Annotated in this window: 38 protein-coding genes, 7 pseudogenes and 1 riboswitch; of the genes and pseudogenes, 33 read left to right on the top strand and 12 right to left on the bottom strand. The window is 39.7% G+C overall.

From position 1 onward, the window contains the following. The first annotated feature begins 121 nt into the window (after positions 1–121). The 14 genes from ABEV15_RS02330 (at position 122) to copZ (ending at position 12,970) form a co-directional block, all read left to right on the top strand. Positions 122–625 (top strand): SDR family NAD(P)-dependent oxidoreductase, encoded by a 504-nt coding sequence (locus ABEV15_RS02330; RefSeq protein WP_498852304.1) that lies wholly within the window; start codon positions 122–124, stop codon positions 623–625. A gap of 140 nt (positions 626–765) precedes the next feature. Beyond that, a complete protein-coding gene (locus tag ABEV15_RS02335) occupies positions 766–1,659 on the top strand; it encodes a PhzF family phenazine biosynthesis isomerase (RefSeq protein WP_498852305.1) in 894 nt (297 codons plus the stop codon). A gap of 305 nt (positions 1,660–1,964) precedes the next feature. After that, a protein-coding gene (locus ABEV15_RS02340) for an IS3 family transposase (RefSeq protein WP_498852278.1) occupies positions 1,965–3,121 on the top strand; the annotation gives its coding sequence in 2 pieces (ribosomal slippage) (positions 1,965–2,223 and positions 2,223–3,121; 1,158 coding nt in all). Between the two features lie 202 nt (positions 3,122–3,323). Then, positions 3,324–4,061 carry a nuclease/transposase family protein gene (locus tag ABEV15_RS02345; RefSeq protein ID WP_498852279.1) on the top strand — a complete coding sequence of 246 codons (738 nt, stop codon included), beginning with the start codon at positions 3,324–3,326 and terminating at the stop codon, positions 4,059–4,061. A gap of 255 nt (positions 4,062–4,316) precedes the next feature. Further along, on the top strand, positions 4,317–4,886 hold the full coding sequence (locus ABEV15_RS02350) for a type II restriction enzyme NmeDI-related protein (RefSeq protein WP_498852280.1): 570 nt from the start codon (positions 4,317–4,319) through the stop codon (positions 4,884–4,886). 243 nt (positions 4,887–5,129) lie between these two features. Further along, positions 5,130–6,503 carry a sensor histidine kinase gene (locus ABEV15_RS02355; protein WP_498852281.1) on the top strand — a complete coding sequence of 458 codons (1,374 nt, stop codon included), beginning with the start codon at positions 5,130–5,132 and terminating at the stop codon, positions 6,501–6,503. A gap of 2 nt (positions 6,504–6,505) precedes the next feature. Next, positions 6,506–7,177, top strand: a complete 672-nt coding sequence (locus tag ABEV15_RS02360) for a response regulator transcription factor (protein WP_017434099.1) — start codon at positions 6,506–6,508, stop codon at positions 7,175–7,177. 12 nt (positions 7,178–7,189) lie between these two features. Continuing rightward, positions 7,190–7,744, top strand: coding sequence for a TVP38/TMEM64 family protein (locus ABEV15_RS02365; RefSeq protein ID WP_429633959.1), 555 nt, complete (start codon positions 7,190–7,192; stop codon positions 7,742–7,744). A gap of 133 nt (positions 7,745–7,877) precedes the next feature. Continuing rightward, the gene (locus tag ABEV15_RS02370) at positions 7,878–8,852 is read left to right on the top strand and encodes a F510_1955 family glycosylhydrolase (RefSeq protein WP_498852282.1); all 975 of its coding nucleotides are present in this window, start codon (positions 7,878–7,880) and stop codon (positions 8,850–8,852) included. A gap of 114 nt (positions 8,853–8,966) precedes the next feature. Continuing rightward, positions 8,967–9,695 (top strand): urease accessory protein UreH domain-containing protein, encoded by a 729-nt coding sequence (locus ABEV15_RS02375; RefSeq protein ID WP_498852306.1) that lies wholly within the window; start codon positions 8,967–8,969, stop codon positions 9,693–9,695. Between the two features lie 24 nt (positions 9,696–9,719). Then, complete coding sequence (locus tag ABEV15_RS02380) at positions 9,720–9,923, top strand: SHOCT domain-containing protein (RefSeq protein WP_498852283.1); 204 nt, start codon at positions 9,720–9,722, stop codon at positions 9,921–9,923. 98 nt (positions 9,924–10,021) lie between these two features. Further along, positions 10,022–10,333 carry a metal-sensing transcriptional repressor gene (locus ABEV15_RS02385; protein ID WP_025948613.1) on the top strand — a complete coding sequence of 104 codons (312 nt, stop codon included), beginning with the start codon at positions 10,022–10,024 and terminating at the stop codon, positions 10,331–10,333. Positions 10,334–10,348: 15 nt separating this feature from the next. Then, positions 10,349–12,745: a heavy metal translocating P-type ATPase gene (locus ABEV15_RS02390; RefSeq protein ID WP_498852284.1), complete on the top strand. Its 2,397-nt coding sequence runs from the start codon at positions 10,349–10,351 to the stop codon at positions 12,743–12,745. Positions 12,746–12,766: 21 nt separating this feature from the next. Then, on the top strand, positions 12,767–12,970 hold the full coding sequence (copZ, locus tag ABEV15_RS02395; RefSeq protein WP_035019187.1) for a copper chaperone CopZ: 204 nt from the start codon (positions 12,767–12,769) through the stop codon (positions 12,968–12,970). Positions 12,971–13,143: 173 nt separating this feature from the next. On the opposite strand, the pseudogene ABEV15_RS02400 reads toward copZ, so the two are convergent. Next, positions 13,144–13,323 (bottom strand): annotated as a pseudogene (locus tag ABEV15_RS02400) (IS1634 family transposase); the annotation flags it as partial. 629 nt (positions 13,324–13,952) lie between these two features. Here ABEV15_RS02400 and ABEV15_RS02405 point away from each other — a divergent pair. The 3 genes and pseudogenes from ABEV15_RS02405 to ABEV15_RS02415 all read left to right on the top strand — a co-directional run. Continuing rightward, positions 13,953–14,648, top strand: coding sequence for an ATP-binding cassette domain-containing protein (locus ABEV15_RS02405; protein ID WP_498852285.1), 696 nt, complete (start codon positions 13,953–13,955; stop codon positions 14,646–14,648). 43 nt (positions 14,649–14,691) lie between these two features. Then, on the top strand, positions 14,692–15,834 hold the full coding sequence (locus ABEV15_RS02410; protein WP_498852286.1) for a hypothetical protein: 1,143 nt from the start codon (positions 14,692–14,694) through the stop codon (positions 15,832–15,834). Positions 15,835–15,940: 106 nt separating this feature from the next. After that, positions 15,941–16,027, top strand: a pseudogene (locus ABEV15_RS02415) (copper-binding protein); the annotation flags it as partial. Positions 16,028–16,068: 41 nt separating this feature from the next. Here ABEV15_RS02415 and ABEV15_RS02420 read toward each other — a convergent pair. Both ABEV15_RS02420 and ABEV15_RS02425 read right to left on the bottom strand, forming a co-directional pair. After that, positions 16,069–17,646 (bottom strand): multicopper oxidase family protein, encoded by a 1,578-nt coding sequence (locus tag ABEV15_RS02420; RefSeq protein ID WP_498852287.1) that lies wholly within the window; start codon positions 17,644–17,646, stop codon positions 16,069–16,071. Between the two features lie 161 nt (positions 17,647–17,807). After that, on the bottom strand, positions 17,808–18,680 hold the full coding sequence (locus tag ABEV15_RS02425) for a C39 family peptidase (RefSeq protein WP_498852288.1): 873 nt from the start codon (positions 18,678–18,680) through the stop codon (positions 17,808–17,810). Between the two features lie 313 nt (positions 18,681–18,993). Between ABEV15_RS02425 and asnB the strand changes: the two genes are divergently transcribed. The 6 genes and pseudogenes from asnB (at position 18,994) to ABEV15_RS02455 (ending at position 24,695) form a co-directional block, all read left to right on the top strand. Then, complete coding sequence (gene asnB, locus ABEV15_RS02430) at positions 18,994–20,892, top strand: asparagine synthase (glutamine-hydrolyzing) (RefSeq protein ID WP_498852289.1); 1,899 nt, start codon at positions 18,994–18,996, stop codon at positions 20,890–20,892. Positions 20,893–21,223: 331 nt separating this feature from the next. Further along, positions 21,224–21,401 (top strand): annotated as a pseudogene (locus ABEV15_RS02435) (IS256 family transposase); the annotation flags it as partial. A gap of 90 nt (positions 21,402–21,491) precedes the next feature. Next, a complete protein-coding gene (locus ABEV15_RS02440; RefSeq protein ID WP_498852290.1) occupies positions 21,492–22,019 on the top strand; it encodes a helix-turn-helix domain-containing protein in 528 nt (175 codons plus the stop codon). A 45-nt stretch (positions 22,020–22,064) separates the two neighbouring features. Further along, a complete protein-coding gene (locus ABEV15_RS02445) occupies positions 22,065–22,568 on the top strand; it encodes an IS630 family transposase (RefSeq protein ID WP_498852291.1) in 504 nt (167 codons plus the stop codon). 645 nt (positions 22,569–23,213) lie between these two features. Continuing rightward, positions 23,214–23,537: a hypothetical protein gene (locus tag ABEV15_RS02450; protein ID WP_429632680.1), complete on the top strand. Its 324-nt coding sequence runs from the start codon at positions 23,214–23,216 to the stop codon at positions 23,535–23,537. A 213-nt stretch (positions 23,538–23,750) separates the two neighbouring features. After that, entirely contained in the window at positions 23,751–24,695 is a 945-nt protein-coding gene (locus tag ABEV15_RS02455; protein ID WP_498852292.1) for an LLM class oxidoreductase, read from the top strand. A gap of 272 nt (positions 24,696–24,967) precedes the next feature. Here ABEV15_RS02455 and ABEV15_RS02460 read toward each other — a convergent pair. After that, positions 24,968–26,363: pseudogene (locus ABEV15_RS02460) on the bottom strand (DDE-type integrase/transposase/recombinase). Between the two features lie 263 nt (positions 26,364–26,626). Between ABEV15_RS02460 and ABEV15_RS02465 the strand changes: the two are divergent. Continuing rightward, positions 26,627–28,438: a YncE family protein gene (locus ABEV15_RS02465; RefSeq protein ID WP_498852293.1), complete on the top strand. Its 1,812-nt coding sequence runs from the start codon at positions 26,627–26,629 to the stop codon at positions 28,436–28,438. A 64-nt stretch (positions 28,439–28,502) separates the two neighbouring features. Here the strand turns inward: ABEV15_RS02465 and ABEV15_RS02470 are convergent. After that, positions 28,503–28,766: pseudogene (locus tag ABEV15_RS02470) on the bottom strand (transposase); the annotation flags it as partial. A gap of 289 nt (positions 28,767–29,055) precedes the next feature. Here ABEV15_RS02470 and ABEV15_RS02475 point away from each other — a divergent pair. The 6 genes from ABEV15_RS02475 to ABEV15_RS02500 all read left to right on the top strand — a co-directional run bounded on the left by ABEV15_RS02475 (position 29,056) and on the right by ABEV15_RS02500 (position 33,182). After that, positions 29,056–29,253, top strand: coding sequence for an Rpn/YhgA-type helix-turn-helix domain-containing protein (locus ABEV15_RS02475; RefSeq protein ID WP_498852294.1), 198 nt, complete (start codon positions 29,056–29,058; stop codon positions 29,251–29,253). A gap of 343 nt (positions 29,254–29,596) precedes the next feature. After that, the gene (locus ABEV15_RS02480) at positions 29,597–30,061 is read left to right on the top strand and encodes an NUDIX hydrolase (RefSeq protein ID WP_091701835.1); all 465 of its coding nucleotides are present in this window, start codon (positions 29,597–29,599) and stop codon (positions 30,059–30,061) included. Between the two features lie 144 nt (positions 30,062–30,205). Further along, the gene (locus ABEV15_RS02485; protein ID WP_498852295.1) at positions 30,206–30,634 is read left to right on the top strand and encodes an NUDIX domain-containing protein; all 429 of its coding nucleotides are present in this window, start codon (positions 30,206–30,208) and stop codon (positions 30,632–30,634) included. Between the two features lie 130 nt (positions 30,635–30,764). Continuing rightward, positions 30,765–31,889: a conserved virulence factor C family protein gene (locus ABEV15_RS02490; protein WP_498852296.1), complete on the top strand. Its 1,125-nt coding sequence runs from the start codon at positions 30,765–30,767 to the stop codon at positions 31,887–31,889. A gap of 32 nt (positions 31,890–31,921) precedes the next feature. Then, positions 31,922–32,347: an NUDIX domain-containing protein gene (locus tag ABEV15_RS02495; protein WP_043967025.1), complete on the top strand. Its 426-nt coding sequence runs from the start codon at positions 31,922–31,924 to the stop codon at positions 32,345–32,347. A 127-nt stretch (positions 32,348–32,474) separates the two neighbouring features. Beyond that, positions 32,475–33,182 carry a DsbA family oxidoreductase gene (locus ABEV15_RS02500; RefSeq protein WP_498852297.1) on the top strand — a complete coding sequence of 236 codons (708 nt, stop codon included), beginning with the start codon at positions 32,475–32,477 and terminating at the stop codon, positions 33,180–33,182. A gap of 50 nt (positions 33,183–33,232) precedes the next feature. Here the strand turns inward: ABEV15_RS02500 and ABEV15_RS02505 are convergent, their stop codons facing one another. Next, positions 33,233–33,802: a Uma2 family endonuclease gene (locus ABEV15_RS02505; protein WP_498852298.1), complete on the bottom strand. Its 570-nt coding sequence runs from the start codon at positions 33,800–33,802 to the stop codon at positions 33,233–33,235. 161 nt (positions 33,803–33,963) lie between these two features. Here ABEV15_RS02505 and ABEV15_RS02510 point away from each other — a divergent pair, with 161 nt between their 5' ends. Further along, positions 33,964–34,743, top strand: coding sequence for a GNAT family N-acetyltransferase (locus tag ABEV15_RS02510; protein WP_498852299.1), 780 nt, complete (start codon positions 33,964–33,966; stop codon positions 34,741–34,743). Positions 34,744–34,865: 122 nt separating this feature from the next. Further along, a complete protein-coding gene (locus ABEV15_RS02515) occupies positions 34,866–35,255 on the top strand; it encodes a gamma-glutamylcyclotransferase family protein (RefSeq protein ID WP_498852300.1) in 390 nt (129 codons plus the stop codon). A gap of 98 nt (positions 35,256–35,353) precedes the next feature. On the opposite strand, the gene ABEV15_RS02520 is transcribed toward ABEV15_RS02515, so the two are convergent. The 3 genes from ABEV15_RS02520 to ABEV15_RS02530 form a co-directional block, all read right to left on the bottom strand. Then, a complete protein-coding gene (locus ABEV15_RS02520; protein ID WP_429633626.1) occupies positions 35,354–35,680 on the bottom strand; it encodes a YqzG/YhdC family protein in 327 nt (108 codons plus the stop codon). A 95-nt stretch (positions 35,681–35,775) separates the two neighbouring features. Next, a complete protein-coding gene (locus ABEV15_RS02525; protein WP_429633624.1) occupies positions 35,776–36,162 on the bottom strand; it encodes a hypothetical protein in 387 nt (128 codons plus the stop codon). Further along, the gene (locus tag ABEV15_RS02530; RefSeq protein WP_498852301.1) at positions 36,159–37,133 is read right to left on the bottom strand and encodes a ParA family protein; all 975 of its coding nucleotides are present in this window, start codon (positions 37,131–37,133) and stop codon (positions 36,159–36,161) included. Before ABEV15_RS02530 ends, ABEV15_RS02525 begins: the two co-directional genes overlap by 4 nt. 156 nt (positions 37,134–37,289) lie before the next feature. On the opposite strand from ABEV15_RS02530, the pseudogene ABEV15_RS02535 reads away from it, so the two are divergent. Beyond that, a pseudogene (locus tag ABEV15_RS02535) lies at positions 37,290–37,531 on the top strand (iron chaperone); the annotation flags it as partial. On the opposite strand, the pseudogene ABEV15_RS02540 reads toward ABEV15_RS02535, so the two are convergent. From ABEV15_RS02540 to thiC, 3 genes and pseudogenes are all read right to left on the bottom strand, one after another. Beyond that, positions 37,530–37,661 (bottom strand): annotated as a pseudogene (locus ABEV15_RS02540) (aldehyde dehydrogenase family protein); the annotation flags it as partial. The pseudogenes ABEV15_RS02535 and ABEV15_RS02540 overlap by 2 nt on opposite strands. 605 nt (positions 37,662–38,266) lie before the next feature. Further along, positions 38,267–39,730 carry a potassium/proton antiporter gene (locus ABEV15_RS02545; RefSeq protein ID WP_498852302.1) on the bottom strand — a complete coding sequence of 488 codons (1,464 nt, stop codon included), beginning with the start codon at positions 39,728–39,730 and terminating at the stop codon, positions 38,267–38,269. 112 nt (positions 39,731–39,842) lie between these two features. After that, positions 39,843–41,531: a phosphomethylpyrimidine synthase ThiC gene (gene thiC / locus ABEV15_RS02550; RefSeq protein ID WP_498852303.1), complete on the bottom strand. Its 1,689-nt coding sequence runs from the start codon at positions 41,529–41,531 to the stop codon at positions 39,843–39,845. Positions 41,532–41,638: 107 nt separating this feature from the next. After that, positions 41,639–41,753: riboswitch (TPP riboswitch) on the bottom strand. Between the last annotated feature and the right edge of the window lie 239 nt (positions 41,754–41,992).

The following is a 41,992-nucleotide window of genomic DNA, read 5'->3' on the forward strand; positions in this document are numbered from 1 at the left end:
TTGCCGCGTTTTCATTATTCGACGGTGGCAAACAAGGCGAAGGAGATTCCATATGAAATCATGAAGCTTACGGGAGAAGTATTCATAATTTTGGATAATCAACAGCCGTGTAGAATTAACTATTAAAAAATATACAAATAAGATTGACATACTAATTAACAATGCGGGAATTCCAGGGGTTGAGTACCAAATAGACAAGGTAAATACCAGTGAGGTATATGATTTATTCAATATTCACTGCTTAGGTATTATACGAACCGTTCAAGCTACTCTTCCTTTTCTTTTTAATTCCTCAAATCCAAGAATAATCAATGTTTCTTCCAGGCTCAGTTCTTTATCAAAGATGGCTTCTGGCGAGTTTAAGGATAGACACTTTTCTTACTCATATCGAATAGCAAAAGCTGCTCAAAATATGCTGTCAATATGTTTACACAATGAACTAAATAGTAAAGGCATTCATGTAAGTGTGATTCATCCAGGTCGATTAAAAACGGATTCTGGTTCATCAGATGCAGATATGGAAGCATTTGAAGCAGCTGAGTTAATTTTTAGGTGGATACAGACATTAAATAAAGAAAATTCTTGTCAATATGTCCAACCATTTTTTAAGGAATTAAAATGGTGATATTCACCAAAAGATTAATAGGAGCATTACTTCAAAAAGCAGGAAGTAATGCTTTTTTTGTTGAAGTAAAGGACAGCATTAAGAGAGACTATCAAGCAGAAAAACTTGAAATGATTAATCTTATTCTGGAGGTAATGAAAATGAGTAAAGTCAAAGTTTATCATTACGATGCATTCAGTAATGAGCCAAATATGGGGAATCCAGCAGGTGTAGTTTTAGATGGAGACCAACTCACTGAAAAGGAAATGCAAGAAATAGCGTTAAAAGTAGGCTTTAATGAAACAGCTTTCTCTCTTAAATCTGATAAAGCGGACGTTAGAATTCGTTATTTTACACCTGGACATGAAATGAATCTATGTGGTCATGCAACAATGGCTGCTATTTATGCATTAAAAACAAAAGAATTACTAAAAGAAAAGAGTGATTTAACAATAGAAACCAAAGCAGGAGTTCTGCCAATAAGAATAAATCGAAATTCACAAAACGAAATAGACATAACGATGAAACAAGCATCTCCACAATTTAAAGAATTTAATGGTTCAGTTGAAGATTTAGCCTTTTCCATAGGGCTGAAAAAAGACGATATAGAACCGAACTTACCGATTTTATACGGAAGTACAGGTACTTGGACTTTATTAATTCCAATAAAAACCCTAAGTGCTTTCAAAAGAATGAAACCCAATAATAAGCTCTTCCCAAGTATATTGAAAGAAATGCCAATGGCTTCTGTCCACCCTTTTTGTTTAGAAACTTATGATTCAAATGCACATATGCATGCTCGACATTTTTCTTCGCCTTTCTCTGGCACGATTGAAGACCCAGTAACAGGAACTGCTTCTGGGGTAATGGGCGCATATTATGCAAAATATATCGCAGATAATAACGTATTAAACCTAAACCTTTTAATTGAACAAGGTCAGGAAATTGGAAGAGATGGAAGAGTAGAAGTAAATGTGATGAAAAGTGAGGATTCATATGAAGTAGAAATTACAGGTAAAGCTGTTTTTGTAAAAGAGATTGAGGTTTTTATTTAATTAACAAAGTTTCCTGTTTTACTATCTACTATCCTGAAAATTTCTGAATCCAAAAAGGCAACACTCCCATACGAACTCGAAGTATCAGTTTGTAATCGACCTCTGACTTTAGCTATAAGAGCAGTATAGACATAATATATTTCACATTTTCATTCTTCTGATGGTGATGCATAGATGCGGTATGGTTGTCTCCCATGGAAGAATGAATTAACTTCCATCATCTGTGGTGAAACTTGTCTGATGTTAGACTAAAAAGTAGACACAGATTATTATAGTAATAATAGACTAAAAAATGAGGTGTCTACATGACAAAAAAACAAAGGCGATACGAAGAAGACTTTAAGCGTCAAACTGTTCGTTATATTTTGGAGGAAGCGAAATCCGTTGCACAAGTGGCTCGGGAGCTCAAAATTAATGAAAATACGCTTCACGGTTGGGTGAAAAAGTATAAGCAAGAACCAGAAATATCAGAAACCCAAACTTTTCGAACTGAAGACCACGAAGTTCGTGAACTGAAGAAACGTATTCGGGATCTAGAGGAGGAAAACTCCATCTTAAAAAAGGCGATGCACTTCTTCGCGAAAGACCATCGGTAAAATATTCATTTATCCATGAACATCGCTTCGATTACCGATTGGAGAAGATGTGCGAAGTTTTGAAAGTTTCTCGAAGCGGTTATTATAAGTGGCGTGATCGTCCCAAAAGTGCTAGACAAGAGCGCCGAGAAGAATTGACGCAGGAAGTGCGTCGTGTGTATATCGAATCCCGCCAATTGTATGGGAGTCCAAAGGTTACCAAAAAGCTCAATCATGAAGGAATTAAGGTTTCACAGAAGACGGTCTCCCGCATAATGAAAGAAAAGGGAATGAAGTCTCGTACCGTGAAAAAGCATAAAGCAACCACTAACTCGAAACATAACCATCCGGTTCATGAAAATGTCTTAAACCAAAATTTTACTGTTACAAAGCCAAATGAGGTGTGGGTAGCTGATATCACATACGTTCCAACGGATGAGGGTTGGCTTTATCTAGCTAGTGTTATGGATTTGTATTCAAGGAAAATAGTCGGCTGGCATATAGATTGTTTAATGAAAAAGGAGCTAGTGTTGAGCGCTTTAAAGCAAGCATATCAGCGTCAACAACCACAAGGATCTATCCTCCATCACTCTGATCGAGGGAGTCAATATGCTTCAAATGACTATCAAGCTAAGCTAATTGAATACGGTATGAAATGTAGCATGAGCCGCAAAGGAAACTGTTATGACAACGCTTGTATCGAATCATTTCATGGGATCATAAAAAAAGAACTAATTTATCAGACTCGTTATAAAACAAGGGAAGAAGCAAAAAAGAGCATATTCGAGTATATAGAAATATTTTACAATAATAAACGTATTCACTCCGCAACAGGGTATTTTTCACCTTCTGAATACGAACGTATGTACTATAAAAAGGGAGCTTAATGAACATATTAATAGAAAAATGAGACCCGAAAATTTACCTTTTAAAAATAATTAGGACAGCGTCGTAATTGTTTTTAAAAGGTCACCAAGCGATAGCGCGGTAGTTGCTAAAAATTTATAAATTTTTGTGTCTACTTTATTGACCTAATATCAAGGCGATGTTGGTATCGACATAGGAACACAAACCGTCGCTATTTGCTCGATGAATAATGTCAAGTTGCTTATTCTTGCGCCGAGCATCGAAAACATAGAAAAGCAAAAGCGAGTTCTTCAACGAAAATTGGATCGTCAAAGACGGGCGAATAATTCGCACAAATACAATGAAGATGGGACAATAAAAAAAGACAACAAGGAAAAATGGGTTTGGAGTAAAAATTATCTCAAAACGAAAAATCAGTTAGCAGAATTACAAAGAAAAATGGCAGATAAACGGAAACAAGATCATCAACGGCTTGCCAATTGGATCATCGCATTAGGTCATCATATCCAAGTAGAAAAAATGAATTTCAGAGCACTTCAAGCAAAGGCAAAAGAAACAAAAGTCGATGCCAACGGAAAATACAAAAAGAAAAAACGATTTGGGAAAAGTATTGCGAATCGTGCACCAAGTTTGTTTTTAAACATACTGAATCAAAAACTGCAATATGAAGGCTATTCCCTTCAATACATCGACACATTTCGCGTCAAGGCAAGTCAATACGACCACCAAAACGATGAGTACAACAAGAAAACACTTTCCCAACGATGGCACGAAGTAGACGGATGCAGAGTGCAACGAGATTTATACAGCGCATTTTTAATCATGAATGTGAAAGACAATCGAAAAGAAATAGATAGACAAAAATGTTTAGAGAGATGGGATCAATTTATTCGACTGCATGATGAAGAAATCAAACGACTTCATCTTCATCCATGTGTCGTAAGTAGTATGGGAATTTAAATGATAAAAAGCGTCTTGAATCGGGCGCACAGGGCGATAAGCACCAGTAAGGTGTTTGCCCATGAAAGTCTTGTGGAACAAGGGTGAGTTCTACACGCAGGTGTACGAGAAACCCTTTTGTACACAAGAACCCCGTGGCTTTAGCCATCGGGAGGTTCAGTATCAAAGGACCTTGGTGCGGTAGGAGGACTTCTGTTTGAAATTGGAACGGGAAGATTAGTCATTAGTGAAAACTATGAAATCACATTAGAAAATATGGAAAAGCAAACAAAAGCAAAAATGAAACGTCATTCTGAAGTAATAAATGATGCTATCGAGGAAAATGATCATTCGGAAATGCAATATCATTTAGCAAGATTAGGAAAAGTACTTGGTTATAATGTATGGATTGCTCAAAATGATCATAAGAGAGAGTGGAATAATCAAAAGTTAGGGGAATTTTCCTTAAAACGCTTAAATCTGCCAAATATCTCTCAATCAGTGAAGGAAACCGTTGCTTTGATTGATGTTATTTGGTTGGATAAAGAAGAAAGAATTGTTGGTGCATTTGAGGTTGAAAAAAGTACATCTATCTATTCTGGGATTTTAAGGCTCTATGACTTGGCTTTAACTATGCATGAAAACCAGACTAAGTTTTATTTAGTTGCTCCAGATAAACGCGAAAAAGAAATTAAAGCACAACTTTTAAGGCCTTCCATTCGACATTCGAATGCTTGTCAAATTTCTTACATTTTATTTTCTGAACTCCGATGTGATTGTGATGCGATGAGCAAATTTGGGACTGACATAGGTGTTTTAGACAAAATTTCAAGAAATGTTGGATAAGTATCTAAACGTTTTACTTGGCTGAAACGAAAAATTGGAAAATAACCATGATAAAAAAGTACTCCATGAATAGGGGAAAGGAACTGATAGAAACTAATCGTGAACCGATGAATTTCTTATCAGTTCCTCTTAATTTATAAGGATTCGAAAATGATAAAAATACAGCTAATTTTTTCTGCACATTTTCTCCACATTTGTTGGTTATTATATGGAGGGGAATAAGCTGATAAGGAAGGGACAAAAGTGCGAAAAATTTCATTTAAATTAGGACTATTATTTTTTGTATTCGTATTAGGAATAGAGACGGTTTTATTTGCGTCATTATATGTTACTCTGGTGAATTCTAGAATTAATGAGGAATTTGAGCAGCTGTTGGCAAGAGGGAATAATCATCGCGATGTGTTAGAAAAAAATTATAACCCTTCTACGTTAGAACATGTCACCATGATGGAGTCTGAAGCAGAGACAGATGTCGTTATTACAAATGAAAACGGGAAGATATTGTATTTTTCAGATCATATTTTACCATTTGCTAAAAGAATCATAAAAAAAGCAAATAATAAAAACATTCCCCATAGTGGAATGATTGTTCAAAAAGATTGGCAAAAAGAGGCGCATATTTCGACAGTAAGCCCGATTCGGATTGACGGCAAGATCAAAGGGTATGTCTATATGTTTCAAAATACGGCTTCCATTCAAAACATGATTTATAAGTTAAAACATCATTTCCTTATGGTTGGAATTCTTTCCGTATTTTTAACGATTATTACGATTGCTTTCTTATCAAGAGTTATTACTATTCCTCTCATTCGCATGAAGCAGGCGACCGAAAAATTGAGTAAAGGGGATTTTTCTGTTCGTCTGCAAGTAAAAGGGGAGGACGAATTGGCGGAATTAGGGAAAGCCATTCAAACATTGGCGAGGGATTTAGAATACTTAAAAAAAGAAAGAAACGAATTTCTCGCCAGCATTTCTCATGAACTTCGCACCCCTCTCACTTATGTAAAAGGATATGCGGATATAGCTAGGAGACCCAACATGGGAGAAGAGGAGAGAAACCAATATTTGTCCATTATCTACGAAGAAGCAGAGCATATGCAAAAGATGGTGAAGGATCTTTTTGAATTAGCGAAGATGGATCAACATTCCTTTCAAATCCATAAAGAACCTACAAACTTATGTTCTTTCTTAAAAAAATTGCATGATAAAATGCATCCTGCGTTTCAAGCTAAAAAAATGTCTCTTGTATATTACTGCGATGGAAACATTACCGTCCATATAGACCAAAAACGTTTTGAGCAAGTGATGATAAATCTGTTAGACAATGCTTTAAAATATTCAGATCAAGGCGCTACCGTCTCTATTGATGCAAGGGCGGAGAAAAACAACATTGTGATTATCGTTTCGGACGAAGGCAGAGGGATCCCTGAAGAGGATTTGCCGCATATTTTTGAACGGTTTTACCGGGTGGATAAATCAAGATCAAGAACCAGCGGCGGAACAGGACTGGGGCTGGCCATCGCCAAGGAAATTGTGGAAGCGCACGGAGGATCGATTTACGCCGCAAGTGAATATGGAAAAGGAACAAACATGATCATTACATTGCCGGAGGGATGAGCATGTACATGATTTTACTGGTTGACGATGAAAAACGAATGTTAGATTTGCTTGATCTGTATCTCTCCCCGAAAGGATATCATTGCGTAAAGTGTGAGTCCGGTTTAGCAGCGATACAGTACTTAGAAAATAACAAAGTGGATTTAGTTTTGCTGGACATTATGATGCCAGAGATGGATGGTTGGGAAACGTGCAAACGAATTAGAGAATTTTCCGATGTTCCTATTATCATGGTGACCGCAAGAGATCAAACGTTAGATATCGTCAAAGGACTCAATATTGGGGCGGATGATTACATCGCCAAACCGTTTGACGAAGCCGAGCTCCTTGCCCGCATAGAGGCGGTGCTACGCCGCTCCGTAGGAAAGCGCTCGAAAATAGAATTTCAAGGATTAGTATGGGATGAAGACGAACATAAAGTTCACTATCAAAACGAACCGATTTTTCTAACGCCGAAAGAGTTTGCCATATTGGGGCTGTTTTTGAAGCATCGAAACAGAGTGTTCAGCCGAGAACAAATCATCGTGTCATTATGGGGCTATAACGCAAATACGGAAGAGCGTACCATAGACTCTCATGTCAAAAATATCAGAGAAAAGCTTAGACAAGTTGGTTTTCCGATCGATCAATTTCTGCAAACCGTTTGGGGGGTAGGATATAAATGGGAGGCATAAGATAAGAAGAGGATGAAAGAACAAATCATTACACTGCTTAACACCTATGAAAATGCTGCTTATCTTATCAGCATTGTGATAAATATTATAATTAGTATTTTAGGACTTGTACCAAGCGTTTTTCTCACGGCCGCCAATTTGGCCGTGTTCGGGTTTTGGAAAGGCACCTTTTTATCTTTTGCAGGGGAAGCAATCGGAGCCATTATCTCCTTTCTTTTATATCGTAAAGGATTCAGGAAGCTTTCTGAATCCAAGTTATTTGCTCACCCGAAAGTCAGACGTTTGCTTGAAGCAAAAGGTTTAGAAGCCTTTTTTCTTGTTCTGTCTTTGCGGCTTCTTCCTTTTGTTCCGTCAGGAGTAGTGACTTTTGTTGCGGCGGTAGGAAAAACGTCCTTACTGGTCTTTATCATTGCCAGCTCGCTTGGCAAGATACCAGCATTATTATTAGAAGCTTATTCCGTTTACCAATTGATGAATTGGACATGGCAAGGGAAAGTGATATCGACATTTTTGTCTATTTTTTTACTCCTATTTACTTGGAAGAAAATCAATCGAAAAAAGGCTTAAACTAATAAAATTGAAAGGGATTTATGAAGAGTAACAAAATATCATATTCAAAGAAACAAACTCCATAAATTCTGCAAATTTTTCTGCTATAAAATTACTATGTTTACTCAATACACAAAAAGGAGTATCAGCAATGAAAAAAATGACGAAAGCTATGATGATTACATCGGCCATTTTTCTTCTAAGCGCTTGTTCATCATCCAATGAAAAAAAACAAGCCTTTATTACGAGCAAAGAACAAGCAAAATCCAACATATCTGTTACAAATAATCCTTTCTTTAAAGAAAAGAAAGAAGGAAAGTTCGAACATTTACATGGAATCGGTTATGCAGGCAACCAAAATGCGATTTACTTTGCTACACATGAAGGTTTACTTGTTTACCAAAATAATAAGTGGTATGAAACGACTTCGTATAAACATGATTATATGGGCTTTTCTGCCACAGACGATGGATTTTATTCATCGGGGCATCCAGAAGAAGGTTCATCTTTAGGAAATCCTCTTGGTCTTGTAAAAAGTTTGGATAATGGACAAACGTTGATGAATCTAGGATTTTATAAAGAATCTGATTTTCATTATATGACAGTTGGCTATAAAAGCCATACGATTTATGTCGTGAACCAAGAAGCAAATAAAACGCTCAGACAAGGGTTATTCTACAGTAAAGACGATGGCAAAACGTGGTTACAAAGTCAATTAAACGGCCTGCCGCAAACTGCTGCAGGAACGATTGCTGCCCACCCAACGGACGAAAATATGGTCGGAATTAGTACGCCTGAAGGAATTTTCGTTTCAAAAGATAATGGAAATACGTTTGAACGCTTTACTCGAAAGATCAATACGACGACTTTCGTCTTCCAAGAAAAATCCATTTTATTTGCTGCTGTAGAGAACGATAAACCTATCCTAATCAAACAATCATTAGACACAAAACAAGAAGAAGTTCTTTCCGTTCCTGCATTGGATAAAAAAGATTATATTATGTATATCACTTCTAATCCAGCAAATGACAACGAAATAGTGATTGCGACGATGAACGGGGATATTTTTATGACAAAAAATAACGGTGCAAGCTGGACAAAACTAGCATCGAAAGGGAAAATATAAAAAGACATGCGGGTGCATGTCTTTTTGCTTACTGAAAAATATATCGCTCCACAATTTCTGCAAAATTCATTGCTACAATATAGACATCAGATAGAGAAGAAGGTGAGAAGAAGGGTGTATTCGTTCTTGAGTCAGATCAGTAACTTTCTAAGTCAACCGTTTCTTAATATGGCAAATAGCATGACAGCGATTCCTATTTTGTCAGCCTTTCTTCTTGGCGTCGTAGGAGCGATGGCTCCGTGTCAAATCACTAGTAATTTAGGAGCGATCACTTTATACAGTAATCAGTCCTTGCAAAAAGGAATTGCGTGGAAAGAGTTGTTCCTATTTATTTTTGGTAAAATTATTGCTTTTTCCGGTTTAGGTTTCATCGTTTGGCTGATGGGGAAAGAGATTCAAAGTACACTAACATTATATTTTCCGTGGTTGAGAAAGCTGATCGGTCCCATTCTCATTCTTGTAGGCTTATATTTGTTAGGGCTTTTTAAAATGTATTGGAACGTTACCTTGTTCAAAGTGCCTGAGAGATGGCGAAAAGGAAAAATCGGTTCGTTTTTCATGGGATTTGGCTTTTCATTAGCTTTTTGTCCAACGATGTTTGTGCTGTTTTTTGTCACTCTCATGCCTCTCGTCTATTCAACGTCTTATGGGGTACTGTTACCGAGCATCTTTGCCGTTGGAACTTCTGTACCTGTTATTTTCTTTATCTTTGTCCTTTGGTACTTAGGATTTAGCGGCACTCTGATGAAAAAGGGAAGGCAGGTAGGGGGGATTGTTCAGAAAACAGCCGGAATCGTGATGGTTTTACTTGGTATATTAGATACGATCACTTATTGGTTTTAAAGTTAGGAAAAGGAGGGAAACTCAATGGGAATGTTTGGAGGTTCTTTTATGATGGTTGGGATCATGTTATTCTGGGTTGTATTAATCGCCATTGGTTTTTATCTCTTACATCGTTTTATCAATGATCGTAAAGAAGAACTCTCTCCGATAGAAATATTGAAAGTACGATTAGCCAAAGGGGAGATTTCTTTAGAGGAGTTTGAACGGCTGTCGAAAAAATGTGAATAAATGATGAAAAATTGTTGACGATAACGATGTGTCAACGATCTCTTTTGTTGTGTTTTATACCCATTACCGGTATAATGTAATCAAAGAGGTGATATTTCATGAACCATTATGAAGATCATAATATGGATAAAAAAATGGTTCCACGAACGGAACAGGAAATCGAAAGCATTATCAAGCGCTTGAAGCGCATTGAAGGACAAGTGCGCGGTGTGCAAAAAATGGTGGAGGACAATCGGTATTGCATCGATATTTTAGTGCAAATTTCTGCGATCAGAGCGGCGTTGAACCAAGTCGGGCTGCAGCTGCTTGAACGCCACGTGAGCCATTGCGTGGCGAAAGCGATCCGTGAAGGGAGCGGAGACGAATCGATTCGCGAATTGATGGATGTGATGAAACAATTTTCGAAGTAAGGGAGGGAAAGGGAAATGGGAGAGCCGAAAACCGTGACGCTGAAGGTGACGGGCATGACATGCGCCGCGTGCGCCAATCGGATTGAGAAAGTATTAAATAAGATGGATGGAGTAGAAGCCAATGTCAATTTGGCAATGGAAAAAGCAACGATTCAATATGATCCATCGAAGCAAACGATCGCCGATATCGAAACGAAAATTGAGAATTTGGGGTATGGCGTTGCGACAGAAAAAGTGACGCTTGATATTGAAGGCATGACATGTGCCGCATGTGCGACACGGATTGAAAAAGGGTTACAGCGGATGGAAGGTGTTGTAAGCGCAACAGTAAACTTAGCGACAAACAGTGCGGTTGTCGAATATAAAGAAGGCGTTACATCAGTCGAAGATATTTTAGAGAAAATCAAAAAACTTGGGTACAAAGGGCACATTCGAAACGAAGAACAAGACGATGCTAGTCGGAAAGAAGAGCGGCTGAAACGAAAACAACGGCAACTCGCGATTTCCATCATCTTATCGTTGCCGCTGCTTTATACGATGCTTGCCCATATGCCGTTTGATATAGGCTTGCCGATGCCGCATCTGCTGATGAATCCGTGGTTCCAGCTTCTTTTAGCTACACCGGTTCAGTTCTACATCGGCGGTCCCTTCTATGTCGGGGCGTACCGGGCGTTACGAAACAAGAGCGCTAACATGGATGTCCTAGTGGCGCTTGGAACATCAGCCGCGTACTTTTACAGCTTGTATGAAGCGTTGCGGACGCTTGGGAATCATGAATATATGCCAAGATTATATTTTGAAACGAGCGCCGTCTTGATTACGCTTGTGCTTGTCGGCAAATACTTTGAGGATCTTGCGAAAGGGCGAACAACAGAAGCGATCTCTAAGCTGTTAAGCCTTCAGGCAAAGGAAGCGACTGTCATCCGTAATGGGGAAGAAATAAAAGTTCCGCTCGAGGAAGTGGTGATCGGCGATACGATTCTTGTCAAGCCAGGAGAAAAAATCCCGGTAGACGGTACGGTCATCGCCGGGGCATCTTCCGTAGATGAATCGATGATTACTGGTGAATCGATTCCAGTTGATAAGAAGGAAGGCGACTATGTGATCGGATCAACCATGAATACAAATGGCGTACTGACCATTCGCGCAGAAAAAGTAGGGAAAGATACAGCACTTGCCAATATTATTAAAATCGTTGAGGAGGCGCAAGGATCGAAAGCACCGATTCAGCGGATGGCAGACACGATCTCTGGTATTTTCGTCCCGATTGTTGTAGGAATTGCTGTCGTTGCATTCATTATATGGTACTTCTTTGTTGCGCCGGGTGATTTGGCAAAAGCGCTTGAAGTGGCCATCGCCGTTCTTGTCATTGCGTGTCCTTGTGCGCTCGGTCTTGCCACGCCGACATCGATTATGGTCGGTACAGGCAAAGGGGCAGAACAAGGAATTCTCTTTAAAGGAGGTGAGTACCTAGAGGGAACGCATAAAATCAATGCCGTATTACTGGATAAAACAGGAACAGTGACAAAAGGAAAACCGGAAGTGACAGATGTGTTACAATTCCAAGAAAACATGCTCGACTATGCCGTTTCAGCCGAGAGCGCTTCGGAACATCCGTTGGCTCATGCGATTGTTGAATACGGGAAGAAACAAGCAATTTTGGTTAAGCCACTGGAGTACTTCTCTGCCATTACTGGTCACGGAATTGAAGCTACCATTAATGGTAAAAACGTCCTTGTTGGAACGCGAAAACTAATGAAGGAACGCTCTATAGAGATTGCCATGCATGAAGATAAAATGATAGAACTTGAAAAACAAGGAAAAACTTCCATGCTAGTTGCCATCGATGGTCAGCTTGCTGGCATCATTGCTGTCGCGGATACAGTAAAAGAAAGCTCAAAAGACGCTATTCAAACATTAAAACAAATGGGTATAGAAGTGTACATGGTGACGGGAGACAACAAACGGACAGCGGAAGCCATTGCTAAGCAAGTGGATTTGGATCGTGTATATGCAGAGGTACTTCCTGAAGACAAAGCAAATATCGTTGAGGAGCTGCAAAAACAAGGGAAACGAGTGGCTATGGTCGGTGATGGAATTAATGACGCGCCAGCTCTTGCGAAAGCGGATATTGGGATGGCGATTGGCACAGGTGCAGATGTCGCAATTGAAACGGCAGATGTAACGCTCGTTGGTGGTGACTTGATGCATATTCCACAAGCGATTGAACTGAGCCGACAAACGATGCGTAACATTCGGCAAAACTTATTTTGGGCATTATTTTATAATAGCGTTGGCATTCCAGTCGCTGCAGCTGGGTTATTACAACCTTGGATCGCTGGGGCAGCGATGGCATTTAGCTCTGTATCGGTTGTGACAAACGCGCTTCGTTTGAAACGCGTGAAAATATAAACATTTAAGGGGGAATGGATGATGACGATTACATTACAAGTACAAGGAATGACATGCGGACATTGCAAAGCGGCGGTGACAAATGCACTTCAAACGTTAGATGGCGTCAGCCGCGTCGAAGTACATTTGCAAGAAGGTACAGTCGATGTAGATTATGACGAAACAAAAGTGAGTGTTGAAAAACTGAAAGAAGCGATTGAAGAACAAGGATATGATGTGAAGTAAGGGAGAAAAGGGTGTTCCTCTGTCGAAGGGATGCCCTTTTTTAGTAACGAAAGGTTTTTTCTTTTTATGAAGAATAATGAACCCGAGTTCGACAGTTACTAGGCAAACAAAATGCCTCTCGCCCCTTGATACAAAAAGGATAGGAGGCATTTGGGCACACTTCGGGCGTGTATCTAGGTGCAAGGATGGATGCCTAGGATCTTCGGAGGAAGTTCCAGCCCTAGAGCCGCAAAGAGTTGCGCTTGTTTGGACGTCAGTTCTGTTCGTTGATCAAGGTCTCCGTTTTTGTAAGAAAAATGTCCAAGCAAGAGACGCTCGCCTTCGTCTTTTGCTGTCGGCCACGATTCACGAGTCAGGAGAAAGGAATCGCGGAATGCTTTTAGCCAGACGCTTCAAGACAGCGCGATCCACCCCGTCTTCGCTCCCAAACGAATCAATCACCTTCGCTTTCCCATAGTTGGCCTTTGGATCCCATTCTATCATTCATCGCGTAAAATCGACAAAAATCGGGGTACGTCTTTAAAGTTTTTGACAGCACCTCTTAAATTTTATATTTTTTTGAAAAATAAAGGATCTTCACCGAAAGTTGTACTTGATTATTTCAGAACACGCCCTTTCTATACTTATAAGGAAAAATAAGTAAATAAGATTTTTCGTGCACGGCGGCTCAAGAAAATCCCTCCCTTGTCAAGTACATGTTGTGGTGATGAACCAAAATAAACTATTTATATTGATTATTTTCCTTTAATTTAAAATAATAGAATTGTAGGTTGTTAATTCTATTTTGTATAAGAAAGGTGGTGAATATGAACAATCTTAAATTTCCATAACGGCGATATACATCTATTGTTAGATTTGAATGACACCCATAAGAACAAGTTCTTGTTTAGATCAAATATTCGTGAATTTTTTAGCAGTTTTTATATTTTGGATCAGAATCAAAAATGGATTTTATTTGAAATAAATAAGTGAGGGTGAACATATGTTACGATTAGAACATATCACTATAAAATACAATGAAAGAGTGATCTTTCACGACTTAAGCTATTCATTTCAAGAAAATAGAATATATGGTCTAATCGGGAGAAACGGAGCGGGAAAGACAACGTTGTTAAAAACGATCGCACGTTTGAAAAAAGAAGAGCATGGAGATATTTTTTGGGGAGATGTTTCCATTAAAAACAAAGATTATTTTGATTTGGATGCTACGTTCATTAGCGATGATCACTCTTTTTTTCAAGATTTGACGATGTACGAACAAATGTTGTTTTTATGTAAAATTAAGGGGCTTCAAAAAACAAAAGCACAAAAGAAAATAGAAGAAATTGTCGACCTGTTTAAGTTGGGAGACTACATTGATTATTTTCCTCATGCGCTTTCGAGGGGGACGCTTCAAAGGTTTGGTATTGCCTTTGGATATTTAAGGGGGAGTAAGTTGCTGTTATTGGATGAACCTTTTATTACCCTTGATCCAATCCAAGTGAATACATTAGAAAAATTATTAATATCTCAAAAAAGCCCGAACAGAATTATTGTTGTTTCTAGCCATGACTTGGATAGTTTAGAAGCCATTTGCGATGAATATTTAATCATTAAAGATAAGAACGTTATTCGTTATCTTCCTAATGAAATTGGACGGTCAACAATTACTCAGATCATTGGTGATAGTTATGAATAGTCATATTGTATATTATTTTATACTCAATCAAATGAGAAAAGGGATGCGGCTCGTCAAACAATATCCTTTCTATGTCGTTGGGATGATTGTTGCCATGTTTTTTCTTGTTCCCGCAGCAATCGATTTGAGTCGTGTGTATGGGAACATCGTTAATCACTATGTTCCTTATTTGATTTTTGTTTATGGAGTAGTAAAGTTGTTTCAAAATAACCCGATCATAAATGTTCCGTTCCAAATTTTTCAGTATCGGCTTTTTGATTTTAAAAAATTCAAGCGATATTTGCTCATGAAAATGAGCTTCCCAAGCATCGTTTTTTTGATCGTCTATATGCTATTCATGCAGCAGGTCAGCACATCATTGATTGTATCTCTATTAGTTAATATTCTTTTTAATTACTTATGTTTTATGCGTTATCAATATGAAATATTGTATGTTCAGTTGCTCATGGTGGGTACAGTTGTGTTAGGTTTCATAGCGATTTATGTAGAGGCGATAATAATTGCAGCTTTGATGTTTATGGCGATGATCATACATTTGTTTTCGTTAAAATCGTTAGATTACTCATTATTGCATCGCTACTATCAAATCATGTCTAAAATGGGAGAGGGACTGTTAAATAAAGATATAAGTAAAATTTTAGAGATTCAACAGTTACTCACAGCAAAAAAAGCGTCATCAAATACAAAGTTATTGCTGAAGTATTATGATCAAGACTATCTATTTTATCTCGTGAGGGAAGTTTTAAAAGTTAGGTATTATCAGAAAGATTTTTTTGTTTACATAACAACGTTATTGCTATTTAGCATGTCAGGAATTTGGCTAGACCATTTTTATTATCAAGTGGGTCACGTTTTTTTAGTCATTTTTTTCACAGATCATATGCTGACAAAATTGAACAAATATGAGTTAGAAACAATGAAAAAAAGTCTAGTTTTTCATATAAACTTGAGACAGTATGTGAAAAGAAAATATATATGCCACCTTATTTTCATGTTAGTGCCAATCATTTTAAGTTTTCCGATTTTGATAAAGTTGCCGCTTTCCTTTTTGTTAATTTGGGGATGTTTACCTCTGAAAAATGTGTTATTTAATTATACAGAAAAAAGGTTTTTCAGAGCGATGCTGTATGCTCTGGGGGTTTTACTGTACTCTTTTCCTTATATAGAAATGACATGGCTCCATTAATGCTTGGATTGGATTAAGAGTGAATGGGGGAGGCACAACTCATACGTTTGTATCCCTTCGTCATCGATGCGTTTGCCTTTTTACGAAGCAATCTGAAACCAAAGATACGGTTAATGTGGAGTATGACGAAACAAAAGTGAGTGTTGAAAAACTGAAAGAAGCGATTGAAGAACAAGGATATGATGTGAAGTAAGGGAGAAAAGGGTGTCCACACAATGTTGGACACCCTCTTTCTTATTCCCCTTTATTCGTTGTGTCATTCGGATCTGGGGTATAGTCCGATTTGTAATCGGTATATTTTACTTCTGTGACCATTCCGGCTGAAGCATGGTGCAAGTCATGGCAATGGAACATCCAATTTCCCGGATTATCCGCTTTAAACGCGACTACATATTCTTCACCCGGTTTTAAATTCAAGGTATCCTTAATCAATGGGGAGCCTGTAATTGGCTTACCATTTTTACTTAATACTTGGAAGAAATGTCCGTGTAAATGCATAGGATGTAAATCTTTCGGTGAATTGTTCACCAATTTTACTTTTACTAGATCTCCTTTCTTCACATTTACGGGTGCTGTTTCAGGATACGTTTTCCCATTAATCGTGTAGACCATGCCATCTTTGCCCATGGCTGTTCCTAAATCCATTGTGTACTCTACATCATATTTTTGGTCTAATGTAAATTGACCTAATTCATGTTTTCCGTATTTTGTAATATCAACGATACGGAGATCCTCTTTTGCGTTTGCTTTGTCCGTATTGTTTGCCTGTCCTACGTATTGAATTTTTACTTTCATGCCATCGGTGCCTTTCATATCACCATGGCATTCTAATAACCATTCTCCCGGATTATTCGCTGTAAATTCAATATCATAACGTTCACCCGGAGCAATATTTAAAAGTTCATCTTTGATTGGCTGCGGATCTTTTAACGGCTGCCCGTCTGTTGCGACAATTTTAAACTCATGGCCATGCAGATGAAGCTTGTGAGGCATGTATCCTGCGTTTACAAGGCGAAGCCGCACCTTTTCGCCTTTCTTCACTTTTAAAGGTTTGACAGCGGAACCGCTTTTCCCGTTAATCGTGAAAATATCATACATACTCATATCATGGCCCATGCTGCTCATATCCATATGTTGGTCATCAGAGCTATTTCCATGTCCCATATTACTATGATCCATACCACTCATATCCATATTTCCTTCATCCGGATTGCTCATCCATTCATCTAACACAAGTGTATAATCTCGATCTACTTTTTCCTCATTCTTAGGCTCTACAATTAATGTACCGTATAATCCCTTGTCCACTTGTTTCGCGCTTTCTTGATGGGAATGATAAAAATACGTTCCCGGTACAGTAGCTGTAAATTCATACGTAAAGGTTTCCCCCGGTTTAATTGCGTTCATCGTGACACCCGGAACTCCATCTTGACTATTCGGAACAGGGTAGCCGTGCCAATGAATGGTCGTCGGTTCCGGTAATTCATTTTTAAAATTGATTTTCACTCTGTCCCCTTGTTTAATACGGATTTGTGCACCGGGAACAGATCCATTGTACGTGTAGACCGGAAGTTTTACTTTATCATTTATTTGTAATAATGCTTCCTTAGCAGTAAGGTTAATCTCTTTCCCAGATAATACTTCTGTATTGGTTGCCAAAGGTAATTGCTGCTTACTGGATTCATTAGAAGTATTTTCTTTTTTTGTATTCATGTTGGACATGTCGTGTCCTTGCATCGAAGAATTATTTGAGCAAGCTGCACCAATCGCAACAACTCCTGCCAAAACAGTTCCTAACAATAATTTCTTCATCGCTTTCCCTCCATAAACTTGTGATGTAAGTCATAGTAACATCATCATAAAGAATAAATGTGCGAAATTTATGGAGAAAAATTATATTTTTTTCACACGAAGTAGTTCGAAGATTAAATTATTGTTTGACATAAAAAAGATAAGCCACTACCTATAACCGGTTAATTGCGGTTATAGGTAATAGCTTGTTTGCCCATTTGTATCCAAGCTTGAATAAATTCAAACTTAGGTGCTTTTTTATTTTTCGTACCTGTCAATGGGTCATTAAAATAAATATATTTCTCATCATATCCGGTGATTAACACGGAATGCTCCCGGTATGTTATTTTTATAGGGCCTTGCGGGGTCTGCCATTCAATAAATTCAGACGGAGGAAGTATACGAAAGGTTGTGTTGGTAATAACCCAAACTGGGGTACCTTCAGACAAATACTTATATATTTCTTCAAATGATTGTCCTGTTAAATCAACGATTTGGTTTGGTAAATAAATCTCGGCTAATTCTTTTATAGGTTTATGATAGACACCGTATCCCGGTTTCTTTATTGTATACATGTCACCAACAAATCCTTCATTTGGATGTCCATAAAATACTTTTCCATTATGTATTCGATAAGGGGTTGGATTTTTCTTTATTTGCTTCGCTAGTGTCATCTTGTCTACATTGATTCCCGCGTGATTCAAAAGCATTGCCAGACTTGTTACCTCGCACCCCCTTGGTAGTTCTGGAAGTTGCGAGAAAAGGGGGGCATCAATGAGAGCTGATTTAACCGAAACTTGTTCTTTTGAATGTCTAGATGACGGATTTGTCTCTTCAACTTTATTTTTATATGATGTTTTCTGTACTAGATTTTTTATAGCATCGACCATGTTTTCAGAATTTACATAATGGACAAACAGAGTTAGAAGCAATAAGAAAAAAGCGATATAGGATCCTATTGCTAGTTTATATAACTTCTCATTGGTTGGCTTTCGCAAAAGAAAAATAGAAAGTGAAACAATCATAAAATCTAAAAAAAATATAATCCCTAACATGGCAGCTGCAACCTCTTTGTTAAACATGCTGTTTTTATATTATCGACTAAATTTGCAGAAACAATGGAGATGATTCTTATCATGTAATTATGTAACAATCTTAAAAGAATCCATAATTTCTCCACATTTTATTGTTTTAATATGTTAGAGGGATGAAAATATCGCAAGCAGGTTTCAGGAGGAATAATTTATATTAAAAGTTCATTTACAGGAACCTATAGTTTATTAAGTTTTAAAATATAATATTTTGCTAGCTCAAACCTTGATACAATTTATAAAATTAAATTTGATAAAGTGGGGGAATAACAACGTAATGTGCGGTTTTATTGGTTGCATTCATGATCGTCCAAGAATCATCGATGAAAGATGGAAAGAAACGTTTCAAGATATGAATAATATCATTACTCATCGCGGTCCTGACGATGATGGTTATTTTTTTGATGAATACGTGAATTTTGGATTTCGACGCTTGAGTATTATTGATCTTGAGGCAGGGCATCAGCCATTGTCCTATGAAAATGAGCGATATTGGATCATATTTAATGGGGAAATCTACAACTATGTGGAATTGCGAGAAGAATTGCTTGCAAAGGGATATAGATTTACTACTCATTCCGATACCGAAGTCATTATTGCTCTTTATAGTGCTGAAAAAGAAAAAGCTGTAGAAAAGCTTCGAGGTATGTTTGCTTTCGTCATCTGGGACAAACAAGAGAGAACGATTTTTGCGGCACGTGACCCGTTTGGCATAAAACCATTTTTCTATATGGAACAGGGCGACCGTACGTTTTTTGCTTCCGAGAAGAAAAGTATTTTGCTAGCTCTTAAAAATGATTTATTAGACTATGATTCACTGCAGCATTATTTAACATTCCAATATGTACCTGAACCAATGACGATGTCTGTTGGTATTAAAAAGTTAGAACCGGGTCATTATATTAAGAAAAAAATCGGTGAAGAATTAACCATTCATCGCTATTGGAAAGCCAAATTCCAACCTATCATCAAATCAGAAGATGAACTTGTCAAAGAAATTCGCAACGCGCTGTTCGATTCCGTGCAAGTGCATATGCGCAGCGATGTGCCGGTAGGTTCGTTTTTATCAGGAGGAATTGATTCATCCTTCATTGCAGCAATTGCTAAACAATTCAATCCTAATATCAAGACATTTTCTGTCGGCTTTGAGCGGGAAGGCTTCAGTGAAATTGATGTGGCAAAAGAAACAGCGGAAAAGCTGGGCGTTGAGAATATTAGCTATGTCATTTCACCAGAGGAATATATGGCGGAATTACCGAAAGTTATGTGGCATATGGATGATCCACTTGCCGATCCTGCGGCAGTACCGCTTTATTTTGTTGCCCGGGAAGCAAGAAAGCATGTAACGGTCGTTCTTTCCGGTGAGGGAGCTGACGAGTTATTTGGCGGTTACAACATTTATCGTGAGCCACAGTCATTGGAACTTTTTGAGCGAATGCCAAGTACGGTTAAATCAGCTTTGAGAGTGATTGCAGGGCTACTCCCGGAAGGAATAAAAGGAAAAAGCTTTATTGAGCGCGGTACAACACCAATGGAAGAACGATATATCGGCAATGCGAAAATGTATAGCGAGACAGAAAAACAAGAACTGCTAAAAGGATATAAGAGGGGATTAGAATATACATATATTACAGCTCCTTTTTATAGAGAAACAACTCATTATCCTCCTGTAAACCGGATGCAATATATTGATATTCATACATGGCTGCGAGGCGATATTTTATTAAAAGCGGACAAAATGACGATGGCCCATTCATTAGAGTTAAGGGTTCCATTTTTAGATAAAAAGGTATTTGAAGTAGCCGCCAAAATTGCTCCGGAAATGAAAACGACAAACAAAACGACGAAATATATTCTACGAAAAGCAGCAAAAGGAATTGTTCCAGATCATGTTTTAAATCGCAAAAAATTAGGATTTCCGGTGCCAATTCGTTATTGGTTAAAAAATGAAATGCATGATTGGGCGAAAAACATTATAAAAGAAAGCGTAACCGATCATTTATTTAATAAAGATGTATTGTATCGTTTACTAGACGAACATTGCAAAAATAAAGCAGACCATAGCCGGAAAATCTGGACCGTCCTTGCTTTTATGATTTGGCATCAAGTATACATGGAAAAGAAATACGATTTTACAAATATATATAGAAAAGACAAGCTGTTGCTATTAATCTAATTTGATTAATTTGTGATTTCCTGTCTTCTTATTTGCACCCAAGCTTCTAAAATTCAGCTTTTGGGTGCTCTTTTATTTTTCGTACCTGTCAACGGATTATTAAAATAAATATGTTAATCATCATCCCATCAAGGAATTACAAGATCAGATTATTACATGCAATCAATGAATAATTAATAAATGAGTGATGAACCGTCAACTTAATAGGTTGGCGGTATTTCTAAGATGATGTATAAAATTTTGTGTAAAGCATTTTACTAGACCAAAAGAAAAAAGGTAGGGTATTCTCGGATTGAACGAAAAACATTCCAGAGAAAGGAGAACCCTACCTATGTCTGAAAGTATATCGAATATCGACTGGGCAAATCAACTGGAAAATGCCATTCGTCAGTTTGTGAAAGAAAAATTAGAACTGATTATGCGGGAAGAAATTAAAAATTTCCTCGAAATCGAACAAGCGGACACATCCAATATGAGAAAACGGCTACTATCAACGAAATCTAGATACATGCACTTTAAAACGATGACTTCTGTATGAACACCTTTTTTCATGGCTATACTGCTCCTAAATATTTCTATACAAAAGGAGCGGAATTGGCATGAAACGTTTGAAAATCACAAATGATCACGGTTGGACGCCTCGAACCCTTCGAAAACAAGAACGGAAAATCAAAGATGCTTCTCTTCGTGTTCGGGTGACCGCTGTTCGTCTTGTCATGGAAGGTCACCTCGGTAAAGATGTGGCCAAAATGGTCAATCTGTGCCGTCAATCGGTTGCCCTCTACGTTGCGCGATTTAATCAAGGTGGGCTCGATCATCTACTCGATCGTCGGTTGCCGCCTGGTCGTGTGCCATTTCTTACGGAAGAACAACAACAAGAAATCAGACAACTCGTGTTAACTACTACACCTGTGGATGCTGGCTGGGGCATCGCTTCATCATGGAATACGCGCATTTTACAATCTTACATCCAACATACCTATGGCGTTTCGATGTCACGTGAAGGCATTCGTAAGTTGTTGCATCGTTTGCGTTTGTCATGGACACGCCCGACTTACAAGCCGTCCGACTTACAAGCTGGTCAAAGGAGACGCCAAGCGTCAAGCTGCCTTTCAAAAAGAACTTGAATTTATAAAAAAAAACTAATTACCGAGAATGTCACGCTGTTTTATGTGGATGAGACACATGTTCGTGCTTATCAAGCGCTACGTACGACATGGGCAGAAGTAGGGAATCAGAAACAAGTGCCAAGCTACGGTCACCATGCCCACGTTTCTATTTTTGGCGCCGTCGATGTTCAACAAGGCGATGTGGTGTTTCATCGTGCATCATCCGCCAATGCCGAAACGTTCCTCGACTTTTTGCGCCGATTGAAAGAGAAATATACGGACCGATTCCTCGTGCTTGTGTTGGACAACGCACGCATTCATCATGCCAAGATGGTACAAGCCTTTCTTGATGGCGAGGAAGGTGCTGCTTTTCATTTCATCTTTTTGCCACCGTATTCTCCACAGTTGAACCCGATTGAACGGTTATGGAAGTGGTTGAAAGATGAGGTGATTGCCAACGTTTTTCACAAGGATCAAAACGACATTGCCCAATCCATTACTCGCTTTGAACAGTACGTCTTACAACATCCAGATGAGGTGTTACGCCGCATGGGGTGTACTGCGTGAACCAGAGGTTAAAATTTTAAATTGGATGTATATAGATATATATTTAGAAATAAAACGTCAAAAAGGAAATAAGGTTTTAAAGAAAGAAAGATTAGTAAGAGTAGACAGACCACACGAATCTTTTTATTGGAGATATTTAGGTGATTTAACATGGACACTAAATCATAAGGTGACATTTACTGATCGTTTACATCATTTCGGGTGGGTTGTAACTTTTTTAGAAAAAGAAAACGAAACACAGCTTATATGGAAAGTAAATAAAGTTTCTTATCTTTCTTCATAAACTGTTTAATGCAAAATAAAACTGATAAAAATTAAGCACTAAATTGGAAACAAAACAGGTCAGTTTTTCTCAAAAAATATAATTTCACAGACACGGCTTTACATGGAGTGGCGTGCATGGTAGGCTGGTTGCCTCTGCGAATTCCTTTTGTGCTGCGGCCTTCGCAAAATAATCCATGCACGCAGAGGATCCATGTCAAGCCTTATAGGGTAAGATAATTTATATTGGTATATGGATTATATTTACTTTTATGGAACATAGAGTGCTGAACTTTTTCATTGCATTTCGCTTAAATTTTTAGTTGCAGAAAACAATCGTAGTAAACAGGAAAGATATTATCCTGATGAATGGAGGCCATGATAATGAACGACTATGAAATACTTTTTCAAAAATATGTAAAAGAATTAAAAGAGGCAATTGAAGAAGAAAAGGAATTTTTAGATCCGAATCTTGACAAAGAAAGATATGAATACGAATTAAGTATTAGCGGAGGAGTAATTGCTGTATTTAGGAAATATTGGTTTGAGTGTGACAAGTTAAACGATAATGAGGAAAATGAATATTATGTAAACCCAAAAGATTTTTGTGTTGATTGGTTGTCAGGTGAACATGAGGAACTATTTAGAATTATTGAAAAAATCCCATATTATCCAATAGGAATAGACGAACATGGGAATTATGTTTAAACAAAACAGCTGTAATATGGGCTATCTCATGATTTATGAGATATATAAGTTGCAATAAAGAATTTCCGATTTTTTCGTTTCTACATTTATCTCCATACAAGTCGACTATGATATAACGTGGCGAGTGATCGGCTGGATGTAAAACAAAATTTCAACTTATATAGATACAACGAAATTAAAAAAATTAAAAAATAATTGGAAGGTAGATGTGAAATGGAAAAATTTAAAAATCACAAAGGGTATTCACGCATGTATCAAGAAAACAAACTAACTTTAGGATTGTTCTTTCCGATTGAATCGTATATGGGCGATGTCCCTGAGATGAATATAGAAAAGCAAATGAAGTTAGCCAAACGAGCAGAAGAACTCAATTTCGCTTCATTATTTGTGAGAGATGTACCGTTGCGCGATCCTAATTTCGGGGATGTCGGGCAAATATATGACCCGTTTACGTATTTAGGGTATGTTGCTGCCAACACAGAAAAGATTGCTTTGGGAACGGGAAGTATTATTTTAACGTTGCGCCATCCTCTTCATGTTGCAAAAGCGGCGGCTTCTGTAGACAGATTATCTGGTGAAAGACTTATTCTCGGTGTCGCAACAGGTGACCGTCCAATCGAGTTTCCAGCGTTCGCTGTGAATCCAGAAGATCGGAGCGAATTATTCCGAGAAGCAGTGGCTGTCATGAGAAAAGCATGGAAAGAGCATTTTCCGACCATTGACTCTGCACGAGTTCATCTAGCCAATGGAGATCTTTTACCAAAACCGAAATTGTCAGACATCCCATTAATGGTGACAGGTCACAACGGACAGTCTCCTGAATGGATTGCTGAGAATAGTGATGGTTGGATTTACTATCCACGCGGACTCAAATTTCAAAAAATGTTAATTGATAATTGGCGTTCGTTAACAGACGAATTTAAGCCGTTTACCCAATCGTTTTATATTGATTTAACGGAAGACCCAAATCATGCACCAATCCCGATTCATCTTGGATTCCGTACGGGGCGAAATTTCGTTATCGAATTTCTTGCAGCTTTACAGGATGCAGGTGTGAACCATGTCATCATCAATTTGAAATATGGCCAACGTCCAGTAGAAGAAGTGATCGAAGAATTAGGTGAATTTGTGCTTCCACACTTTCCGGCTTTATCATGATGAGGACAATCCATTTGGTTGATGACCTTTAAAGACGTAAATATAAGGGTAGTGTCAAAAAATCTATGAAAAGTCCTTTTTGAATTCCTTTTTAAGGTATTTAAAGGGGATGATGGCATCGGATTCGCCCTTGACCAACACTCGCCAAAGGAAAGAAAGGGTCAGTAAGGGCAAGGGCAGAAAAAAGGGCATAGGAAAGCAGCCCTTGCCCATTCCTTATTTTACCTTTGGCGAGGTTCGGATGGTCAAGGGTACGCTCCGCCGAATCCCTACTAGACAGCCTGTTGTTTCAGAAAGTCTTGCGCCATGGCAATCAGCTTGCCCCAACGCGCAGGCATATGTGGAAGGCTGTCCAACTCTGGGAGGACGACCGGCACTCGGTTTTCTAATGCCCCATGTGGACGTAAGAAGTTGAAATACGCCACAAAGAGCGTGACAAGGGAAACCGAACCTTCTTCTGCACCGAAGCCGTGAGTCGGTCGATAGTTCCCTTTAAATGTTCGGTGGAATCGTTCGATGATCTGTTTCAATGGCCGAAATTCTTCCGACACAGGATCTTCATTGGTCAACCCGATGACTTGTCGAACATCGAAATGAATGCCATGTTGGGCGAAAAAGTGTTGCGCTAATAAATAAATCGGGTTCCCATCGACGACAAGAGAGAGCGCCTTTGGAATCGAAGGCAACTTCTTTAGGACGTCATCCATGGCGCGAATCGCGATAAGACAATACGATCTTTTTCACGGCATCCAACATAAAGAACAGATAATGCCAACGTCCTTTGACGCGAATATACGTCTCGTCCCCACAAAAGGAGCCAGACAGCTCGTAAGGAAAGTGATCGATGAAAGGCTTGACGCTCAGCGCGACACTGTGGGCATAGTTGATGACCGTTTGGTGAGAAATCGACACCCCATGCACGTCCTTCATGACGCCCGCTGTTTTTCGGGAAGACATTCCGTAGTTGACGTGATACGTCAAAATCAGCCCAAGGGTGTGAGAAGACACCGACAGACGGGACACATCCACCTTTGGCTTTTTCGGAGAAGACGGTGCCAATGGACGAAAGTCAAACAGAAATTCGCGGTAGATGTACCGAACTTTAAAGGCATGAGGTTCCTGTTTAAATCGTTTCCGTTCGCGAGCATTCATGCGCCGAAGGTTCGTTTGGTAAAACGAACAATCATCGTTTTTGCATTTGTAGATGTAGTAATCCTTGCGTTCTTTGATTTTCTCTAGTGTCTTTAAGCAGTGCGGACAACGCATAATGACTTGCTTGGCAAACCGGCTTCGGTGATTGAATCGGCCATGGCACACTTTGCACTGATACTGTCCCTTTCCACCATTGTTGGCATACAAATAGGCGGAGGGTGCTTGGCATTGCGGACAGGTCAGTGTATCTGGGACGGTGGCTTTGGCGTTGGTGCGTCGTTGAATCGGCTTTAACGGTCGCCCATGTTTTTGTTCGTACTCGACAAGAAGTTGGCGGTAGTCCAGACGCGGAAGCGTGTCGATGACCGGTAGCTCATCGACTTGAAGTTTCTGATACGGCTTACGCACAGGTTCTTCGACATCCACGTTGGTGAGGGACTTCCCGAGAAGCGCCCCCATCAAATAAATAATAATTTGATATTGGGTCTTGATTATTTCAAACAAATACGCTAATATTGAGGTAACAAGCTTGTCACTCCTTTGTTTGGGTGGTTGTGTGTGTCGTTACCTCAATCATACCGCGAACAACAGGGGTGGCAAGCTTTTTTTATCATTCATTGCGTAAAATCAACAAAAAATCGGGGTACGTCTTTAAAACTTTTGACAGTACCGGATGGATAAGGAATGGTCAAATGTCGGTGCTCGATTGTTTGAGCTATGCTATGCGCAAGGAATGTATAAGGAAGGAATTGGAAATCATTGTTTGACGGGGGATTGGAATGGGAACAACATTTAGGAAAGGTTTTTTATTTTGTCTCTTCTTGTTTATCTGTCTTTTCCATGTGTTTCCTTCCGCTAAAGCGGAAGCGGCCGGACCGCGTACGCAACAGCTTCCTGGGCGCGTGCTCGATTGGGTCATGGATGATCAAAATGGGTATATTTATGCGCTCACGGAAAAGGGGATGTTATTATTTATTGAAGCGAGCACATTGTCGATCAAAAAGCAGGAACCCGTTTCTCTGCGGGCATACAGCGCTTTATGGCGGAAATATGCCCAGCGGTCGGTCACTCTTCTTTTGCGGGACGGGAAGCTGTATGTGCCGTCTGAAACATCGATAGACGTTTTTGACGTCAAAACAAAACGGCTGATTCAACGAGCCCCGTATAACGGATTGCCGTTTGGCCTATTAGGCAACAAAATCGTAACTTTCGGAAAGCAGTACGGGCGCGGGAAGACGACGTATGAGATGTACATGTGGGATTTGGCGGCGAAACGCCAAACAAGCCGGCTGATTGCTGATCCTAACTTTTTTTCCGTTTTTTCAGAGGAAAATACGTTGTTTTTCGATGAGAAGCGAGGTCTGGTCTTCATCGGTCGCAATGTTTCCATTCCTGATTTAGCGGTATTGCGCCTGTCCGATTTGAAGGTGGTGAAGCGAGTTTCGTATCAAGGGCCGAGAGGCAGCTCGCCCATCCATCCGCTCATCGTTGACGGAAGCGATGTGTTTTTTGCGGGAAGGCGCATTGATGCCGGAAATATCAACATGGTGCACGACTGTTATAACGGCCCCGTTTTAGATGTTCAAGGGGCCTACGTGGTGACAAATAAGGCGGTGTATGACCGTTACACCTCTGCTAAGATAAACGCGCTTCCATTCCCGACGAACTATGCGTTGATGGATGCAAAGTACAATTTGTATTTGATCAAAGAAGGGGAAAATCGAATTTATAAATATCCATTGCCGGCCGATGAGAGCTATTATGTTCGATCGTCCCATTATGCTTTCACCAATGTCCCCATTTCCCATTTGGCTTATGATTCGTCGACCGGATGGTTGTATGTGTTGTCCGCCGAAGACAGCAAACTGTTTGTCATTCGCGCCAGCGACATGAAAATGGTGAAAGAAATTCATCCCGGACCGCAGCCGACGGATGTAAAAATTGATGGCGGCAAGGTGTATGTTGCGCTATCGGGAGCGACGAAAATGGCGATTTACGACGCCAAAACAATGCGGTTTCTTGGAACGGTGCCGCTGATCGCTGCTCCGCGTTCATTGGCGATCGGGGACGGGAAAATTTTCTTCACGGACAATAGCCGCACGTTGACGGGATCGATTGCCGTTTATGATATGAAGACGAAAAAACAATGGCGAATCCCAAAGGTATTCATCAATCCGTTGATTGGGTATGACGAAAAACAAAATGTATTGTATGTCGGACAGGAAGGAACATCGGATCATGATCTGTATGCGGTGCGGCTTTCCGATTGGCATGTTTCGCAACTATTGTCCTTCCCTGGAGGGGATGATGCCTTTTTTATGAACGGCGGGGAGATTTTTTACGGAAAGGCGCGCATCAATCCAGCCCAGCCCGGCGCATTGGTGGCCGCTGAATTTCCGGAGCCGCTTCGGGCGGCGAGCCGTCAATATATCATCACCAGCCGTGCCATTTATAACCGGGCAACAGGAACGAAAATCACCGATTTGTCATCTGAAGCGTTGCTCGCAACGGCTGGAGATGATGGAATGATCTTCACGTATCGAAAAGTGGCTACGAACCATTATTTGATTAAGCAAAAACTGTCTCAGTGAACTACCCCCACTTAATTTTCTAGCGAAAATTTGAAGTGGGGGCTTCCAAAGAAGTTTGACTGCTTCAAGCAATCCTTATTCTTTGAGGCGTGTCCACTTCGCCGCTAGAGCATAAGACACTCAGGTCTACAGCTTTACTTTTCTTTAAGATGTTTAATGCGCCATTGACATCCTGTTTACGAGTGGTGCCTTTGATTTTTTGCTTATCTTTCATGCTTTGAAGTCTGGCATTTTCTTTGTTAAACCATTGATTTATACTTTTTAATCTCCGCCCATCAATGATGAATGATCTGCCGTCTGATGTGACACAAGTTTTTACTGAATCTATCCTATTTTCAGCAAAATATAGTTAAGGCGATTCATCTCCCACTTACTCCGCTTCGCTTCGTTGAAGTGGGAGTCTTCTCGCCTAATTAAGATAAAATTGCCATTGCTGGGAGCGTTGGTTCTCCAAAGCGCATGAAACAGTTTTCACAACGTCTAGACGGGCTCGTACCTCCGCTCGTCTCGTTTTATAAAGAAGCAAATATGTCATTATGAGGATGATGCCCAAAGGTGAATTTCCCAAGGCGTTCAATCACTGAAACACGTCTGTTCACAGATAGGAGGGTCTTTCCATGTCACAACAGCGTAAATCGATAGGTACGGTGCCTGTCACGCTCAAAAAGAAAAAAGCGCTAGAAAAAGGTTTGAAAGAAGGACTACAACAAGAAAAGCGCCACATTGCGAAAAAGATGCTGGAAAAAGGCTACGACGTACAGACAATTCATGAACTAACGGAATTGTCTGTGGAAGAGATTGAGGGGTTGAAGTGATGTCATCCCTTGTCTGAAATTTTATTCATCCTTTTCTACAGTATTCGACAACATTTCTCGTTCTCTTTCTGTACAATAAAATCGGTTTTATAATCAACGAAAGGAAAGGGGGCGACTGAATCAACACTACATAACTGAATATAGCAAACGATATTCCTATTCATACCGTATCTTTATCGAATCCTAATCAGAAATACTCATTTACTCATCACATGGTTTATGGGTTAAGAAAATGGGATCATGACATGGCCATTGTAGCGCAATGTCAATATATTGCATCGTGCGAAAAAATTTAGTGAGATACATTTACTCTAAAATCAACTTATTGAAGGATGAGAAGAACATGAGGATTGTACCGAAGCACATAGTGGCTGTCTCCGGTTATATTGTAAATGACCATGGGGAAGTATTGCTTGTCAAAACACATTACCGTTCCGATACATGGGAACTTCCTGGTGGACAAGTCGAAGAAGGAGAGTCTTTGCATCATGCATTAGTAAGGGAAGTGCATGAAGAAACAGGATTGAAAATAGTACCACTGGGAGTAACAGGAGTATATTACAATGCTACGGACCATATATTAGTTGTTGTATTTCGTGCGAAGTATGAAGAAGGTGATTTGAACATTCAGACCCAGGAAATAAAGGAAGCAAATTTTTTTCTGCTAACTAGCAAAAACATTTCAAAATATATAACGAGACCGCATATCGCTTCACGAGTACAGGATGCGATGAAATGTAATTGTTTAGTACCGTATGAAGCATGGGAAGTGTCACCGTGTCGAACGCTAGGAAGGGTGGGCGTATAACCGAACCTGCTTATCACGCCTATTTTCAAGATCATGATCCGAAATCACTTGAACGGTTAAGTGAAACAGAACAGTTAGAGTTGTTTTGAGCATAGGGAAAAAAGAGTCATTGTCTTTGATTTTCAATAATGTGGAGGAAAATGTATGTATCCGAATTATCGAATTTCTGTTGAAGTGATTGTATGGCACGATGGGAAAGTTCTTTTAACAAAACGAGCAGAACATTGTAAGGTAGCTCCGAATGTATGGAACGTTCCAGCTGGAAAAATAAAATATGATGAGATTCCTGTGCAAGGTTTGTTTCGAGAAGCGAAAGAGGAATTGAATTTGGATGTAGAATTGATAGAAGAACTATTCGTTCGAAATTTAAAAAGCAAAAGTGGTGACGAAGATATATATCGGGTTGTTTTCACGTATCTTGTCAAACCAAAAAATGATGATATTTCTTCACTTACACTAAACGACGAACATTCTGAATTTGCTTGGGTAACGAAAGAAGATCTCAAAGATTCTAAGTATGAAACGCTTCATGACGATATACGACACATTTTAGTGACAAAAGTGTTTGTGTAAGACGATGTGAAACCACCTCTGCGATTTATAGGGGTGGTATTTTTTATTGAGCGAAACTTTTGCTTTTCTTTATTTCTTCCTCTTTAATGAAGTTACGAAATATTTTTTGTAGAGGATAGGAGAGAAAGAAATGAAAATTCAATCGATTGAACCGACGCCAAGTCCAAATACAATGAAAGTGTTGCTTGATGAAGAGCTTCCATTTGGCACAAGTTATAACTATAAACCTGCGCAAGCTGCGCATGCGCCTGCCATTATCCAGCAATTGCTGCAAATTGAAGGCGTGAAAGGCATTTATCATGTCGCTGATTTTTTAGCCGTTGAGCGGCATGCGAAATATGACTGGAAACCGATTTTAACGAAGGTGCGCGAAGTATTTGGCGAGCAGGTGGAGGAACTCCAAGATAATGAGCCCGTACGCAACGATCATTTTGGCGAAGTGAAAGTGTATGTGCAAATGTTGTATGGCTTGCCGATGCAAGTGAAGTTAACGGATGGTCACGAAGAGAGACGTGTTGGCTTGCCAAAGCCGTTTGTCGATGCGGTGCTAGAAGCGCAAAAACATGCGGGGAATATCGTCATAGAGCGAAAATGGGTCGAAAAGGGCGTGCGGTACGGAACGTTTGAAGAAATCGGCGCTGATATTGTTGAGGAATTGTCTGCCGCTTATCCACCCGAACGGCTTGAACGGCTCGTGCACATGTTTAAACAAGGCGAACAGGCAAAAACACAAAAACGAACAAGCATTCAAGTAACAGAACAAATGCTAGAGAACCCAGACTGGACGAAACGATATGCGGCGTTGGAACAAATGATAGAGCCGAAGGAAACCGATTTGCCTGTATTGGCAAAGGCGTTAAAAGACGAAAAAGTCGCCATTCGTCGCTTAGCGACTGCGTATTTAGGAATGATTGGTGGCAAAAGCGTGCTTCCGTATTTGTATGAAGCACTCAAAGACTCAGCTGTTTCTGTGCGTCGTACAGCCGGTGACTGTTTGTCTGACATTGGTGACGTGGAAGCCATTCCTGTCATGGTTGAAGCGCTAAACGACGCAAGCAAGCTCGTTCGCTGGCGTGCCGCGATGTTTTTATACGAAAATGGTGATGAATCCGTCTTGCCTGCATTAAAAGCGGCCGAAAACGACCCGGAATTTGAGGTAAGCATGCAAGTAAAAATGGCGATTGAACGCATCGAAGGCGGCGAAGAAGCGAAAGGATCCGTTTGGAAACAAATGACGGAGAGTAGGAAGAGATAGATATCGTTATTTTAGTGGAGAGGAGAATTTTAATGCGAATACGCAAATGCGCTAGGGCAGTAATCACCAATGAATATCATGAAATTCTTCTTCAAAAATTTGAATTTACGGATGTCATAGGAAATGTCGTGTTATGGGTAACTCCCGGAGGTGGCATCAAGGGAAAGGAAACCCCAATCGAAGCTTTGAAAAGAGAACTACGTGAAGAGCTTGGAATTGTTGTTGATATTCGTGACGAACCACTATTTGAAATCGATGTATTCATTGAAGGAAAAAGCGATTCTTTTATAAGCCGGGAGATTTATTATAAGATAACGATTCAATCCGACACGATATTATCGATTGAAAATATGACTGAAAAAGAGAAAGATACGTTTATTGATTTAAAGTGGTGGAGTAAGGAAGAGTTGAAGAAAATAAAAAACTTTGCGCCGCGTGAAATATTGAACTATTTTTAGAAGGTAAATACATTTAGATGTGATGCTTGTCACACTTTAAGCAGATGATTTGAAGTGAGAAAGATATGTTCGTTACAATAAGGAAGAAAATTCCCTCCGATCTGGAGGACAAAACTGAGGTGTGACGATGAAAATTGAAGTATGGTCCGATTTTGTTTGTCCGTTTTGTTATATCGGAAAGCGACGATTAGAAGAGGCGCTTGCGTCTTTTCCGTATCGGGAGAATGTCGAGGTCGTCTTTCGAAGCTTTGAGCTTGATCCGCATGCAAAAAAAGAAACGCCGCTCAGTATCCATGAAATCATTGCGCAAAAATACGGTATTTCCGTAGAAGAAGCGAAGCGGGCAAACGCCGATATTGGCAAGCAAGCGGAGGCGCTTGGTCTTACGTTCCGTTTTGAGACGATGAAACCGACCAATACGTTTGATGCCCACCGTCTCGCGCAATATGCGAAGGAAAAAGGGAAACTTCACGAAGTAGTAGAACGGCTGTTTTACGCTTATTTTACCGAATCGAAGCGAATTAGCGACCGCGATGTGTTGCTTGAACTTGCCGAAGCAGCAGGGCTTGACCGTAAAGAGACGGAAGCGGTGCTTGCTGACGGTCGCTATGCAGAACAAGTGCGACATGAGGAAGCAATAGCGGCTCAACTCGGCGTTCGCGGTGTACCGTTTTTCGTGCTCAATCAAAAATATGCGATTTCTGGCGCTCAGCCCGTCGACGTATTCCGCCAAGCATTAGAAAAAGTATGGGCAGAAGAACAGCAGTCCTCATCGCTGCAATCGCTAGCGGAAGAAGGAAAAACGTGCACGGACGGAAATTGCGCTATCGACTAAATTTAAGCAAATGAAAAGCCGGCTAGGGAACTCTAGCCGGCGTTATCTTATTACACATCATCCATATGCAAGATGGAATTAAGCGAAATTGCTAAATCTGGATACAAAAAAGACGTTAACACATCTTTCGGACCGAATACTGCGCGTTTTTGAAACTGCCCGTCTTCTAAGCCGATGACTTCAATCGTCCGATTGCTTGGGTCGACCATCCAATACTCTTTCACGCCGTTTGTTTCATATAAATAATATTTTTGGTTTCGATCTTTAATTCCTGTGCTAGCGGATAACACTTCGATCACGAGATCAGGTGCGCCTTGTACTCGGTTTTTCTTCAGTTGATTTAAATTGCAAATGACGAATAAGTCTGGCTGTACAACGGTTTGCGCTTCTTCTTCATTGTTATCTGTATCGAATTGCACGTCAAATGGGGACAAGATAAGGCGGCATCCACGTGCTTTGAAGTAAGGAGCTAAGGCGAGATGCAGTTCGCCGACGACATATTGATGAATATACGAAGGCGATGCAAGCAAATAAGGAACACCGTCAATTAGCTCCCAATTTCCTTCCCATTGCTGAATATCTTTATATGAATACATACGACCGTGTTGTGCTTTTTCCATCTCTTCCACATCCTTTTTTCTACATTATATCATAATGAGAAAGTACTTTTGACATACGGCGAAACCAACACTTCATTTGTGTTGTCTGGACAAATTTCAACAAAATTTTGTCTTTATATTTGCTATAGTAGAATTAATATTGATCGTAAAGGGAGATGGACATGATTCGTAAGTTGAATAGCGCAGATCATCATGTTGTGTTTTCTTTTTTAAGGCAGGAGCCTTCATTGAATCTTTTTATTATCGGTGATATTGAAGCGTTTGGATATGAGCAAGAGTTTCAAGAGCTGTGGGGCGACTTTGATGAGAATGGCGAGTTGCGAGCTGTATTGTTGCGATTTTATGATTCGTATATTCCATATGCTCCAGGGGAGTTTGATATAGAGGGATTTGCGAAAATTATGAGACATGCCGCTCAGCCTGTTCGACTCTCAGGCAAAACCGAGCTTGTCGCAAAATTTGAACCTCTCTTATCACTTGGAAAAAAGCGTGTGACGTATTTTTGCGAATGTAACGAAATCATATTTCCGGAAGTGGAAAGCCGCTATGAAATAAAACAAGCAACGATTGATGATGTCGATCGAATACTTGAATTGCGCAGTCGCATTGCTGAGTTTTCGGTGCTTCCTTCATCGCGTGATATGCTTGTCAAATCGTTAGAAACAAATACAGGGCGTGTGTACTATATCGAGGAAGATGGTCGCATGGTGTCGTCTGTTGCGACAACTGCAGAAAATACGCTATCTGCGATGGTTGTCGGCGTTTGCACAGATCCGAATGATCGTCACAAAGGGTATGCAAGCGAAATCATGAAACGAGTTATCCAAGACTACATTCGCGCAGGCAAAACGTTATGTTTATTTTATGATAATCCGAGTGCAGGACGTATTTATAAAAGACTCGGTTTTTATGATATCGGGATGTGGACGATGTATGTGTGACATATGGTTTTTGTTTGCGGTTTTGCGTATACGTTGACACATATAAACAAAATGAAAGGCGTGGATGCATATGCCATTATATTTTCCGTATGACTATATGTAGCCTGCTGAGGTGAGCGAAGATGAAATCGTTTCAAGTGTTCGTATATGGGACGTTGCTGCAAGGGGAGTCGAATCATCATGTTGTTGCCCCGTATGTTGCACATATCGAGAAAGGTGCTGTATGTGGTTGGCTTCATAGCGTTCATGATTTGTACCCGGCTTTAGTGCTTGATCCGTCTGCTCCTCCTGTGGAAGGGGAATGGCTGACGGTGAGCGAAAAAGGACTAAGGGCAATGGATCGGCTTGAAGGGTATTACGGAGAAGGAAGGTACAACGATTATGAGCGAGTATTCGTGACAGATGTAAACGGAAAAAATGCCGGATTTGTGTATGTATACCCAAGCGAGCGAGCGAAACATTTGCCGCGAATCGGCACGTCGTGGAGAGCGTATAGGCTGTCACGTCTGTGAGGTGCGTTTTGCTCATGTGATGATACGAATGACGTGATATATGTTTCATGTTTTCTATTGATATAATAAAAACCGATGCGGTCGTATAGCCGCATCGGTCATCTTGGCGTTTCTTGAAAAGTGATGTCCACAATTTGTTCTGTCGCCGTGTTAAATGTAATCGTTACAAACACGCCAAATTCTTTTTTGTCTGCTTTTAACCATAGTTTGAATGTTTCGCTTGTTGTATTTGCGTGTTGTTTTCGGCCGACGTGAAGATAGTCAACGACCGTAGCATTCGGGTATTTCTCTTTCGTTTCCGAAACAGCGAGTTTTCCCCATTTCGCGTACGCCGGCTGTTCTGCCGCAATGACCGTATGAGAGGAAAAGAGATTTCCAATTGTACACATGCTTAACATGCATAACAAGACTAATCCATGTCGCATTTGTATAAACCTCGCTTTTTACTTTTTATCGTTTCCAGCAATTACGTCATTATACGTTTGATTTATTGTCCAGAAAATAAATAGGCGAACAGCTATTATATCTGTTCGCTCATTTGTTTTTTCGATTTTCTATTTGCCATTTGGGCGTATAGTTCAGGAAAGCTGCAATGGGATACAATTGACTCAATTAATATTTGTTTTGTGTCTCTCTTTTGTAATTTCATATTCATTTGTGCCCCGATATGAAGCAGTTGTTCTTTTTTAAAAGACATTAAAAACGTTGTTGCTTCCTCTTTATTCATGTTTTTTATTTTTTTTATGACGTTTGCATAGTCCGTTACGTTTGTGGTTTGCTTTTTTCGTGTTTGATTTTGCAACTTTGCAGAAAGATCATCCAGCATTTCTTCGACTGTACAATGCTCATAATGTTTTAAAATAATGAGCGCTTTTTCTAACATATGTGTTAATGTTTTTACGTTCATACGACAATTCCCCCACCAATTCGGTTTAAAAATTCGAGCGTCATTTTCTTCACACATTCACTTTGTTTCCCTTGATGGTTTTCAACAGCAAATACAGGATAACTGAGCATGGATGCTCGCGTGATGGCATCACCATATGGTAAATAGCTGTTAAATATCATGTCAGATGAAAGCGTACGTTTCAATGTATTGATCATATTTTCCTGTGTTTGTTTTGGATGATTTCCGTATTCGCGAATGAAATTGAGGACGATTCCAATGAGTTTTGTATCACTATATTCTTTTGAACTAGATTGAAACCTTTCGTTTAACTCATCGACTTTATTTTTAATGGCTGAGATACCGTATGAAGAAAGACGATCAGGAATCGCGGGAATTAAATAGTAATCGCTTGCGTACAGGGCGTTTTGCGTAATGTAATTTAAATTCGGTGGACAATCGATAAAAATAAAATCATATTCATGTTTTATCGTGTTTAAAATATGGTGTAGCATTTGAAATTTATAAATGTCCGAACCAAATAAATGTTCTTTGAAATATGGCCTTGAGTAAACGGCAATATCCATGTCTGTATGGATAAGTTCAGCGTGTGCTGGAAGCAAATCAATATGTTCATACACTTTCTCATTTTTACTTCGCACGCACGCTTTTAAAATAAAGTCGTCCACATCTACTTGTGGATGCTCATTTTTCAAGTAATGTTCAATTAAATCTTTCAACGTACCGATCGGAGGTGTTTTATGATAGGCTAATTGTTCAAACCGTTCGGGTGTTAAACATGAAATAGAGAGGTTACATTGTGCGTCTGCATCTACTAACAACACTTTTGGTTGAGCATGTTCAAAACCAAACAGTTCTAATTCGTCGGATGATAAATGTTGTAGTCCTGTCGCTAAATGATGAGTGACGGTCGTCTTTCCCACCCCGCCTTTCCAGTTGATAATACTAACGACTTTCGCCTGTTGCTCCATGATGATCGCCTCCTGTTGCATATGAACGATTCATGTGTATGAGGAAAAGTGCAAAGTTATGACGAATTATTGGCGTAATATTAGGATGATGGACATATTGTTTTGTGTCATAATGTTGATAGCAGAAGATGAGAGATGTAGCGAGGAGGAACACTTATGGAAGTTTTTGAACAATATTTAGCAAAGATTGATCATGTCGACCATCGCAACCGAGTAGAGGAAATTTTACGGTGGGTTGTGATACGTTCCCACAGTTACAACCGCAAATCAAATGGAATACACCTATGTTTACCGATCACGGGACATTTATTATCGGCTTTTCTACAGCCAAACACCATGTGAGTGTGTCACCTGAAGAAGCACGCATGGCTCATTTTGCTGATGAGATTGCCCAAGCCCAGTAACAGGTGAAATGTTTTCAAAATATTCCCCATCTATTGGCGGGACCCATTCCCCACCGATGAAATTTTCATATCTCTTTTTGAATGTAATGAGTGAACCAGGTTGTCCCGGTTGGGCGTAAATCATGTAAATTCCTCCTTTTGTATCCGTTTTCAAATAAAAATAAGTGACCAAGTCTGATATAAAAATATGTGTCGATTTGGTGAAATGTGATATGTTTGTTGGGGAAACGTTAGAGAAGTCTCATGTGATGTTATTTTATTGGGAATAAATATATTTGGAATGATGGAGGTAGAGAAAGGGAGGAACACTTTGTTCACCTCCCAAAACGGATCCAATATTCGTCTTCTCGTGATGCAACAGTACAAACAAACGAGCAACTTTTATTGCTCTTGTTCAGTTTCCGGGATAAAATGGTTATCGTTTCATGATGCCACAAGATGAAGCAGGGGTCGAGTTTGTTGTTGATGCGAGGAACCATCGTTATCCTTTTAACCGAATTGTTGGATATCATCAAATAGTACACGTTTAAGTGTTAGTATTGATGTTTTTTGTATTGGGTAGAGCCAGCGCCTATCTTTTCAGTGTACTGGGTTCCTCAGAAGCAGAAAATCACGAATGTCTTTGGGGATATTGTCTAAGCAACATATAGGGATCTTTCAGTAGAAATAATCGAAACAGGCATTGAAGAGGAAAGCAAGAGCAGGGGGAATGTCCTGCTCTTGTCTTTATTAGAATGACGTATCTTCAGTAATTGAAAATATTTTATAAATCTCTGATCTTCTTCCTTTTTCGATTAATATATAAACAACATCATTTTCGTGTAATCTCACGTTTCCTTTCGGGGTAATAATTTTATCATTACGAATAATAGCCGTAATTAAGCAATCCTTTGGCAATGGAAGTTGACTAATCGTCATATTTAGTAAATGTGACTGCTTATTACTGATATGGACTTCAACAATTTCCTTATTTGCTTTCGTCGTTGACATCAGTTCGATGGAGTGAGCCACTTCCCTCTTTTCTCCGAGTAGCAGTCCTAAATGCTTGGCTAAAAAAGAAGTTGTTGATCCTTGAATAAGGGCGGAAATGAGCACAATAAAGAAAACAATATTAAAAATGAGCTGACTATTTTCAATGTTCGAGGTAAGTGGGTAAGTTGCCAAGACGATCGGAACAGCACCTTTTAGCCCAGCCCAAGAAAGGAATAGCTTTTCCTTAATAGAGAAATTCATGTTTATTGTACTTATCATGACGCTGATCGGCCTCGCCACAACAATAAGTAGGATAGCTAGGGCGACACCTTCCCATGCTACTTTTACTAGTTCATTTGGAAAAACGAGTAGTCCGAGTAAAATGAACATAAATATTTGCATCATCCATGCTAGCCCTTCGTTAAAACGAAAAATAGAATGGCGATAAACGATTTGTGCATTGCCGACAAAAACGCCCATAATATATACCGAAAGAAACCCACTACCTTTTAGCAGGGCTGCTATACTATAAGAGAGTATCGCAAATGATAAAGATAGAGTGGGGTATAATCCCGAGGAATCAAGATTTATTTTATTCAAACACCACACAGTTAATTTTCCTAATCCAAGCCCAACAAGAATACCGATAACGATCTGCCAAATAAAGCTGAGAAAGGTGTGGGAAATAGTTAGTTCTGGCTGTTGGATAAATGTAATCAAGGAGAGGGTTAAAATAACGGCCATCGGATCGTTCATCCCCGACTCAGCTTCTAGTGTTGCTGAGAGACGGCGTTTTACATTGACGCTTCCTAGCGTAGCAAATATTGCTGCAGCGTCAGTCGAAGAAACGATAGCGCCTAATAGAAATCCCTCGGCCCATGAGACGTGTAAAATGTATTTGGCAAATATGCCTACGCAAATGGCAGTAATTAGCACTCCAAACGTTGCAAGGGAGGAAGCGGGAACTAAAACTTTTTTTAATGTATTCCACTTTGTGTTCATCCCACCTTCAAACAAAATAATGATTAACGCAAAAACGCCAACAATCTGGGTGAGAAAAGCGTTATCATAATATATAAATTTGGATAAAATCATTCCGACGAGTATGTAAAATACAAGTGATGGCACGCCTAGCCAAGAAGAAAACTTCGTTGTTAATACACCGATGATTAGAAGTAATCCTAACAGAAAAATGATGAAATCTGTGAGCAAGCAAGTCACCCCTTTCCATACTTTCTACTTAAAGTTACGACTTAAATTTAAGCTATGGTAAGCGGAATGTCAACGAATATGACTTAAATAACATTTTTTGTAAAAAAGTGCAAGCTGAGCGCTATCTCTCAGCTTGCATGATGTTTGTATATTCAACAAATTGTTTTGCCTTTTCTTTCATTCCTTCGCTTTGTAGTGTTTTTTGTAATTCATGAGAAATATTCATTGAACAAAATTTCGGACCGCACATCGAACAAAAATGAGCAAGCTTTGCTCCTTCGGCCGGTAGCGTTTCATCGTGATATTCACGTGCGCGCTCAGGATCTAGTGACAAGTTGAATTGATCTTGCCAACGGAACTCAAATCTCGCCTTTGATAATGCATCATCACGCGTTTGTGCGCCAGGGTGTCCTTTTGCTAAGTCAGCAGCGTGGGCAGCAATTTTGTAGGCGATGACTCCTTGGCGGACGTCTTCTTTATTCGGCAGGCCAAGATGTTCTTTTGGTGTCACATAGCAAAGCATGGCCGTACCGTGCCAGCCGATAAGCGCTGCACCGATAGCTGAGGTGATATGGTCGTAACCTGGTGCAATGTCGGTAGTGATAGGACCTAGCGTATAAAAAGGTGCCCCATGACAAATTTCAATTTGTTTATCGACATTTTCTTTAATTTTATGCATTGGAATATGCCCTGGACCTTCGATCATCACTTGGACATCATGTTCCCAAGCGATTTTTGTCAACTCTCCAAGTGTTTGTAACTCGGCGAATTGCGCCTCATCGTTTGCATCTGCAATTGAGCCTGGACGTAATCCATCCCCAAGTGAAATAGCAATATCGTAAGTTTTTAAAATTTCGCAAATTTCTTCGAAGTGGGTGTATAAAAAGTTTTCCTCATGGTGTGCTAAACACCATTGTGCCATAATTGAACCACCCCGAGAGACAATACCAGTTGTTCGGTTGACTGTTAGTGGGATATAGCGAAGTAAGACACCTGCATGAATAGTAAAATAGTCTACGCCTTGCTCGGCTTGTTCAATTAATGTTTCTCGATAAATGTCCCATGATAAGTTTTCGACAATGCCGTTCACTTTCTCTAACGCCTGGTAAATAGGTACAGTTCCAATCGGCACAGGGGAGTTTCGAATAATATATTCTCTTGTCTCGTGTATATGTTTTCCTGTCGATAAGTCCATGACTGTATCGGCACCCCAACGAACAGCCCAAAGCATTTTTTCAACTTCTTCTTCTAAGGAAGATGTGACAGCTGAATTTCCGATATTTGCGTTAATTTTCACATGGAATTTACTTCCTATAATCATTGGTTCACTTTCAGGGTGGTTAATATTAGCTGGGATAATTGCTCTTCCTGCTGCAACTTCTTGACGAACAAATTCGGGATCCATCTGTTCGCGAATAGCAACAAACTCCATTTCAGGTGTAATGATTCCTCGTTTTGCATAATGCATTTGGGTCACAACTTTCCCTTTTTTCGCACGAAAACGCCTAGGTGAAAAAGGAATGTTTGTTCTCACTAATGAAGGGCTATATTCTTCTACATCGCCACGCTCCGTTATCCATTTTTCTCTTAATTTTGGCAATCCTTTATCAATATTCGGCGCGAAAAGTGGGTCAGTGTATGGTCCACTCGTGTCATAGACTCGAATAGGCTCATTTTCTAGCATTGTTGTACCTGTTTTGGTTGGAGAAAGTTGAATTTCTCGCATTGGCACACGAACATCTTCACGCGTTCCGAGCACATACACTTTTTTACTCGAGGGAAATAGCATTGATGAAAATAAGTCTTTCATTTTTAATCGCTCCTTTTCATTTTTTAGTTGGAGCAACGCCAATACGTAAAAAGATCAGGCTCCATAACGAGAACCTGATCTTGTCCGCAAATAGCACAAGTAAAGAACACTCGCGCCATCTACTTCCCTACGCTGGCATCACCCAGATCAGGTTCAAAGGGTCAAAGAACTTTTGCGCGTTCTTCTCTCAGTCCAAGCTATTGGACACCCCTAGTAGATGATAAATTATGAATTTTAAAAATAGTCTAACATATGATAAAAATGTTGTAAAGTTATAAATGAAAAACTTGTTAAAATGGAGGCATAGTGGACGTACGAACCGATGATTTCGGGATGGAGTTCGTATGTTAGAAGTGCAGTGATAGAAGCGTCAACTACCCCCACTTAGCTAACGCTTGAAGTGAGGGCTTGCAACTCCCCAGAAGTGCAAACGGACTTCTTCCTCCTTCCTTGACTTGGGG

The organism is Bhargavaea massiliensis, from assembly GCF_050480245.1.
Lineage (GTDB): Bacteria > Bacillota > Bacilli > Bacillales > Anoxybacillaceae > Anoxybacillus.

Coding starts and splice junctions, on each gene's coding strand:
- ABEV15_RS02440 (WP_498852290.1), top strand. CDS start 21,492: ATGAAACGTTTGAAAATCACAAATGATCACGGTTGGACGCCTCGAACC.
- ABEV15_RS02425 (WP_498852288.1), bottom strand. CDS start 18,680: ATGTTAGGGATTATATTTTTTTTAGATTTTATGATTGTTTCACTTTCT.
- ABEV15_RS02495 (WP_043967025.1), top strand. CDS start 31,922: ATGCGAATACGCAAATGCGCTAGGGCAGTAATCACCAATGAATATCAT.
- copZ (WP_035019187.1), top strand. CDS start 12,767: ATGACGATTACATTACAAGTACAAGGAATGACATGCGGACATTGCAAA.
- ABEV15_RS02505 (WP_498852298.1), bottom strand. CDS start 33,802: ATGGAAAAAGCACAACACGGTCGTATGTATTCATATAAAGATATTCAG.
- ABEV15_RS02530 (WP_498852301.1), bottom strand. CDS start 37,133: ATGGAGCAACAGGCGAAAGTCGTTAGTATTATCAACTGGAAAGGCGGG.
- ABEV15_RS02450 (WP_429632680.1), top strand. CDS start 23,214: ATGAACGACTATGAAATACTTTTTCAAAAATATGTAAAAGAATTAAAA.
- ABEV15_RS02370 (WP_498852282.1), top strand. CDS start 7,878: ATGAAAAAAATGACGAAAGCTATGATGATTACATCGGCCATTTTTCTT.
- ABEV15_RS02335 (WP_498852305.1), top strand. CDS start 766: ATGAGTAAAGTCAAAGTTTATCATTACGATGCATTCAGTAATGAGCCA.
- thiC (WP_498852303.1), bottom strand. CDS start 41,531: ATGAAAGACTTATTTTCATCAATGCTATTTCCCTCGAGTAAAAAAGTG.
- ABEV15_RS02465 (WP_498852293.1), top strand. CDS start 26,627: ATGGGAACAACATTTAGGAAAGGTTTTTTATTTTGTCTCTTCTTGTTT.
- ABEV15_RS02410 (WP_498852286.1), top strand. CDS start 14,692: ATGCGGCTCGTCAAACAATATCCTTTCTATGTCGTTGGGATGATTGTT.
- ABEV15_RS02515 (WP_498852300.1), top strand. CDS start 34,866: ATGAAATCGTTTCAAGTGTTCGTATATGGGACGTTGCTGCAAGGGGAG.
- ABEV15_RS02510 (WP_498852299.1), top strand. CDS start 33,964: ATGATTCGTAAGTTGAATAGCGCAGATCATCATGTTGTGTTTTCTTTT.
- ABEV15_RS02350 (WP_498852280.1), top strand. CDS start 4,317: ATGGAAAAGCAAACAAAAGCAAAAATGAAACGTCATTCTGAAGTAATA.
- ABEV15_RS02500 (WP_498852297.1), top strand. CDS start 32,475: ATGAAAATTGAAGTATGGTCCGATTTTGTTTGTCCGTTTTGTTATATC.
- ABEV15_RS02420 (WP_498852287.1), bottom strand. CDS start 17,646: ATGAAGAAATTATTGTTAGGAACTGTTTTGGCAGGAGTTGTTGCGATT.
- ABEV15_RS02480 (WP_091701835.1), top strand. CDS start 29,597: ATGAGGATTGTACCGAAGCACATAGTGGCTGTCTCCGGTTATATTGTA.
- asnB (WP_498852289.1), top strand. CDS start 18,994: ATGTGCGGTTTTATTGGTTGCATTCATGATCGTCCAAGAATCATCGAT.
- ABEV15_RS02525 (WP_429633624.1), bottom strand. CDS start 36,162: ATGAACGTAAAAACATTAACACATATGTTAGAAAAAGCGCTCATTATT.
- ABEV15_RS02380 (WP_498852283.1), top strand. CDS start 9,720: ATGGGAATGTTTGGAGGTTCTTTTATGATGGTTGGGATCATGTTATTC.
- ABEV15_RS02345 (WP_498852279.1), top strand. CDS start 3,324: ATGAATAATGTCAAGTTGCTTATTCTTGCGCCGAGCATCGAAAACATA.
- ABEV15_RS02475 (WP_498852294.1), top strand. CDS start 29,056: ATGTCACAACAGCGTAAATCGATAGGTACGGTGCCTGTCACGCTCAAA.
- ABEV15_RS02490 (WP_498852296.1), top strand. CDS start 30,765: ATGAAAATTCAATCGATTGAACCGACGCCAAGTCCAAATACAATGAAA.
- ABEV15_RS02455 (WP_498852292.1), top strand. CDS start 23,751: ATGGAAAAATTTAAAAATCACAAAGGGTATTCACGCATGTATCAAGAA.
- ABEV15_RS02390 (WP_498852284.1), top strand. CDS start 10,349: ATGGGAGAGCCGAAAACCGTGACGCTGAAGGTGACGGGCATGACATGC.
- ABEV15_RS02365 (WP_429633959.1), top strand. CDS start 7,190: ATGAAAGAACAAATCATTACACTGCTTAACACCTATGAAAATGCTGCT.
- ABEV15_RS02385 (WP_025948613.1), top strand. CDS start 10,022: ATGAACCATTATGAAGATCATAATATGGATAAAAAAATGGTTCCACGA.
- ABEV15_RS02360 (WP_017434099.1), top strand. CDS start 6,506: ATGTACATGATTTTACTGGTTGACGATGAAAAACGAATGTTAGATTTG.
- ABEV15_RS02405 (WP_498852285.1), top strand. CDS start 13,953: ATGTTACGATTAGAACATATCACTATAAAATACAATGAAAGAGTGATC.
- ABEV15_RS02520 (WP_429633626.1), bottom strand. CDS start 35,680: ATGCGACATGGATTAGTCTTGTTATGCATGTTAAGCATGTGTACAATT.
- ABEV15_RS02485 (WP_498852295.1), top strand. CDS start 30,206: ATGTATCCGAATTATCGAATTTCTGTTGAAGTGATTGTATGGCACGAT.